Origin of the sequence: Pseudoalteromonas xiamenensis, assembly GCF_017638925.1 — a bacterium.
In the GTDB taxonomy this organism is placed as follows: domain Bacteria; phylum Pseudomonadota; class Gammaproteobacteria; order Enterobacterales; family Alteromonadaceae; genus Pseudoalteromonas; species Pseudoalteromonas xiamenensis.
Genome location: NZ_CP072133.1, coordinates 346,028 through 403,698, shown reverse-complemented (window position 1 = coordinate 403,698; position 57,671 = coordinate 346,028). Strand labels below are relative to the sequence as shown.

The window sequence follows — 57,671 nt, the reverse complement described above, 5'->3', positions numbered from 1 at the left end:
CTGCTTCAGTAAAGTTAGCTGGCGGAACGCCTGTACACTATTTGTGTGACGAGGAACAAGACTGGTTCCCTGATATCGCCGACATTCGTAAAAAGGTGACGCCTAAAACAAAAGCGTTGGTACTGATAAACCCAAATAACCCGACAGGTGCAGTGTACAGCAAAGCGTTGCTAGAAGAACTCGTGACCGTAGCGCGAGAGAACAACTTATTGATCCTAAGCGACGAAATCTATGAAAAAATTCTCTATGAAGGCGTAGAGCATTTTTCTATCGCGGCAATGTGTGAAGACCTACCTGTTATCACGTTCAATGGACTCGCGAAAACCTATCGTGCAGCGGGTTTACGAATGGGATGGATGGTACTAAGTGGAAAAATTTCCAGAATGATGGACTTGATATCTGGACTGGATATGCTCGCATCAATGCGTTTATGTGCGAACGTACCTGCACAATTCGCAATCCAGCAGGCATTGGGTGGCGTTCAATCGATAGATCAGTTAATCGAACCAGGTGGTCGCTTATTCGAGCAACGAAATATCGTGTCACAGTCGCTTAATAGCATCGATGGATTAAGTTGTGTGAAACCGATGGGAGCTTTGTATGCGTTTCCAAAGGTAGATATAGCGAAGTTTGGTATTAAAGACGATGAGAAAATGGTTTTGGATTTGCTTCGAGAAGAGAAAATCCTGCTCGTTCATGGTCGCGCATTCAACTGGCCAAAGCCTGACCATTTCCGCGTGGTGTTCTTGCCTCACAAAGATGAGCTTGAACCCGCAATGAAACGCGTTGAGCGATTTTTTAGCCATTACAAACAGAGTTAAAAATAGGGCGGTAAAGCCCTAATGCCGTTCACTTAAGGTGAGCGGCATTTCTTTTTATGGGGTAACGGCTTGGTCGCTTTTTAACGCTTCTTGGGAATGTTCTTTGCCGTCTGGGTGCCAGGATCAAGCTTTCTGTCATTTCATAAAAATTTTGAAGCTGCCTTGGTAAAGTACCCGGTGAAGAATACGGAAGGCCAACCAATAGCCTCATTATATGAGCTAGCGCACCATTAAAACTGAGCTGGTACGGTAAATAGTCCCCCTTTAGCATCATGCACATTTGTGTCATCTGATATCGGATAAGATTATATGTCAGTAGTATCCCCCAGAGCTCTTGCTTGACCAATTCAGGCAAACGGCTTCTAAGTGTAAGGCGATTCCCAAGCATATACTGTTTTTGCTCTCGATATCCCAACTCTATTTCCCAACGGTGACTATATAAGTCTGCGATTTCAGCTAATGGATACTTCATTGGGTCAGTCATGGAAGTCAGTACATCGTGCTGCTTGCCTTGCATTTGTCGAGATACCAATCGAACGGTGAGTTCGTTGGGTAACTCAGGCCATAGTTTTCTAGCTCTCGGGTTACTGGTTAATTTAACCAATTTATCTTGTCGACCTAATTTACGTACAACTTCGTATTGAACATTCTTTTTCAATGGAATTAACCAGTGTCTCTCAAGGCCTGTATTTGCCCATTTATGCAATAATCCCAGAGAATAAAAGCCTCGGTCAAACATAGTTAAGCTGTTATCTGGTGTAGTTTCTATGAGTTGTTCAGCCAACACCATTTCATTTACTGCATATGAGTCGAATGCGCTACCAGTGATAAGATGTGAGACTCAGCTCCATTTGGCAAACCATGCGTACTTGCGGGTATTGAGTTTCTAATCCGTTATTATTTGTTGGCTTCATGAATGACTGATTGTTTGCATCTGTATCTTCTGTTCGCCACACGACACCATCTACTCCAAGCAAGGTTAATCCGTTCCATGTTGGTAAATTAGCTTGTTCTCGCCAATGTTTTTGAGTGCATTGGAACAATGCTTTTGCAGCAGCTTCACCTAATGTTTTCCGTCTTTGCGTTAATGCACTTGGAGCAACAAATGGTTTGCCTTCTCTATCAACAATATCCAATAAGTTAACGACATCCGCCATGGATTTATCATTATAGATAGCCATGCCAATTAAAAGCCACGCCATCGACTCTAATGTCAACTTTCGTTTCCTCAGAGTTACCGTATCAGTAAGAGCATAAGCTTCCTCGATTAACTCCAAAGGTAACAGGTTAGCAAGGGTTTCGACTTGATTGGGTTTCCAATTGTTAATGACATCAAGAGCGTGAGATACGAGCATAAAAAAATCCGATAAACATGGTCTATCGGATTTTTACATATTCAAAAGATCGGTCAATTGATCTAACTTTTAATGCCTAAACTGATCGGCATTAGCGGTAAAGCCCTATTTTTTATTAAATCATTTAGTTATTACGAACTAAATTTGCATGTATTTGAAATAAACTTGGCATAGAGGTTAGGTAAATGAGAGATGATTTCTTCTTTGCCTCTGACGTCAGTGTTAGCGATTGCTTCGATAACATGGTTAATTGACATGATTTGCTCGTAACGTGAGGCGACAGGATGAAAGCTAATATGCCATGGCTCTTCGGCGACTCCACCTTGAAACTCGCGATATGGAAAGTAAAAGTCTGAGCCTTTCAATTCCTCAGCTAACCACAATGAAAAAGGAGCTTGGTCACCATGGAAATATTCAGCGGGTGTAAGCTGGAGCGGTTTCGCATCGGAGGTGAGATTTTTTGCATATACATCGAAATCAGACCCCCAATGATGTCGGCTTGCACCAGGAAGCGCTGAAAAGAGCATAATGGCGCTTATACGTTCAAATACGCTAAGCACGTTGACATCAAGTTCTTTGCCTTCATACGAATAAACCGGTCTAAGTCCATCGAACTTGTTGTTCCAAATAAACATTTGTCGCTCAAAAGATCTAAAACCCGAAGCAATACTAAGTTCAAAACCTGCGCTCTGTGCTCGTTGTTTTAATGCATGCAATGGCCCAACCGCGAGTTGATGAACGAGAACATTGTCATACTGAACTAAATGCGTTTGAGTTTTTCCAGTTAGTTCTAGTAAGTCGATTCTCATGTGAGTAACTCAACGAGTATTGCTTCATAGATGTCAGTGAGTTTATCAAGAGATTCGGTAGAGACACACTCATTGACTTGGTGGATCGTTTTATTTAACGGGCCTAACTCAATCACCTTACAGCCTGTTTGGGCTATGAATCGCCCATCGGATGTGCCGCCTGACGTTTCTGGAGTCGAGTCAATACCGGTCACTGTTTTTATCGCTTTCAACGTTGCCGTAAGAAGCTCTCCCGGTTCAGTTAAAAAAGGTAAACCATTTAGAGTCCAGTCTAATCTAAATTCAATTCCCTTAGATTCAAGCACTTTAATTACTCGAGATTTGAGTCTCATCCGCCGTAACTTCAGTTGAAAATCGGAAATTGAATTGAACGTCGATGGATCCAGGTATTACGTTGCCTGCGCCCGTACCACCATGAATATTCGAAATTTGAAAGCTCGTAGCAGGGAAGAACGCATTGCCGTTGTCCCACACTATCGCGTTTAGCGATTGAATCACGTCACCCGCCAAATGAATGGGGTTGAGTGCAAGGTGAGGGTATGCAACATGGCCTTGTTTTCCAATAATGGTCAAATGACCAGTGAGCGAGCCTCGGCGCCCGTTTTTCACGACATCACCCAACTCGGACCGACTAGAAGGCTCTCCAACTAGGCACATGTCTATTTTTTCATTTCTCGACTCTAACAAATCGACAACTTTGGTAGTACCGTTTACAAAAGGACCTTCTTCATCTGAGGTAATCAAAAATGATATGGAGCCTTTGTGATTGGGGTGCTTTTTAACAAAACGCTCTGTGGCGACTACCATTGCAGCAAGTGAGCCTTTCATATCCGCAGCCGCCACGGCCATGTAAATAGCCATCAACGACCTTACCCTCGAAAGGAGGATATAACCAATCAGACTCCTTACCTACAGGAACAACGTCCGTATGGCCCGCGAAGCAGAAGTGAGGAGAAGTCTTGCCTTTACGCGCCCATGTATTGAGGGTGTCTGTATAAAATAATTCTTCAACGTCAAAGCCCATCGAAGCTAGGCGTTCATTCATTAAAGATTGGCATCCAGCATCTTCAGGAGTCACAGAAGGCCTTTGAATTAAAGCTTGTGCGAGTTGGAGCGTGTCGCTAAATGACATATCAGTTTAGCTCTTCATATTGTTTCTGATTGAACCCAATTAGATACTTGCCATTATGAACGAGCACTGGACGTTTTATCATTGCTGGGTATTCGACAAGTAGTTCTATGGCGGTTTGTTCGTTAAGGTTGTTTTTTTGCTCGTCGCTTAACTGACGATAGGTCGTGCCACGTTTGTTAAGTAAATCTTCCCAAGTGAGCGAGGTCAAAAATTCTTTAATGAGGGTATCGGAAACACCATCTTTTCTATAATCGTGAAACTCAAAGTTTACGCCTTGTGCCTCGAGTTGCTTTTTTGCTTTTTTAATTGTGTCACAATTAGGAATACCATACATGATCGTGGTCATTTTTGTTCCTCTGCAATGGTAATTAATGGGTCTATACCCGCTTTTACTTGTTTAAGGGGCGTATAATAACGTAATTTTCGATTTTCATTCAGCACCACATAGGTCGCGAGCGCCTTCGTGTCTACTGGCAGCGCCAATCTAACCAAACTGTCGCCTCGGCGCATTGCTGAGCTTTGAGTATGTATAAGCTTTAGGTATTCTGGCGTTTGTAGGTGCCAAGGTAGTGATAGGTGAATAAGCACTTTGTGGCCATCAAACGACTCTAAGACCCATTCAAGTCCGCCTTGTTTAATGGCGAGTATCGCACCATCAAATGGCGCAACGACTATTTCATGTGAAAGCTCAACACAAATACCTTTGCCTAATATCCCAGAAGAAAAAATAGGGTCTGGATGCGTGTTCACAGAAACTACTTTGCCAGAAAATGGACTTGCTAGATTACATATAGGTTGGGTTATCTGCGTGATAGGACAATAAGAAATTGGTGATTGCATAAGGCTAATTTAAAAAGTGATACCCGTCTTTTTTCAAGGCTTTAATTGCATCATCTACTTGCAGCTGTTTAACTAATATGTAGTCAGTGTCATACGTAGAAATGGCAAAAATAGAAACATTCGCTTTAGCAAGTACACCCGAGATGTTTGCCATAATACCCGTCAGGGAAAACCCAAGTGGGCCGACAACTTCCAATGCTCGCCAATTGGACTCGGTGGCGAAGCTGTCAATGTGGATAGTAGATGGACAGACAATAGAAAGTTCATCTGGGGTTTTGGCAATAAAGAATACATCAGCTCTAAACACTGAGGCAGGAATGTCAGCAGTTTCATCCATACTGTGGATAGAAAAGTTTTCTGTTAGAAGCTGCAAAGTTTGTTTTGACATTCGTTACCTGCTTAGTCGTGCAAAATGAATACCTATGTCTCTTTAGATAGTATAGCCAAGCCAATAAAATTAAAACCTTTTTATTGGCTTGGCAAAGTAACCTAGTCGGTTACTTTCGCGTCTAACTGTTTAGCTTGAATCGCGGTTAACGCAATTGTATAGACGATATCATCAACCAAAGCACCGCGAGACAGGTCGTTCACCGGCTTTCGCATACCTTGTAACATCGGTCCTATACTCACTAAATCAGCACTACGTTGTACTGCTTTATATGTTGTATTCCCCGTGTTTAAATCTGGGAATACAAATACCGTGGCTTTACCCGCAACAGGGCTGTTCGGTGCCTTTTTCTTCGCGACGTTTTCCATGATTGCGGCATCATATTGCAAAGGCCCATCAATCATTAAGTCTGGACGTTTAGATTTTGCAATTTCAGTCGCTTCTCGCACTTTATCTACGTCCGCACCATGGCCTGAAGTCCCTGTACTATAACTAATCATTGCTACACGAGGTTCAATGCCAAATGCTTTAGCTGAATCGGCTGATTGAATAGCAATATCGGCGAGTTGCTGTGCAGTTGGGTCTGGGTTTATAGCGCAATCACCGTAAACCAAAACCTGATCAGGCAGAAGCATGAAGAAAACAGAACTGACTAGCGATGAACCTGGAGCCGTTTTAATAAGTTGCAACGCAGGACGAATCGTATTTGCTGTTGTATTCACAGCGCCAGAGACTAGGCCGTCGACGTCGTTTTGCGCCAACATCATAGTGCCGAGCACCACGTTATCTTGAAGTTGCTCTTCGGCTACAACTTCGGTCAACCCTTTATTTTTTCTAAGTTCAACCATTGGCCCAACGTAGTTTCTCACAATGTCTTTAGGCTCGAGTATCATGACATTTTCGTTTAATACAACACCTTGTTGTTCAGCAATACGGTAAATTTCTTCCTGATCACCAAGCAAGATCGTTTTAGCTATACCTCGTTCGCCACATATTGCCGCCGCTTTGATTGTACGAGGCTCATTGCCTTCCGGTAACACTATCGTTTTTGCTGCGCGACGGGCCAAATCAGTTAATAGATAACGGAAAGCAGGAGGCGAAAGTTTGCGTGTTTTAGCAACGCCTTTTGCCAAATCATCTAACCAATCAGAATCGATATTGGCTGCGTTGTGGAGCTTAACCTTTTCGATTCGTTGCTCGTCGTCACACGGCACTTCCATGTTAAAATTATGAAGAAGTAGCGACGTTTTCCAAGTGTCCGATTGTGTCGCCAAAATAGGCAAACCTGTTTGCATCGCTTGCTCACATAGCTTCATGATCCGCTGTTCTGGCTTGAAACCACCTGTAAGCAAAATTGCGCCAAGTTTTACGCCATTCATAGCCGATAAGCAGGCTGCAACTAAGACGTCGGAACGGTCGCCTGGCGTGACAATGAGCGCGCCTGGAGTAAAGTGATTAAGAATGTTTGACACGGTACGCGCACAGAAAGTAACACGTCTGAGGCGCCGATGTGCCATATCACCTTCATTAATAATTTCGGCATTAAGGTAAGCACTCAAATCTTTCACGCGAGGGGCAACAAGATCAAATTCCCACGGGATCATGCCAAGGAGCATAAAAGGGTGCTTTCTAAAGATAGGCAAAGAGGCTAGACGGTTGAGTTCGTTCTCTAACATGTCTGGATTGTGTTGGTCGACTAAATCCGCTCTTGCACGACCATCCTCATCGAGTGGCGCGTTTACTTTGTTGAAAATGCAACCAAGCACTCTAGAATGCTTTACACCGCCATAGTTACCAGCGGCAATCTCTAATCGGTCTTCAAGTTCGTCGTTGCTGTCATTGCCTGGGGTCAGAACAAAAACGATATCGGCTCCTAAGGTTTGGGCTATTTCACGATTTACTCGACCAGCGTATGGCTGGCGACGTGTAGGCACCATACCTTCAATGATGACAACTTCGTCATTCGCTGTTCCACTTTCAAATCGTTCAACGATTTCCTCAAGTAAATCATCGCCTTTACCCTCACTTATCATATTCTCAGCATAGGTAAGTTCAAATGGTGCTGGTGGATTGATACTTGAACCTTGTTTCACTATTAACGTCGACTTCTCAGGGCCTTGCTCATCTTTACGAGGTTGAGCGATAGGCTTAAAGAAATTAACTTTAACGGCTTTTTGTTCGAGCGCGCGGACAAGACCGACCGAAACAGAGGTAAGGCCGACACCTGTCGAAATCGGCACTAACATAATGCGTCTGCCCATTATTTTGTCTCCTTCGCAATGCGCGCAGCATCTTTTGCGATAACCCATTCTTCGTTGGTGGGAACAACAAGTGCTATAACATTAGAGTCATTAGTGCTGATAATACCTTGGTGACCAAATCTCGATGCTTGGTTTTTATCATGATCACAAGTCATACCAAAAAAGGCTAACTGTTCGATTACGCGTTGACGGATCAGATCTGAGTTTTCACCTATGCCACCGGTAAATACAAGCGCATCGAAGCTCGCCAAGTGAAACGGCAAAAGACGCGATGTATTTTGCTAATCTAAAACAGAACATTTCAAGCGCAAGTTGAGCTTGCTTGTGTCCATTTGCAGCCGCTTCTTCGATAGTGCGGCAGTCGTTGGACAACGCTGAGATCCCTAATAGGCCACTTTGCTTATTCAGTAGCGTATCAATATCTTTGCTTGAGTAACCCAGTTGGTCACTCAGGTAAGCAAAAAGACCAGGGTCAATATCACCACTACGGGTGCCCATCACTAACCCTTCAAGAGGCGTGAGTCCCATGCTTGTATCGACAGAACGGCCATTTCTTATTGCAGTAACGGAGCAGCCATTACCTAAATGGGCGGTCACAATTTTAGAATTATTTTTATCAAGGCCTAAAATTTGGTGTGTTTGTTCCGATACATAATAATGGCTTGTCCCATGAAAACCGTATCGACGGATACCATGTTTTTGATACATTTCGTAAGGTAACGCGTATAGATAGGCGTGTTCAGGCATTGTTTGATGGAATGCAGTGTCAAAAACAGCGATTTGAGGCAAGTGCTTGAACGCACTGGTTGCCACATCGATACCGAGCAAGTTAGCTGGGTTATGAAGCGGAGCGAGAGCGGACGTTAGTTGAATTGCAGCAAGAACGTCCCCATCTACTAAGATAGATTGGGTGAAAGCCTCACCACCATGAACAACACGATGACCTACGGCAACGAGGTCGTCGCCGAGCTTAAGTTCTGTGATGAGGTCTACAAGTTTTAAGATAGCCGCTTTATGCTCTGCATGTGGCGGTAGTTCAACCACCGTTTTAGTTCCTGAAAATTTATATTTCAGAGAAGGTGCAGCGTCACCTAAGCGTTCAGCGAGGCCACTGAGAATTTCGTGACCTGTTGATGCAGCGATGATGGCGAATTTAAAACTTGAGCTTCCGCAATTTAGAACGAGGACGTGTTGAGATGGCATAGATTGATATCCGTTTTGACAATAACCGTATACGCGTATTAAGCTCTAGGTATAGGCGCTTACAAACGCCGCACTAGACTAAGGTAGAATTGACCTTGATTAGGTTTAATTTTACCTGATTTTTGAGTAAAACGTTAGCACCAAGGGGACATGATGCAAAAAAGTATGATTTCTCAAGTTCAACTTGGACGAGACTACGCGAAAGCGTGGCCGATGCGGAAGGAATTGGCGCCGATATTTGCAGAATATCGTGTAATCAAAGCCACCGAATTAGGCATTTCCATCATGCCCATTCTTGCAATCGTGACTATTTTTACCCAAACCACGGCGTTGGGTATGCAGTATTTACCACAGTCAATCGCGATTGCGTTGTTTTTCTTATCGCTTCCAGTGCAAGGTTTGTTATGGCTGGGTAAACGAGCTGAAACACAACTAACGCCACAATTATCATCTTGGTATCAAGAGCTTTACCAAAAAATGGTTGCTAACGGCTACGATGCGCCTTTCTCAGCCAAAAAGCCACGCTATCAAGAGTTAGCTATGTTACTCAAAGACATGTTTGACAAAATGGACAACGCGTTCACCAAAGAGCAGTTTTAAACTGCTCTTTTGCGAAGTACTGTAATGCAGAATTCCAGCGTTACAGGGATCTTTGCTTGATTATTAATATCTTCTAATTGTTCAGGTCTGAATTTCCAAGCAAAGGGCGTCATTTGAATTAAATTCAACGCGTCTTTTGCAATCAACTCAATGTCACGTCGAATAATATGTTGTTCAACCAGCTCAAATTGAGAAGGGCATTGTGGAAGGTCGTGAAGTCTGACATCGCTATATATCTTGGACTTAAGTTCATATAGATGATTAGGGCCAGGGGACACCTGAATAATCAAACCAGCTTCAGATAACAGTCTGTGTGCTTCTTCAACAAAGAGTGGCGCAAAAACGCTAATAATCCCATCAAAAAGGCAATCATTAAAAGGAGTTTGCTTACAAGATGCGACAGCAAAATGACAGTCTGGATATCGTTTTGCAGCATATCTCACCGCGGCTTTAGAAATATCGGTTCCATACACCTGAGTAAGGTCATCCACTTTGAGCGCTTGTGTATAAAATCCTTCGCCGCAGCCCATGTCGAGTAGAGCGTGAACATTGTATTGCTTTACTTTCTCAACCAATTCCGATTGCAAAAATGAGTAATGTCCAGCCGCGAGAAAAGCACGCCTAGCTTGCACCATCTCAAGATTATCACCGGGTTCTTTAGACTTTTTAAATTGCACAGGCAGTAAGTTAAAATAACCTTCTTTTGCTCGGTCAAATTGATGTCTGTTTTCACAAACCAAAGTGTGATCTTGTGCTGTAAAGTCGCTTGAACAAATAGGGCAGCGGAATAAATTACTCATTTATTCAAATATTCCTTGTCGTAAAAAGTTTTTACCCAGTGCGGGCGATAGGTAATAAGTAAGGTGATAGCCATACCATTGAGCATAGCTTCAGGGAACCACATGATAACACTAAAATAGAGATAGTTATCGCTAAGCGTTTGCCAATCGTAAACACCAGTATAGAAGAAATATAACGATGAACTGATAATTCGGAAGGCGGCAGTCATACCACCTGCGATAAAAGCACCAACGAATATATAAACGAAAAAATGATGAAGTAAAAGACGATAAATTAGTAAATAAAGACCATAACTAAAGAAAACAGGTAAAATCACTGAGAACATCCACGCATTGCCAAAACTATCTATCGTATAGTTTTGTGTCAGCAACGTGATGAGCAGAGCAATTGTTGAGGTTAGCATTGATAACCTGAATCCAAGGACTAAGGTTGCAGCAGTGATCCCCAAAATATGAATATTTAATTCTGGTAAAATTCCGGCTTTTATTTGCCAAAGACAGGCAAGTATGACGGAAATTGCCAGAACGCCAGTTTGACGTTCTGGACGAGCTAAGAGTAGCGTGTACGCTCGTTTTTCGAATGTTAGACAAAACACCAAAAACGCAGTTAAGGCTATCAAGCGTTTACTAACTCCACATCAAATTCAGCCCAGACAGGCGCATGATCTGATGGCTTATCAATGCCTCTAAGCTCGTAGTCAATATCACTCGTTTTGCAAATCGGTATTAAAGAGGATGTCGCGAGAATTACGTCAATACGAAGACCTCGGTTGTCATCAAAACCTTTTGAACGGTAGTCGAACCAAGAATATTTCTCTGTCTGATTCGGTGCTAAATGCCTAAATGTATCTGTTAAGCCCCAATTGAGTAGCGTAGCCAACCATTCTCGTTCCTCTGGTTGGAAAGAACATTTTCCTGTTTTTAACCAACGAACTCGGTTCGGTTCACCAATGCCGATATCTAAATCAACAGGCGAAATATTAATATCGCCCATTACGATGAGGTTTTGGTCGGGAGTATGCAAACTATCTAATTCATTCATTAAATCTGAATAGAACTTGCGCTTTGCCGGATATTTTATTTCGTGAGCGATGTTATCGCCTTGCGGGAAATAGCCATTCATTACCGTAAGGGTTGAACCATCTGCTTGCTTAAATGTGCCAATAATCATTCGTCTTTGAGCGTCATCTTCATCTGTACTGAAGCCTTTCGTAACGGCAACAGGTTTTTGCTTAGAAAGTAGTGCGACGCCGTAATGTGCTTTTTGGCCATGAAAACTGACGTGATACCCAAGCGCTTCAACATCTGCGAGCGGAAAGGCTTCGTCATGTACTTTGATTTCTTGCAATCCAATAATGTCTGGTTGGTGCTTGTCGATAAGTGCTTGCAATTGATGGATACGAGTCTCGTAAGCCATTTATGTTGAAAGAAACAATCTTCATTCGAGCATCCTATTCTTTTTCTAATTTTGGTCAGCCCTAATCTTAACATTTAGACGGTGGAAAAACACGGAAGAGAATGTTAACAGAAACGAATTTGTTAGTTGATATTTAGTGTGAGTTAGCGACTTTGTGAATAGATCATTAAATGTTCAAGTTGAATAATAAATACACTTTACAACAAAGAAGTTGATTATATAATGCGCGCAACTCGTTCATTGGAGGTTTATTATGTTTAAGATGCTCTCAATCGTTACAACAGTAGCTGCAGTTAGTTTTTCTGTAAATGCTCAACAATATGTTGCGGCAAACAATTCTGTTGAAACTCAAGTATGTACTGTAGCGGCAAACGAAGGATTTGAGGCAGCTAGCAAAATCGCACGTCAACACCACATTACTTTGTCAAAGTTCTCGAAGAGCTTGGTGTGTAACGGCGAAGACATTCGTAACCTTGCAAAAGTAGAATTCAATTCAGCGGCGGCTGAACAAAAAGCAGTTAAGTTGGTAGCAAAATCATCAACTCAAGATACGGCTCTTTGTTTAAAAGCGGTTGAGAAAGGCGTAAATAGCTTAGGCTTTAACTCTCGTTCATTGCGTTGCAATAACATGCCAGTTAAAGAATTTGTTAAGCAATATCAGAACGCTGCAATTTAATTTAGATCTCCTGTCACATTAGTGATGCTTTTTAGACCAGCTCAATCATTGAGCTGGTTTTTTTATGCCCCATTAAATAAACGCTGATGGGTTTTCATTGCGTATTCATCTGTCATACCGGATAAATAATCACAAAGTATACGATATTGTTGAGATTCTTCGCCCGCTTTTAACCAATCAAGCTGTGTCGATTTTGGTAATAGTCTGAGTGGGGCACTTTCAAATGCCTGAAATAAGTCGATAAGCAGGTTCTGACCACGAAATTCAATTTGCTGCATTTTGGGATCTCGGATCAGTTGTTCGTAAACAAACGTTTTGAACACGGACAGCATATCTTCATGATGTTCGTCTAATTTAGCGACGTATTTAAGCAACTCATTCTCAAACGCTTCGTGTTGGATCGCTAAATTTGTACTGATAATAAACAGATTAACCAACTCACCAATTAAATCTTTTCTAATAGATTCATCTTCGCTGAAGAGTCGTTTTGATAAACTGGAAAGGTTGTTTTTAAGCCATGGATTATCTAATTGGGTGAGCTTTGGCATTGCATGCTCTTCCCATTGTGCTTGAGTGAGTGTGCCGGTAGCAACGGCATCTTCTAAGTCGTGTACGGCATAGGCGATATCGTCAGCTAATTCCATAATGCTGCAATCAACGGATTTATAGAGCGTCTTACTTTTGTATTCATTGTAAGGTTTATGAGAGGTTAAAAGATCTCTATCACAATTTGATAATGGCTCTAAAATCCATTCAAAAATAGTCTCGTCACAGCCATAGAGTCCTTTTGCAGGTAACCAATGGTGAGCTTGGATGAAACGGTGTTCATCATGGTGATTGGGTCTACTGTGCCAAAGAGTATCGATGAGTTGAGGATACTTAATAAATCCGAGTAAGGTACGTCGCGTTAGATTCATTCCATAGCCATTGCTATAAGGTTCGAGTTTTGCGACGATTCTTAATGTTTGAGCGTTTCCTTCAAAGCCACCAAAATCAGCCATTAAGTAGTTGAGAGCTGTTTCTCCGCCGTGACCGAAAGGAGGATGTCCAATATCATGAGCTAAACACAGTGTTTCAATCAAGCTCGTAGAAACAAGCTGGCGATACTCAGGATGTCTAATTCTCAGGTGCCGTAAAATCCCACTCCCAATTTGAGCCACTTCTAAAGAATGAGTAAGGCGAGTGCGGTAGAAATCATTCACACCAATGCTCATTATTTGAGTCTTTGATTGTAAACGTCGGAATGCAGCTGCATGAATGATGCGAGACCGGTCAACTTGCCAAGGTGAGCGGTTGTCATTGGGTCGGTTTTTTATCTGTTGGTGACGTCTAGATTGCCAACGTTCTGTCATTATGTCATCCAAGTTTTATTTATATAAATCAATGTAAACAGGGGGCGTGTTTTCTGTCAATCTATGAGTACGTAGATTCGCCTTCGTTGCTTAATTTTAGTATAATCTCGCTTCGTTTGACCTTAATCAGTACAGCAAATCAGGAACTGATTTATTTTGAGGAAATGAATGCGAACCGTTTTATTGCGATTAGTTTTTATACTCGTCAGTGCTTGGGGACTTTTGTATCCATTCTTATCTACGCCTCCAGAGCATGAAACCGAAATCACCGAGGTTGATGAAAAGCCTGTTCAGCCGCCAAAGGTTGAAGAAAAGCCGCTTCACAACGTGAAGCTACCTGATTTTGGTGAGATTCAGGATGTGGCTCTTAAGAAAAAAGCTTTCTTTGACTTTATTAAGCCGCATGTGATTGCCGAGAATAAAAAAATCTTAGAAGAGCGCGCTACGCTCGAAATAGCACTCATGATGGTGCAGTTTGAAGAGCCACTTACTAAAGCGCAAAAAAAGAAAATTGCCAAAATTTTCGAAAAGTACAAACTTGTTGCGGATTCAAATTTTAGCCAAGAGCGATTACAAGCCGCATTAAAAAGAGTCGATGTGATCCCAAGAGAGCTCGCTCTCATGCAAGCTGCAAATGAAAGCGCTTGGGGTACTTCTCGTTTTGCTCGAATTGGACTGAATTTCTTCGGTCAGTGGTGCTACAAGAAAGGTTGTGGCATGGTGCCACAGCATCGGGATGACGAAGCTGCGCATGAAGTCGCTGCCTTCAAGTCTGTGCAAGAAGCGGTTGGTTCATATTTTAGAAATATCAACACGAATCGAGCTTATCGTGAATTACGTGAATTACGTGCTCAAATGAGAGCTGAAAAAAGGACTATTGACGCCACAGAGCTTGCTCGTGGACTTCATTCCTATTCAGAACGTGGTTCGGACTATATTGATGAGCTAAGTGACATGATACGACATAACCAGGTGTATTTTGATGAAAAGTAGCATTATCGGGCTCTCACTTATGGTGTTAGCACCAATAGCAAACGCCTCTGAGTTTGTTGTTTCTTATGACGGGTTCTATGACCGATTAAAAGTCATGGACAAAGGACAGTATGAATATGCGCAAATCAATTTTTATTTGGTCGATAGCGTGACGCTTAAGCCCTGTGAAATTAGAAGCGGTAAATTAATAACTGAGAACAACAGTTTACCTTTGTCGTATACCGAAAATGCTCAGCTTTTATTACCGCTGGATAAACAACTTGATGCTGATAAAGCTGTCATTGTTGTTGAACCGCAAAATCCTGCGCATGAATGTCAATTAAAAATGCAGATGGAGGCACCCTCAATTAAGTTAAAGCAACTTAATACTGCAGTCGTAAAGCAAGTGAATGATGAATTCGATGATTTGCTAACTAATTTATCTGGCTTTTTCATCGGTAAACTATTGTCCTTTTTATTGCCTAGTCAAAAAGGTATACAAATAGAGTTTGAAGATGAAGTCGATATTCCAGGTGCTTTGTGCGAAAGCAAAACCTGCAAAATATCAATGGAAAATAATTTTGATTTAAACGCTTTGAAAAACGCTGAGGTAGAAATTAAAAATATAGTTCCATGGATTGCGAATTAACAAATAGTTACCGTATGTGTAGCTAACCAAATGGATTAAAGAAAAAAAGGAGCCTCGGCTCCTTTTTTTACGCAAGTTCAATAGTTTGTATTTGAACCGCTGAATCTTCATCGTCTTCGTGAGTTAGCGGCAACGATTTGAAGTCTGGTTTATCGAGGGCAATGTCACCACCATCAATAACATTCGCTTTATCGAGTTGTTTAAAACCGAAGAGTTCTGTATCCGCTAGGTGTGAAGGCACAACATTTTGCATTGCAGTGAAAATACTTTCTACTCGACCTGGGTGGGATTTATTCCAATCTTGAAGCATCTGCTTTACATGTTTACGTTGCAGATTTTCCTGTGAGCCACAAAGATTACACGGGATAATCGGGAAACCTTGGCTAAACGCGTATTTCTCGATATCCGCTTCTTTCACATAGGCGAGAGGGCGAATAACCATATGTTCGCCATCGTCACTCATTAGTTTTGGTGGCATACCTTTAAGTTTGCCACCATAAAACATATTCAAAAACATTGTTTCGATAATATCATCACGATGATGGCCAAGCGCAATTTTAGTTGCGCCCATTTCTTTTGCAGTACGGTAAAGAATACCACGACGAAGGCGTGAGCAAAGTGAACAGGTCGTTTTACCTTCGGGCACTTTTTCTTTTACGATACTGTAAGTATCTTCTTCAACGATTTTGTATTCTATTCCTAACGTATCAAGATATTCAGGAAGAATGTGCTCGGGAAATCCAGGTTGCTTTTGATCTAAGTTAACTGCAAACAATTCAAAGCGGATAGGCGCAACACGTTGCAAATGCTGGAGTGTATCAAGCAATGTATAGCTATCTTTACCGCCAGACAAACATACCATAACGCGGTCGCCGTCTTCGATCATGTTAAAGTCGCCAACGGCAAGGCCTGCTAAACGGCGAATTCGTTTCTGTAACTTGTTTAGATTATAGGCTGCTTTAGCTTCTTTTGAGTGCGACATGCGCCCCCCTTAAATCAACTGCAAAAAAGAGGGCGCAATTATACCCAAATGGGTGGGAAATGCGATAGACAAGGCGCTTGCAACGTCGAAAATATCGTTTATCGTCGCGTGTTATCCTTGTAATGGACTCTTGTAACCGTCCGGTTTTAATGCCAATACATCACAGTCTAAGTTATCGATAACATGTTCAGCCGTGTTGCCAATTAATGCGGCACTCAAACCAGTTCTGCCAACAGAGCCGATAACGACTAGTTCGGTATTATGCATTTTTGAAACTGCAGGTATAACGTCTTCAGGAAGACCTTCTTTAACAAGGCAGTCTTCTTTCGTTAATCCATATTTTTCAGCTAACTCATAGGTTGAATTTTCGTGATGCTTTTTGACTGCTTCTGTGTATTGAGAAGGGTTAAATTCTGGAATTTCGATAGCAATATTCACAGGCGTTGCAGGGTATGCATTAACTAGGTGAATTTTTGCGTTTGCCAATTTAGAGATAAATTGCGCGTCTTTGATAATGCGATCGTTTAATTCAATATGTAAATCGTCATCTGACACAGCATTTACTGCAGCAAGAATGCGCCCATTCTCTGGCCATTGTTTTTCTTTAACAAGTAAAACTGGCGCAGGGCATTTACGAATTAAATGCCAGTCGGTTGGAGTAAAAATAACGGATTTGAATGTGTCATGCTGGTGCGTGCCTTTTACTACGAGGTCGTAGCCTTCTTCGAGAACGGCATTGATAATCGACTCGAAAGGGCGGTTATGCCATTCAACGCGGCTAGAGATCGGTGCATCGTACTCAGACAGTAACTCATGGATCCAAGCATTTCTATCATTGATCACTGCATCTCTCATGGCTTCGCGTTCTTCTCGAGATAGCATTGTTGTCATCTCATAGGAGAAATCATAAATTGATAAGAAAGCGGTGATTTCAGCTCCTGTTTTTTGAGCTAATGCGACAGCTCTATCGAGACTATGTTGGTGGTCTTTTGTGGGGTCGATAACTGCGAGAATATTTTTGATGCTTTCCATTTCGATGTCCTTTAAACATTAGGCATTTAGTATCAGTGTACATCAAATAGCCTAATGTTAAAGGAAAAGCAACCAAATGGTTGCCCTAGATCAAATTGATATTCCAGCAGTTTTTGCAAGTTCAGGAATATCAAGGATAGTAATGAATTTACCTTCCACCTTGATAAGGTCTGCTTTTTGGAAACGGCTTAGGAGTCGACTGATCGTTTCAACGGTTAGACCTAAATAGTTACCGATTTCACCACGCGTCATCGTAAATCTAAATTCTTTGCGTGAGAAACCGCGGTCGCCGAAACGGTTTGAAAGGTTATAGATGAATGTAGCGAGTCTTTCCTCTGCTGTTTTCTTGTTAAGAAGTAACAGCATCTCTTGGTCATAGTTAATTTCACTGCTCATCAAACGCATGATCTGCTGACGAAGTTTAGGCAATTTTCCAGCGAGTTCATCTAATGTATCAAACGGAATTTCGCAGACCATAGATGTTTCAAGTGCTTGGGCGAAACTTTGGTGCTGCATTTTGTTGATGGCGTCAAAGCCAACAAGGTCGCCCGCTAAATGGAAACCAGTGATTTGCTCGTCGCCTTGTTCGGAAATGGTAAAAGATTTAAAACTACCAGAACGGACGGCATAAATTGCGTTAAGTTCGGCACCTGATTCAAACAAAAAGTCACCTTTGTGAAGCGGTTTTTTTCGCTCAATGATTTCGTCTAGGCGATCCATTTCTTGGCCATTTAAACTAAATGGCAGGCATAGCTGGCTAATACTGCAGTTGTTACAACTTATGGTGCAGTTAGATCTTGCACGATTGGGGTTATTTAAATCCATAATAATTCCATTAAAACTGACGCCTTTCACCTGCTAGATTAATGTACTAACTTATTGCTTGCAATGATAAGTAGATAAATACCATACCAAATAAACAAATTTCCCAGCAAAATACGCACAATTTGATGATTAATGAATGAACTCACTTTGGTTGAAATTTGGCTCGTCAAAAGTAATGCAGGAAAGGTACCTAAGGCAAACGCGAACATGATTAGCAAACCTTGCAGAGGCGATTCTGCCGATAAAGTCCAAGTCAGCGCAGAATACACGAGTCTCACACGGTAACCATCCCCAAAGTGCACCATAGGCAAGTGCCTTTGGGTAGCTATCAATTGGTAGTAGATGTCGATTAATTTTGACGAGATGCTGCCATATTACGGTTTTACCTGCTTTTTCTATCCACTGTAACGACGCAGACGATACGCATTATATAGAGGCCTAGAAGTATAATAAATAATGCGCTGACCATTGATAATGATAGGGCAAACGTGGTGTTTTGCTTCGCAAATTGAATGCCAAGCGACGCTACCAGTAGCCCAGCAACGCCATAACTGGTCAGTCTTCCCAAGTTATAGCAAAGTGCAATGACAAACGGTCTTTCATGTTTTGAAGCTAGTTGCAGGCTTGATGCCACTCCCCCGCACATAACGAGGCAATGTCCACTACCAAACAACCCCATTAAAAAAGCCGCAAAAAGATTAATCTCGTTCATTGGCCTTTTTATGTTGCTCTTTGTCATCATCGAACAAGATGCTGTGACCTTGTTTTTCTAAATCGGAAAACTGCTCGTCGCGAACAGCCCAAAAGAATATCCCAATGGCAATTAGCACAAAAAGAATTGCAATTGGTATTAAAACGTAAATTATGCTCATAGTTTAAGTAACCTTAAAGAGTTACATATAACGATAATCGAACTTGCAGACATACCGATAACGGCTTGCCATGGTTCAACCATCCCTAAAGCCGCGAGTGGCAGAATGGAGCCATTATAAATCAGTGACAGAGCAAGATTTTGGCGAACAATTTGTTTCGTTTTTTTAGCTACCGTTATTAAAGCTGGTATCGCGACTAAGTCACTGCGTAACAGTACTACATCGGCTGCATTTTTTGAAATATCTGCGCCTGTTTCCATTGCGAGGGATAAGTGTGCCGAGTTGAATACCGGACTGTCATTTATTCCATCGCCGACCATTGCAACGACTTCACCTTTGGATGCCCAATCATCGACATAGGACTGTTTGTCTTTGGGTGTACAAGCGCTTTGGACTGAATCCATTTTTAGTTGAGTTGCAAGCAACCGGCCTGAATTAGATGAGTCGCCAGTGAGCATGTGAGACGTTACACCCTGTGACTTTAATTGCGCAATAACTTGGTTTGCACTATTTCTAACTTTGTCACTTAGTTTAAATTCACAAACTGGCTTGGAGTCGATAAATAAAACGGCTTGGGCTTCACTTTCGTAATTCTCAAACCAAGATGGTTTACCTATGGCAATATTTAGGTTTTGAATAACGCCCTGAATTCCGTAACCTGAGCGAACTTCAACTTTGTCTAAGGCTCGACTGTTTGGAAAATAGTCTTCAAACGCTTTAGCGATAGGGTGCTCAGAAAAATGTTCCAATTGTCCTGCAAACTTTAAGCAAGTCTCTTTGTCGTATGAATCACTCAGTGTCACAACGTCGGTGATTGTAAATCGACCTTCTGTCAGAGTCCCTGTTTTATCAAAAGCGAAACGGGTAACTTTAGGAAGCGTTTCTAACACGTGTGCTTCTTTTATTAAAATGCCCTTTTTTGTTAGATTGGCGACGGCACAAGTCAAGGCTGTGGGAATAGCTAAACTCAGTGCACAAGGACAAGTTGCAACAAGTACAGAGATAGTTATCCAAAAGGCTTTATCTGGAGAAATAGGGTACCATCCAATCGCAGTAGCAGTTGCGAAGAGCAGCAGACTGGCAACAAACCACTGTGCAACTTTGTCGGTCACTTCAACGAGTTTTGGCCTTTTGGTCAGGGCGCTATGTTGTAAGCGAATGATTTGATTTATTAAAGTGTTTTGACCAAGTTGATTTATCTCAATGGTAATTACGCCATCGTGATTATTTGTACCTGCAAAGACCTGGTTGCCTACTATTTTAGAAACCGGCAGGTGCTCGCCAGTCATCATCGATTCATCTACGGAGGTTTTGCCTTCGATAACAAGCCCATCTGCTGGTATTGTTTCACCTGCTTTAACAAGGATTCTATCACCGAGTGCTAATTGTTTAGCTGCAATAATCAACTCTTCGCCTGACTCGAGTAACTTTCTTGCCGTCAAAGGAAGTAGCTTGTGCAAATTGGCAGTAAACTCACTCGCTTTTAATCTAGCTCTAAATTCAAGATATTTGCCAAGTAACAATAAGAAAGTAAACATGCAGATAGATTCGAAGTAAACTTCACCCGTATGCATGATTGTCGCGTAACTACTTGCTACATAGGCACCAAAGATTGCCATTGAAACAGGCAAATCCATATTGAGCTGTTTGGCTTTGAGTCCTTTTATCGCATTGGATAAAAAAGGTAAGGCTGAATACAGGATCACAGGCGTCGCAAGGACAAAGCTAATCCACCGGAAATATTCTTCGAAATTCTCATCCATACCAGAGAACATGCCAAAGTACATGGCAAAGGCAAACATCATGACTTGCATTGTCATAATGCCAGCAACGCCGAGTCGTCGGACATATGCTTTTGCTACCGCTTGTTTTTGACTTGCTTCTTCATCTGCTTGAAATGGGTAGGTCTTGTAACCAATGCTGTGTAGACTCGCTATCATTTCACTGAGTTTGATGAGCGAAGGATCCCATAAGATCATCGCGCGGTGCGTTGATGTATTTACGTCCACTCGCGCGACGCCGTTGAGTGCTAAAAGTTGCTTTTCAATAAGCCATGCACACGCGGCGCAACTAATGCCTTCTACACTCAACAACACTTCATTCAGGCTTCCCTGATGCGAAATAAAATCTTCCTGAATAGCATCATTATCATAGCTTTCGATTATCTTAAGTTGATCAGGGACTAAGCTTTCGACTTTGCCAGCTTTAACTGTTCGAAACTTATAATAGTCGCTCATTCCTTCAGCAATAATATGCTCAGCGACGGCCTGACAGCCTATACAACAGACAGGGTGTTGTTCGTGTTCATAGGTAACCTGTCCATCAAATCCACTTGGTATGGGTTCCAAACAGTGGAAACAGCTTTGCGACATGGTTAACCTACTTATTTATAATCAGGGCTGATAGAGATAGTTTGTTTTGTCGGTAACTCTAGATTTTCTTTTAATTTCCAGCTGCCATCCATCGGTTCTAGGAAAATGGTATATGCACCGGGTTCGTAGTGTTCCACAGTTGCAGTGAAATGGCCGTCTGCGTTTTGCAACAAGGTGACGTTGAAGTCGTGTTTCTTAATAGTGCGATGATAAAATGAAGCTTTTAGAGCGGTTACTTGGCTATGATCACCTTTCGTAAAATCGAATGCAATTCGATGTTCAGCAACATCAAGATCCCCGTGTAGATATAAGGCTTTGGCTTTATCGAACTTAGTTAATTCTAGGTTGATAGCTTTACCTTTTTTATAGTAATCATCAACAACTAAATCTGGACCATTTCCAACGGCGACAAACACGAGCAACACACATGCGACGATGCTCACAAGTGGGAAAAACATTAAAAACCAAGGCCAGAAATTTTTATACCACGGAGTAGGGTTCATAGTGACTCAACAACTAAAAATTGGTGCAAGCATTCTATCTTAAATCCTTATAAAAACCCAAAAAAAAGCCTCCAATCGGAGGCTTTTTTGATCTTAATTAACTTACGTTATTAGTGCTTTTCGTTATGCGATAAGCTGTAAACGTATGCAGCTAATAGGTGAACTTTTTCTTCACCTAAAATGTCTTTCCATGCTGGCATTACACCTTGACGACCATGGTTAAGCGTTTCTTCAACTGCACGTTGAGAACCACCGTATAACCAAATGTTGTCCGTTAGGTTTGGTGCACCAAATGGTAGGTTATGTGCTACAGAACCTTTACCATCCATACCGTGACACGCAGCACACATTGCAAAGCGAGCTTGACCAGCGTCAGCATCTTTTTGGTTTACTTTACGACCAGAAAGGCTAAGAACGAAAGCGGTAACTTCTTTAACACCTTGCTCACCTAACGCATCTTTCCAAGCTGGCATAGCTGCTTTACGGCCGTGAAGGATAGTTTCTTTAATCTTGTCAGGTGTACCACCGTATAACCAGTCGTTATCTGAAAGATTAGGGAAACCAACACCACCACGCGCATCAGAGCCGTGACACTGGGCACAGTTTTGTGAGAATAGACGTTGACCAATTTCTAGTGCTTTTTCATCTTTAACCAATACTTCAATATCTTGAGCTGCATATTGTTTAAAGATTGGGCCGAAACGCTCTTCTGCCGCACGAACTTCTTGGTCAAGTTGTACACGCTCACCGTTTGCCTTTGCATCAATCACCGCCTGCTTAGATTCAGCCATTGATGTGATACCTTGGTTTGAGCTTGTCCATTTGAATAGACCTTCCCAGTTACCTAGGCCCGGGTACGCTGCAAGATAGAATACAGACCAAACAAACGTAGCGAAGAACATGATTGTCCACCACTTAGGTAGCGGGTTGTTCAGTTCTTCAATACCGTCGTACTCATGTCCACAACTTGCGCCTTCTTCTACACCTGCGTAATTCTTCAGGTTCCAAATTAGCAAGCCGAAGATGATAGCAAGACACGATAAGGTCAATACGATGACCCAAATACTCCAAAAGCTAGTCATTTTTCAGACTCCTTTTCCTCTTTAGAGATCGTTTCATTGTGCGTTTTCTCGTCTTCAAATATTGCGTTTGCAGCATTATCAAAACGATTTTTAGTGCGTTTGCTATAAGCCCACACAACAATAACGATAAACAGTACCAAAATTACCAGAGTTAAAATGCCTCTGTATGTTCCGTAATCCATAATAAATTACTTCAAGTGTGTACCAAGCTGTTGCAGATACGCGATTAGAGCTTGAATTTCTGTTTTGCCCTTAACTGCCGCTTCTGCGCCTTTGATGTCTTCATCAGTGTATGGAACACCAAACCCTTTAAAGACTTCCATTTTCTTGGCGGTCAACTTGCCGTCTAGTACGTTTTTGTCTAACCAAGGATAGCCAGGCATGTTTGACTCTGGAACTACTGAACGCGGATCCATTAGGTGAGCATAATGCCAATCGTCTGAATAACGATGACCAACACGTGCCAAATCAGGACCAGTACGTTTTGAACCCCATTGGAATGGGTGATCCCATACTGATTCACCCGCAACAGAGTAGTGGCCGTAGCGCTCAACTTCATCACGGAAAGGACGGATCATTTGAGAGTGACAGCCGTAACAGCCTTCTCGTACGAAAATGTCGCGACCTTCAAGCTCAAGTGCAGTTAACGGACGGAGTCCTTCTACAGGTTGAGTTGTGTCTTTTTGGAACATAAGTGGTGTGATTTCTACCAATGCACCGAAACTGATTGCGAACACCGTTAGGATAGCCATAAGGCCAACGTTCTTTTCTACAATTTCATGTTTATTGGTTGAGTTATTATTTGCCATGTTCTACACCTCTTAAGCCAATTGTGCTTTAGCGTCGTCAGCTAGTGAGCCGCTTTTTGCTGTAACTGTACGGAAAGTGTTGTAAGCCATTACAAGCATACCTGTAACGATGAACACACCACCAAGGAAACGCATGATGTAGAAAGGCTTAGATGCTTCAAGTGCTTGTACAAAGCTGTACATTAGCGTGCCGTCAGCGTTTACTGCGCGCCACATTAGACCTTGCATAACACCAGAGATCCACATTGCAACGATGTAAAGAACTACACCAACAGTGTGTAACCAGAAGTGTGTGTTAACAAGACGCACGCTGTACATACCTGAGTGACCAAATAGAGCAGGGATTAGGTGGTAGATAGCACCGATCGAAATCATAGCAACCCAACCTAGCGCACCTGAGTGTACGTGACCAACAGTCCAGTCTGTGTAGTGAGAAAGCGCATTAACTGACTTAATAGCCATCATTGGGCCTTCAAACGTCGACATACCGTAGAATGAAAGAGAAACAACTAGGAAACGTAGTACTGGGTCAGTACGTAGTTTGTGCCATGCGCCAGAAAGCGTCATGATACCGTTGATCATACCACCCCAAGACGGAACGAATAGGATCACTGACATAACCATACCTAGTGACTGAGTCCAGTCTGGTAGAGCTGTGTAGTGAAGGTGGTGAGGACCTGCCCAAATATATAGAGAAACAAGAGTCCAGAAGTGAACAACAGATAGACGGTAAGAGTAAACCGGACGACCAGCTTGTTTCGGTACGAAGTAGTACATCATACCTAAGAAGCCTGCAGTAAGTAGGAAACCTACCGCGTTGTGACCGTACCACCACTGTACCATCGCATCTACAGCACCTGCGTAGATTGAGTATGATTTAGTTAGTGAAACAGGGATTGCCATGCTGTTTACGATATGAAGAATTGCAACCGTAATGATGAAACCCGCGTAGAACCAGTTAGCAACATAGATGTGCGATACTTTACGCTTGATAAGCGTACCGAAGAACACAACTGCATAACTTACCCAAACAATCGCGATAGCGATGTCGATAGGCCACTCAAGCTCAGCGTATTCTTTTGACGATGTAATACCAAGAGGTAATGTAATTGCCGCAGATACGATAATTGCTTGCCAACCCCAAAAGGTGAATGCTGCAAGTTTGTCTGAGAAAAGACGCGTTTGACATGTACGCTGTACAACGTAGTAAGACGTTGCAAATAGTGCACTTGTACCAAATGCGAAAATAACTGCGTTCGTGTGTAACGGACGTAGTCTAGAGTAAGTTAACCATGGAGTGTCGAAGTTTAACCAAGGCCAAGCAAGCTGGGCCGCGATAAACACACCTACACCCATGCCAACGATGCCCCAAATCACTGTCATGATAGCGAATTGGCGTACAACTTTATAATTGTACTCAGTTTGTGATGCTACTGTTTGGCTCATTTTCTGGATTCCGCTGCAATTTATGCGTTTAGAAATGAATTACCTGTAAAACAGGCCCTGTTATATTTTCAACGATTCCGTTACTTGTCATTTTCAAGTACTACATTTAAGTACTTGAAAAGTACAAAAAACGAACTCGAGAAACCTTATTTTTTGCAGGGAAAATGATAATTTCTTTGCAATTAAAAAGATACCTCAATCGCATAAAATAATGACATCAATCAAATTTCGAACCGAGTTTTTGATATTTTGGAAACTGACACATTTACAAAAATATTTGTTACTATCTCGACCCAATTATTTCATTCTTAATTTGATGTAAAAATGCGCATTATTTATACGTTTTTTCCCTTTCTGATCTCGTTAGCCCTTTTGGGGTGTGGAGAGTCATCGTCAAGTATACACGAAAGTTCAGAAAAAAGTGAAAGTTCAAATTCCGTTAAATTTTGCCTTTCCGATAAAGAATGTCTTGATCGTTTAAAAACTGAGCGAGTTATTTTGGGTTTCCGCACAATTAAAGGTGAAGAACCCTTTCCTATACTGGTTAGCGCAAAGGCAAATCTCAAGTTAACCGCAAGTATTACCGGCGTGAATATGAACATGGGACGTATTCCAATTACTTTTTCAGAAGTTTCAACGGGTGTTTATCTTGCACAAGGGATGGTTGGCGTGTGTTCATCAGAGCAAATGATTTGGAAAATTGTTGTGTTCGATGGAATTCAAGAGTTGATACAAAAAGAGTTTGAGGTGAAACGATAATGAACAAACAAGCGGTTGCACATCAAATACTCTTTCTACTAGAACAGCTTATTAACGAAGCAAAAGACGCAGCGGATAATGCAAGAGCTGGAGCTGTTCACGAACAAAGTGTCGCTGAAACGCAATATGACTCGCTCGCGATAGAGGCGGGCTACCTTGCACACGGACACAGTGAACGAGCTGATAGTTTAATAAAATCATATAAAGAGTATGAAAGCGTACTCAAACTTTCTTCAGATAAAGTACAAGTGGGTTCGCTTATCATGTTAGCGGACGATGAAGAGACTGAATATTGGTATTTTCTCGGCCCAAGCCAAGGTGGGTTAAAGCTGGAATACAAGAACCGTGTAGTTTGGACAATTACGCCAGCCTCCCCAATGGGCAGTAAATTAGTGGGAAGGGAAGTGGGCGATGAAATTGTTCACACGTTTGCAAATGGCAATAAATTAGTAACCATAGAAGCGGTACTTTAAGTTTAGCAATTCAAACGATTTATTGTTTACCTACAGTCAATAAATAGCAGGAACCGAACTTAGGGCATATAAAAATAATTTATGTTCGCTTCTCGATAAGTTTACTGAGAGAAAAGTTTTTTCCTGACTATTTTTCTATATTCGCTAGGTGTCTGCCCGAGGTATGCTTTGAACAGACGAGTAAGTTGACCTTGACTTGAAAATCCCACTGCGATCGCAACTTCTTGAATTTCTAGATTCGACCCAGCCAGTAAATCTGTCGCAGCCTCAATGCGGATTTTTTGAAGATATTCTAACGGTGACAAAGCGATTGCTTGATTAAAACGGCGAGTCATCGTGCGGTAGGAAATGCCAAATTGTGTGGCAACCTCATGAAATGAAATTTCTTCATGCATATTGGATTTTAGCCAAAATTGTATATCCGCAATAAGTTCATCCGGATGTCTATCACTTCCACCTTCAAGAAATCGCTGTTCTTCATATGGCTTTCGTACTTCATGAGAAAAATTACGTTGTACGTGTTGAGCCGCGGATGTCCCGTAAATTTGCGAAATTAAATGGACGATGACATCGGCAAGCGCATTTAAACTTGCGACCGTATACATTCTTTCAGATTGAGTAATGAAATAATCTGGTTTCAAATCAACATTCGGGTAGTCACGCTTAAATTGTGATGCATAATGCCAATGTGTTGTCGCAGGATGTGAATTGAGTAGTGTTGTTTCAGCAATGAGGCAAACGCCCGTACCTACACCGATTAACGTCGCACCACCTCCCCATTGTTTGTTCAACCAATCAATGGACAATGTGGAATTGCGAAGCACTGGACGCGGATTTCGCCAAATACTTGGGGTAATAATAAAATCTTGTTGTTGTTTTGCATCGCTAATCGGCGTGGTGGGAATTGGAATTCCGATGATGCTTTGTATAGCCCGCCCATTTTCGCTAATTAATTGAATATCCATTGTTCGAAATGTTTTTCTATCGCTGTGCCGCTTGGCAAATGCTTCTCCGGCTTTAAGCATTTCAATAGGCAGAGTTAAACTTGTGACCAACATTTGTTCATAAACGACAAACGCAACGTTTATTACTGTCATATCGAAACCTCCGACCAGTTAATTGTGGCCTAAAATGATTGGTGTATGGCTAAATATGCATGGTAGAGCGATCATAAAGCAATTACAATGTTACTCATAGTAGTATTTATGTTGGGTTCAGAAATGACAGCATTACCAGTGATCGTTGGTATGGGTGGGATTAATGCGGCGGGTCGCACTTCATTCCATCAAGGGTTTAGACGAATTGTATTGAACACGCTCGACGAGCAAGCGAGACAAGAAACGTTTTTAGGTTTAGCGACATTGATGAATTTGGTGCGCATTGAAAATGGCGAATATGTCCAAGCATCAGGTGAACCAATTGGTGTTGATGAAGTAGAAAAAAAACTAGGTCAACAAATCTTAGACGGTACGCTAATTCGTAAAATTGAAAAGAATCATTTTGACGTTGATGCAACACATGGCCATCAGCGTATGACGCTTACAAGTGATGAATCCACACCTATTTGTTTTACCGTAAAACAGCGTGATCTTCCAAATCCTATTCCTGACAACTGGACTGTGGAAGAAATCGAAGGAAAAGAAGTAAAGGTCACGATTCAAGGATTAGTGGAAATTAAACACGATACTTACCGTGATAACCCGATAAAGGCTGCAGGTCAGCTGCCTACAGGTTTTGAACCTGCAAATTTGTATAACAGCCGTTATCAACCTCGTGGTTTGCAAGCGACTATTTTTGCGGCAACAGATGCAATTCGTTCTACAGGTTTAGACTGGAATAGCGTGATGAATAGTGTAGAGCCCGATAAAATCGGCACGTATTCAGCGTCTGTTGCAGGTCAAGTGAACGAAGAGGGGTTTGGCGGCTTGTTAAAAAGCCGACTTCTAGGCGACCGAGTTAGTACTAAACAGTTAGCTTTGGGTTTAAACACCATGAGCACGGACTTTATTAATGCTTACGTAACAGGCAACGTTGGTACAACATTCACGACATCTGGCGCATGCGCAACCTTTCTATATAACTTACGCGCGGCAGTAAATGATATTCAAGCTGGTCGTACGCGAGTCGCTGTGGTCGCGAGCGTTGAGTGTGCCGTTACGCCAGAAATCGTCGAAGGGTTTGGCAACATGTCGGCTCTAGCGAATGAAGAAGGTTTACGTAAACTCGATAACACAGATCAAGTCGATTATAGACGCACAAGTCGTCCATTTGGTGAGAATTGTGGTTTCACTATTGGTGAAGGTGCGCAAGTTGCTATTTTAATGGATGATGCATTAGCGCTTGAACTCGGTGCAGATATTTTGGGATCAGTTGCAGACGTCTATGTCAATGCGGACGGTATTAAGAAATCGATTACCGCTCCTGGGCCTGGCAACTATATCACCATGGCAAAATCGGTTGCTTTAGCTTCTCAAATTGCTGGCGTTGAACGCGTACAAAAACGCAGTTTTATTCTCGCTCACGGTTCAAGTACGCCACAAAACCGCGTTACTGAATCTGCTATCTATCATAAAATTGCCGAATCATTCGCTATCGAAGGGTGGAAAGTCGCGGCGCCAAAAGCGTATGTAGGCCACACCATTGCACCGGCAAGCGGCGATCAATTGGCTATGGCTTTGGGTGTGTTTGCACACAATATTATGCCAGGGATAACAACGATTGATAAAGTTGCAGACGACGTCCACGCGGAGCATTTAGATATTCGTACAAACCACTATGAGTGCGAACCTCAAGACATTGCCTTTATCAATTCTAAGGGCTTTGGTGGTAATAACGCGACTGCGACCGTGTTTTCGCCAGCACTAACGAAAAACATGTTGGCTAAGCGCTACAGTGCTGAGAAGCTTCAACAGTACGATGTTGCTAAAGAGCAAACATTAAGAGCGCAAGAACAATATCGTGTGGATGCGAACAATGGCAAATATGAACTAATTTACCGTTTTGGCGATGGTATGATTGACGAAGCTGGACTCGTAATTACTTCAGATACACTTACTTTACCTGGGTTTGATAAGCCCGTATCGCTCCGAGTTGAAAATCCGTATTCAGATATCAGCAAGTAAAAAATTAATGTTAAGCAAAGCAAAGGCGCCGACTTTTATGAGTCGGCGCCTTTTTATTTACGTTAATCTTAACTTAAATATGGCTTAAGTCGGTAGGTTCTGAAGACAGGTCATTTTCCATTATATGGCGCATTTTAAACTTCTGGAGTTTTCCGGTAACAGTCATTGGATAAGCATCAACGAAACGTATAAATTTAGGGATTTTGAAGTAGGCTAACTTATCTTTTAAATAGGTTCTCACGTCTTCTTCCGAAATGTAATACCCTGGTTTGAGTTGTAACCAGGCACATACCGCTTCACCATAACGCTCATCCTTTACGGCAAACACAGCAGCGTCCTGAATATGTTCAAGGTGATAAAGAGTTTCTTCTATTTCTCGTGGGTAGATGTTTTCCCCACCGCGAATGATTAAATCTTTTATACGGCCAACGATTTGAACGTATCCTTCGTTGTCCATTACGGCAAGATCACCAGAATGAAGCCAACCTTGCGTGTCAATAGTCGCTGCAGTTTTGTCAGGGTCTTCCCAATATTCCGACATTACACAATAGCCTTTAGCGAGTAGTTCACCAGGCTTGCCTCTTGGTACCACGTTTCCGGATTCATCAATGATTTTTACGTGTGTGTGTGGCATCGTTCTTCCAACGGTGTTTACTCTTTTTTCAAGAGGAGAATCAATGCTGGTAATATGGTTGATTGGGCTGCACTCAGTTTGTCCATAGCCAATCAACACTTCTTTCATGTGCATTTTGTCTTGAACGAGACGCATCACTTTTTCAGGGCACGTAGCTCCGGCCATAATGCCTGTCCTTAATGTGCTCAAATTAAACGACTCAAAATTTGGGAGCTCGAGTTCTGCAATGAACATCGTTGGTACGCCATGAAGTCCGGTACATTTTTCAGACTCAACGACCTGCAGTGTTATTTCTGGGTCAAATGAATCATGAGGAAAAACGGCGCAGGCCCCAACGTTCATGCAAACCAAATTTCCCAATACCATTCCGAAGCAATGATATAGTGGAACAGGAATGCAAAGTCTATCTGAAGAAGAGAGGTTCATTGCGTCTGCCACTAAACGTGCATTGTTTAGAATATTAAAATGACTTAGCGTGGCTCCTTTAGGGCGTCCCGTAGTACCAGAGGTAAATTGAATATTGATGGGGTCTAGGCAAGTTAACGTGCTGGCAAATTCACGCGCTTTTAAATGGTCAAGGTCACTTGCCAGCGTTAGAAACTCGTCAAAACTCATCATACAGTCGAGCGGCGTCTGTTCGATGGTGATGACATGTTTAAGAGACGGAAGTTTTTCGGCGTTCAGTTGACCGAAGCCATGTCGTCGGAGTTCAGGTGCCAACGATTCTAACATTTCAACATAGTTGCTGTTTTTAAATCGATTCGCCATGACTAATACGCTGCATGATACGTTGTTTATTGCAAATTCAAGTTCATCAGGACGATAGGCAGGATTTATGCACACCATGATTGCGCCGATTTTGGCCGTCGCGAACTGAATGAGAGACCACTCAATGTTGTTCGGTGACCAAATTCCAACACGGTCGCCTGGTTTAACGCCCAACGACACTAAACTTGCAGCCACTTGATTTATCTTCTTTAAATAGTCGCGATAGCTTAATCGGACATTTTGATGACTTACAACAATTGCATCAGATTCAGGGGAAGTGTCGACAATGGATTCAAGATAGTCACCAATGGTTTGATAGTTAAGAGGTGTGTCTGTGGGACCGCTACTGTAGCTAAGACTCTCACAAATTGTGTCATTTTTAACTTCCATAAATTAATCCTTTTCGAAATGTCCATTTATAGATAATTGGAGTTGCGGTGTTTTTGCAAGCATTTGTCGACAAAAATAGTTGAATTAAGACTAAAAGGCTAAACGATATTTGTAACAAAAATGAAATTTTAGTCCTATTCAACTTGCGTCTCTGTACTTTTGTTCTAGTCTCTTTGGCTCATTTAACAATCAAGGAATGAAAGTATGAATGACGTAGAAATTAATTTTGAAACTACCGCAACACTCAAACGAGATGAACTTATTCTGTACGAATTTATTCGTCAGGTTTTAAGAGAGTGCAGTGGGCGACTAGGGCAATATAGAATAAAGCGAGACCAAGTGCTTTCTCAATACAGCGCGAGTTTAATGGACACCATCTTACACAGTTCACCTCAAAAGGCTGCGAACCTTGTGAGGTTAACGAACGCAGATTTAAACGGTTTGCTTCGGGAAGTGATGACGATTAATCAAGCGTTTTATCTGATGCCAGAGCAAGTTTTGATCAATTTGACCGAGCAAAGACAGTTGGAAAGACGTAATAAAATTTGGTTTTTACGCATGTTTTCGTCAAGCCTTGGGTGGTTGAGCCGCGCTCACATGCGGCATACCAAACTTATTTATCCTACGTTTTTCGATTGTCTTTCTAAAGTGAAAAAGCAAACCTACCAAGAAAGCGAAAGGAATTTGCGGTAAATCAACCGAAAAGGGCTTTCAGGGGGTTGGTTAACCTAAAGTCTAATGGAGTGAAATCCAATCGTTACCTAATTTGAAAGGAGATACAAATTGGAATGACGATTATGACAACACAGTATGAAGATCAATATCGAAAGTCGATAGAAGAGGCGGACGCTTTTTGGCTTGATAAAGCAGAACGCCTTCCTTGGTTTGCAATGCCAAAAACAGGATGCAGCTTAGAGAGTGACGGGTTACACCATTGGTTTAGCGATGGTGAAATGAATACGTCATACATGGCGCTCGATCATCATATTAAATCTGGTCGAGGGCAACAGAGAGCGTTAATTTACGATTCACCAGTGACGCAAAAATGTGAATCCTACACTTACTTAGAGTTGAAAACAGCCGTGGCAAAGTTTGCTTATGGTCTGCAATCACTCGGTGTCACAAAGGGTGACAGAGTCGTAATATATATGCCTATGGTGCCAGAGGCAGTCATCGGTATGTTGGCTTGTGCACGCATTGGCGCGATACATTCAGTGGTTTTTGGTGGGTTTGCGCCACATGAACTTAGTGTGCGAATCGATGATGCCAAGCCAAAGGTCGTCCTAAGTGCATCCTGTGGAATCGAAATTGACAGAGTCATTGCTTATAAGCCGTTACTGGATGAAGCTCTTGAAAAAGCGACACATAAGGTTTCGTATTGCGTCGTATTACAGCGCTCACATTTTAAAGCGACCATGAAGACTGAACGAGATGTTGACTGGAAGCAATTGAGTGAATCTGACACCGAGGCAGAACCAGTCGGTTTAAAAGCAAATGATCCCTTGTATGTCCTATATACATCAGGCACGACAGGGAAACCCAAAGGCGTATTACGTGAAAATGGTGGGCACGCTGTTGCTCTGCATTACAGTATGGAAACCGTCTATGGCGTTAAGCCTGGTGATGTTTTCATGGCCGCTTCAGACATCGGTTGGGTCGTCGGGCATTCTTATATTGTTTACGGCCCTTTATTGTATGGTTGTACGACTATTTTATCTGAGGGTAAACCTGTTCGAACACCCGATGCAGGTGCGTTTTGGCGAGTAGTTGAAGACTATAAGGTCAACGCGCTTTTTAGTGCGCCGACAGCCTTTAGAGCAATTAAAAAAGAAGACCCAGAAGGGATACTTTTTAAAAAATACGACACAAGTAGCTTAAAGCATTTATTTTTAGCGGGCGAGCGACTTGACCCTGCAACTTATGATTGGCTCGGTGAAGTAACCAAGTTACCTATTATCGACCATTGGTGGCAAACCGAAACGGGGTGGGCTATTGCAAGTAATCCCGTGGGGCTTGATGTATTCGAAACAAAACCAGGGAGCGCCACGAAACCAACACCAGGTTTTGACGTGCGCATTCTTGATGCTGTGGGCGACCCATGCGATGTCAATGAACAAGGCGCTGTCGTGATTAAGCTGCCAATGCCGCCGGGGTGCCTGACTTCGCTTTGGCAAGACCAAAAGCGTTTCGAAAGCAGTTATCTAAGTGCCTATCCAGGTTATTATTTAACAGGTGATGGCGGATATTTCGATGAAGATGGCTACTTGTTTATCATGGGTCGAACGGACGATGTCATTAACGTAGCGGGTCATAGATTGTCCACAGGTGAAATGGAAGAAATTGTTGCTGCACATCCGAGCGTGGCTGAGTGTGCTGTGTTTGCCTCAAAAGATGAATTAAAAGGTCAGTTGCCTGTTGCGATGGTTGTGCTTAAAGATGGCACGCGCGTAAATCCATCAGAGATTGAAGCCAGCATTGTAAACGAAATTCGTTCCCGTATCGGTGCGATTGCCTGTCTTAAAACAGTCCTAACCGTGCCTCGTTTACCAAAAACACGATCAGGAAAAATTTTACGAAAGAATTTGAGACAACTTGTGGACGGGGAACCATTACAAATACCGTCGACTATTGACGATGCAAGTGTATTTGGTGAAATTGAACAACTTTGGTTAGCTAAGTAATTTTGTCCTAAAACGTTGCAGGAGATTGTATCTCCTGCAACCATCAAACTAGCGTTCGGTTTTAGCTTCGTTTGGACTAGCAATCACCTCTAACGCACGTTCAATTGCCAGTTCACGCGAGGCGCAGAAAGCGAGAGGTGTGAGCCTATCTCGAATATTAAACTTTTCAAGTTGCATCGTTGTATCGCGATTTGGAGAAAAAATATAAACCTCAACATTTGCTTCAAGAGCATCTAATATCGCATTTTCAATCGCTAAACTGACTGTAACGTCGAGCATCGGAACGTCTGACAAATCGATAACCATCGCTTTAAACTTCGATACATGTCGATGTTGTCGTGAAATTGCTTTAGATACGCTAAATATCATTGGCCCTGATAAATAGAAAAACAATAATTGTCCATGGGCGCTATCGAGTAAACGTCTTTCTTTTTTCGACAATGGTACGTCGTCGTCATCGCCGTCACTTATCGCTTTGACTTGCTCGCTTTGCACTCGACTGAGCTTTTCTATCACAAGAATGTTAGAGATAAACACACCGAGGCCAACAGCAACCATTAAGTCCACTAAAACCGTCAACAACATTACCCCGTACATTATCGCCATTTGGCTGGTACTGAGCTTGTGCGCGCGTTGGATGAAGCTCCAATCTAAGATATTGATACCAACATATACGGCAATCCCCGCGAGAACGGCCATAGGGATTGGTTCGGTTAATGAACCCGCGACAAACACGACAGCCATCAAAATCACAGCTCTTAAAATACCAGCAAGCGGTGAACGCGCGCCGACTTGTACATTCACGACAGTGCCCATGGTTGCTCCTGCACCTGGCAACGCGCCAAATGCACCTGCTATCATGTTTGCAATGCCTTGGCCTCGAAGTTCTTTATCTGAATCATGTTCAGTTCGAGTTAGACTGTCTGCAATGACTGCAGTTAAGAGCGTATCGATACAGCCTAGCGTGCCAAGTACGAGCGCATCAATAATCATTTTTGTGAATATTTCAGGTTCGAATGTTGGTAACACAAACGTTGGCAATGCACTCGGGATTTCGCCAATTCGGCGAATACTGTCCGTATCGAATAGAATGATTGAAAGTAAGGTAACAGAAACTAAGGCGACCAGCTGAGCTGGCACGTACTGGCGATATTTTTTTGGAAAGTAAAACAAAATAGCGAGTGTGATAGCGCCCAGAAACAATTCACCAAATTGGACATTTATAATTAGCTCGGGCAAAGCAGAGAGTGTGCCTGTTACTCCTCCGCCAGGCGCTTTGTGTCCGAGCAATGGAGCTAGTTGTAAAATGATAAGGATAATGCCAATACCGGACATAAATCCAGAAACCACACTATAAGGCATAAGCGTAACGTATTTACCGAGTCGGAGCGTGCCGAGTAGGATTTGAAACGCTCCAGCCATCATGACAACCGTAAATGCGAGTGATGGACCCTGTTCTGGATAACTTGCAACCATCGTCGTTAGGATTGCAGTCATGATTACTGTCATCGGTCCAGTCGGTTCAGATATAAGCGAGGTGGAACCACCAAATAACGCTGCAAACAACCCAACTAAAATAGCTCCCCACATACCAGCTTCGGCGCCGGCTCCGGAGGCAACGCCGAAAGCGAGAGCAAGTGGTAATGAAATGATGGCGGTAGTTACACCACCAAATAAATCACCCTTGACTGACAGGTGTTTATATCTATTTAAAGACAACATGCTTAAGCCATTTTGAAAATTTTTGGCATTCTAACTTAAAATAAAACGGCAAGTGGTTGGATTTTTCATGATTTTTTACATTTATATGCGTACCCAGTAGTTTGTCGTCTATGTTAGACTTCGGACACAATGATTAGAACACGACCAAATAAGCTATGATTCAGCCTGTTAGCCTTTTTGTTGGACTTAGATATTCTCGCTCTACAAAAGGTAACGCATTTATTTCCTTTATTTCATTTTTCTCTATTGCTGGAATTGCGCTCGGTCTAGCAGCGCTAATAGTCGTTAATTCTGTAATGAATGGATTTGAAAAAAATCTCAAGTCCTCCATGTTGGCGCTCATTCCACATGTGCAGATTGCTGGAAAACGAACTGAAATTGAAAAACTACTACCAGAACTTAAAAACGTCGAAAATGTAAAAGAGATTGGCGAACACCTAGCTGTAGAAGCTGTTTTGCAAACCAATAGCCAATTACAAGGCGTCCGCCTTCAAGGTGGTAGTAAAAATGACACCAGCCTCATTCCCTTTTTTGAAGCAAGGCAGTTGGGAAGACCTTCAGGATTCTCGCTACACCATTGCAGTTAGCCGCTATTTGGCCTCTGCGCTAAACGTCAATATTGGTGATGAAATACGCGTTATCATTCCAAGTGTGAGTAACTATACACCCATGGGTCGGGTTCCCGTTCAACGCGTTTTAACCGTTTCGACAATTTTCTCTACAGAAAGTGAAGCGGACCTGCATTTAGCCTATACCAGTTTTGATACCCTTGAACGGCTTTTAAAGCGCAAGTCGGCAGATGAAGCCACTTATAGCATTAAGCTCTATGATGCGTTTGGTATCCAACCCATTCTTGAATTACTCGCGAAACATCCAACGTTGGCTGTAAGTGATTGGCGGGTAGAGCAGGGCGCGTTGTTCAGCGCCGTTGCGATGGAAAAACGTATCATGACTTTGTTATTAACGCTTATCGTTTTGGTCGCCGCGTTCAATATATTGTCAGCCATTTCAATGATGGTGAATGAGAAGCAGTCAGAAATCGCTATTTTACAGACCTTAGGCTTTACACCACTGAAAATAATGCAAATTTTTATGGTCCAAGGAAGTTATAACGGCGTTGTAGGCACCTTTATTGGCGGCTGTTTAGGCATCATATTGACACTTAACATAAACGAAGCATTGTCGGTCGTTGGTCTAAATCTACTGGGTGGGATGAAATTGCCGACAGTTATTGAGTCCCTTTGCTTTGACTCTGATGATCTTGTCGAGTCTGTTACTGAGTTTTATTGCTACCGTTTTACCCGCATTCAAAGCGGCAAAAGTATTACCTGCGGAGGTCTTAAGATATGAATAATGTGGTACTTAAGTGCGAAAACGTCTCTAAGAACTATTTAGACGCAGGAAATACTGTACAAGTATTAAATGAAATTAACTTTGAAGTGCTTGAAGGCGAGATGGTCGCGGTTCTTGGGAGTTCGGGGTCAGGTAAAAGTACTTTGTTGCACATTCTTGGGACGCTTGATACCGCTTCTGCTGGGCATGTATACATAAAGTCACAGGATGTTGGGCTACTTTCTCGTTCCAAACAAGCTGACTTTAGGAATGAAAATTTGGGCTTCATTTATCAATTCCATCACTTATTAATGGAGTTTACAGCACTTGAAAATGTGGCCATGCCACTTTTAATCAAAGGTTTAAAACCCAATGAAGCTTCAATTACAGCTAAAGCATTATTAGAGCGTGTAGGTCTCGGACATAGAATTGATCATCGACCCTCTGCGTTATCTGGAGGTGAGCGTCAGCGTGTTGCAATTGCAAGAGCGCTCGTTGCTGAACCTGCACTCATTTTGGCTGACGAACCTACCGGTAATTTAGACAAACAAAACGGTGAACTGATTTTCGATTTGCTTAGGGAACTAAATAAAACGTTGAAGACGTGTTTTGTTGTGGTGACTCATGATCTCGCGTTAGCAAAGAAAATGGACCGAATTGTCAAGCTAGAAGACGGAAAGCTAATAGAAGTGAAGGATCTTGCTTAATGTTAAGTTGGTTCATTTCTAAACGATTTAGAGCAAGTAATCAACATTCCGGATTGATTGCCTTTCTAAGTAAAGCTTCTACCGTTGGTGTTCTTATCGGTGTGAGCGTCTTGATTGTGTCACTTTCGGTGATTAATGGTTTTGAGCAGCAACTCATCAATCGATTACTCTCTGTCGTTGCACATGTGGAATATCACGCACCGAATAAACCAATTAATAATTGGCCAAGCAAAATTGCGTTATTGGAACAGCACCCCAATGTTGTTGGCGCTACACCCGAAATAAAACTGAACGCGATGATTCAGTTTCGCACTTCTCTTAAAGCAATCGAAATAGAAGCGGTTTTACCTAGTGAATATAGCAAAGTGTCGCGTTTAGGTGATTATGTTAAAGGCAAGGCCATTTCAAGTTTATCGGATGATGAGATTGTTATTGGCAGCAAAATTGCCAAAGAGCCTCGGTATCGCTATTGGTGATAAAGTGACGCTACTCATTGCGGACCAATCAAGCTCAGCTCCACTTGCACCAAGCAAACGTTTGTCAATGACTGTGTCTGGATTAGTCGAGATGGGAGGCCAAATTGATTCGATGGTCGGTGTCATTGATCTTTCTACAGCACAAAAAACGTTGGGCTTTTCCCCTGATGAAGTAACAGACTTAAGATTGTCAGTCGACAATGTTTTCGCTGCACATCAAATTGCGATGGCGGCAGGGCAGTTGTTGCCTGATCTCGTCTATGTAAATAGCTGGTACCGCAGCCAAGGCAGTCTTTATCAAGACATTCAAATGGTACGCACCATTATTTACCTGGTTGTATTCCTTATCATTGCCGTCGCAAGCTTTAACATTGTTTCTTCTATGGTTATGGAAGTAAAAGAGAAACAACATAACATCGCTATTTTAAAAACCATGGGAGCTAAAGACACAACGATTTTTGCTACCTTTGCGTTGCAGGGATTGGGCTATGCACTTGTAGGAGCACTACTTGGTGTATTTATCGGTGTGTTATTGGCTATGAACATTTCAGATATTTTTAAAATTTGGGTTAATTTCTCAGAATCGAATCCACTCGAAGACGTTTATTTCGTTAACTTTCTTCCGTCAGTTGTTCTTTGGCAAGATGTCGTCGTGACGGTAATTGGCACGATGCTTATTTCGACGCTTGCGACACTTTATCCGGCTTGGAAAGCAACAAAAATTGATCCTGCGGTGGTGCTAGGAAACTAAGCAAGCCTGTGAAACGTTGAGTGATATTGCAGCAAAACGTGAAGCTGTACGTCAAAAAGCAGTGATAGTTATTTAATGAAGTGCTAACCACTGTTATAGTGGGTTGAAATTGTGAGATGTGAGTAGTACATAATGAATGATCAAACTAAAACAAATAAATCTGGTCAACCTCGACAAATGACAGAACAAGAAGAGCTTCAGTGGAAGCGTGACGCATTTGAAACCGCTCAGAAATTCTTAGTGGAAAAAGGCTTATTCCCAGAGTCTTACTCAGATGAAGAGTGCTATTTTTTGGTTCCACTATTGTCTGTTTGGAAATTCAAATGCCAAAACGGTAAGCGCTATTGGGTTATCGCTGGTCGATTGCCAACCGATGTCATTGCCGCAACAACAGCACAAACACCACGCGATGCAGTTCGTTATTTTTCATACCAGTGGCAGCTAAAAGCGGATGAAATAATGAGTACCGGCACACGGGATCAAACACAATTAAACTTTGCTAACTTGCTTGTAAACCGTGCACACGGACTCTATGAAATCGCCGAAAAACAAGAGCTTTGGGCTAATGTACCAGCGTAAACGGCTCCGTTGAAAATTCACTAATATGGCATTGCAAGCGCTGTCTTGGGATGCCTGCTTCCATAAATACCGAACCTTTCTTTTCAAAACCTTTTGCTGTAAATAAATCGACCTCATGGAGGATGCAATTTATACACAGATTTTTAAGTCCATTTTGTTCGGCTAGTAACACGATAAACTTGAGCAAGGCATCGTAGGTTTCTCGGGTGCGATATTGCTGAAGCACAGCAATTCGACTAATTAAACCATCTTTGCACAATCTGCCGGTTGCAACTGGACACTCGGTTTCGTCTTTCACTAAGACGTGGTCCGCTACTAAATCAAGTTCATCAAATTCAACGCTTTTTGGTATGTGGAGTTCACAAACAAATACTTTCTCTCTGATCTGCTGTAACTCATTTTTATGCGCAAGCCAACTAACCTTGTCAACACGATAGAACATAAATCCTCCATACCGAATCAAGAATTTTGGCGCTGAGATTGAGTTTTCCATACTGCAAAAGCCTAAAGATAGACGATAACTTTAGGCTTTTTTATTTGCATTTTAGAGCGATCAATCGTTCATTTCGGGGAAATAATAGATCCCTTCATTAATAAGATTAGTCAATAGCTGAATAAAATCTAGCCAATGTTGTGATTTTTCGAACTGATCCGAGTTCATTTCAGTTTCGTCACAAAGTAGTTTTACATTCTCTAGATTGTCGAGTGTTAAATGATGATTTTCACCATTGATACTGAGCAATATCAGGTTGTCTTCCATAATTTGGTAAATTGCTCTAACTCCACCCGCACGGTAAAGTTCTATATCGTCATTAAGGATTTCCACTATATCTTCAACGGTATAGGACTCCTCTAGTTCATAGAGATCCATATCATGTTTAGGTGTAGAAAGGTTTTTACCCAACCAATCTTGGAATGAACCAGAATCGTTAAGTGTCGCAATAATCAAATTACGAATTTTTGATATTTCCGTATCAGACAACAATCCAACAGAATCACGTTCAGTGATCTCAGGGTCGTTATATCGAACCTTACCCTGTTCTGTATCTATCAAATGATCGGCAAAGCTAGAAATAAGATCTCGTTGGTTCGGGAATCTAAATCCGACTGAATAATTTAACGCATTTTCTACCGCGTAACCTTCGTGAGGGTGACCTGGAGGAATGTACAGAATATCACCAGGCTCCAATACCGCATCGATAACCGCCTCGAATGCTTCAACTTGAAGTAGACTCTTATTTTGAGCAAATTCTTTGAGTGCCGGATTAGGTAAACCAACACGCCAATGGCGTTTACCAAGACCTTGGATAATGAAAACATCGTATTGGTCTAAATGTGGGCCAACGCCGCCACCAGGGGTTGAGTAACTGATCATGAGATCATCAATTCGCCAGTTAGGAATGAATCTAAATGGCTCGATTAATTCGGCGGCGGTAGGGTGCCAATGGTCAACGGCTTGCACCAGCAATGTACTGTTTGTATCAGAAAGTAATGTGAAATCTTCAAAAGGTCCGTGGTGGGCTTCCCAAGCATCCTCATGATTCGTCACTAATCGTGATTCGATACTTTCTTCCATAGCAAGGCCCGCCAATTCTTCTGGGTCAAGCGGGTCTTCAAAATTTGCAAAGCCGCCTTTGATTAAAAGAGGCTTCTTTTGCCAATACTCTGATAAAAAGTCCGATATTGACATGCCGTTGATATTTAATTCGTACATTGTTTCCATTCCATAAAAAAAGCGAAAGCACAGGGCTTTCGCTTTATTTTAACTTATTCTTAGCGAATATTATTGAAGTTCATCAATAAATGCTTCTGCATGGCCAATATAATTTGCTGGCGTCATAAGCTTCATTTCTGCTTTCACAGCATCTGGTAACGTTAAACCATCGATAAAATCAGCCATGATTTCTTGATTAACACGTTTACCACGCGTTAATTCTTTTAACTTCTCATATGGCTTTTCAATCCCGTATTTGCGCATAACGGTTTGGATAGGTTCTGCGAGCAATTCCCAGTTCTGATCAAGCTCTGCAAGTAAGCGATCGGCGTTAACTTCTAGTTTGCTGATGCCTTTTAGTGTTGCTTGATAAGCAATGAGTGTATAACCCATACCAACACCTAAATTACGTAATACAGTAGAGTCGGTGAGGTCACGTTGCCAGCGAGAAACAGGTAGCTTCTGTGCTAGATGAGTGAAAATGGCGTTTGCTAAACCTAAGTTGCCTTCTGAGTTCTCGAAGTCAATCGGGTTGACTTTATGTGGCATGGTTGATGAACCGATTTCGCCAGCAATGGTCTTTTGTTTGAAGTGGTTTAGCGCAATGTAGCCCCAAACGTCACGGTCAAAATCAAGTACAATCGTGTTGAAACGAGCAACCGCGTCGAACAACTCCGCGATGTAATCGTGAGGTTCGATTTGCGTTGTAAACGCATTCCAAGATAAACCTAAACTCGTTACAAAACTTTCTGCGTGAGAATGCCAATCGTAGTCTGGGTAAGCACTTAAATGCGCATTATAGTTACCAACTGCACCGTTAATCTTACCTAGCATTTGTACCGCAGCAATTTGATCGCGTTGACGTTTAAGGCGAACATAAACGTTGGCAAACTCTTTACCCATCGTTGATGGAGAAGCTGGTTGACCGTGTGTGCGCGTCATCATTGCTACTGAACGATATTCAATCGCTTTTTCTTTGATTGCGTTTAAAAGCTGGTCACAGTACGGAAGTAGTACTTTATCGCGAGCTTCAGTCAACATCAGACCGTGCGACAGGTTATTAATATCTTCTGAAGTACATGCGAAATGAATGAACTCGTTAACCGCATTAAGCTCTGCGTTACCCGCTACTTTTTCTTTTAGAAGGTATTCAACCGCTTTTACATCGTGGTTAGTCGTGCGTTCAATTTCTTTCACGCGCATCGCGTCTGCTTCGCTGAAGTTTTCAACAATGCTATCCAATAGAGCATTCGCTTCTTCACTGAATGCTGGAACTTCTGGGATACCAGCTGCTTTTGACAATGCTTGTAGCCAGCGTACCTCAACGATTACACGGTATTTAATTAAACCGAACTCACTGAAGATGCTTCGTAATTCAGTCGTTTTGCTACCGTAGCGACCATCTACTGGAGAGATAGCGGTTAACGCTGAAAGCTCCATATTAACTCCTAACTAATGTTGATTTTGAACGATATTCACAAATTTTTTTGCGCGATGGCGATGATTTTTCTTTTGAAAAGAAAAAATGCCTGCGTTTGCCACCCATCTGACGCCAAAGCACTGCGGCACGGATACCCGCTAAGAGTAGTGCTCGTACTTTGTGTTGGATATGAGGCTGTTTTAATAAATCAGGTTGGCCAAATACTTGGATACGTTGTCCAAGGGGGCTAATTACTTGGCTATATATATCAGCTAGACTCGACAAAATAGTGTCGTCGGTAATGCTAAAATGCATTAACTGTCTATCTAATTCATTAATACGTCGGCCGAGTTCATCCAATGCACCTGGTTTAGATGCAAGAACGCGTTCTAATTGGATGAGGCCACCGACGTATTTTACAAGTTCAACGTCTTTCGAGCCATCAGCTGAAAGTTGGTCAACCAAGGCTTTATAACCTTGCTTTAAACCATAGTGATCTTGATAAACATCTTCGGGACGAGCAGGGTTCGTAATGACGATACTTTGTAAAAAGCTTTCTACATCATGTGCGTTGAACTGCCCATATTTAGCGACTTTTTGTACTAATCTTGTTATTTGACAAAGAGCTGCAAGCGCCATCACTTGGTGTTGATTCATTAACGGATCACCGAGTCAATAATACCGCCACCTAGACATACGTCGTCTAGATAGAATACAGCTGACTGGCCTGGTGTAACGGCTTTCTGAGGCGAGTCAAATAACACGCGAGCCATCCCATCGCTACCAACGAGAAGTGTACAAGGAATGTCTTCTTGACGATAACGCGTTTTTACCGCACAACGAGTAGTGCCTTGTGGACCTACACGGTCAATCCAATGTAGTTGATTGGCGTTCAATCCATTGCTGTAAAGACGTGGGTGGTCTGCACCTTGGCCAACAACAAGTACGTTGCGTTCAATGTCTTTGTCGACAACATACCATGGTTCACCATTGCCTTCTTTCATACCGCCAATCAGAAGACCTTTGCGTTGACCTAACGTGTGGTACATCAACCCTTCATGTTGTCCAACAATATTACCGTCAGTATCTTCGATGTTACCTGGCTGAGCTGGTAAATAGCGTTGCAGGAAATCTTTAAATTTACGTTCGCCGATAAAACAGATACCTGTGCTATCTTTTTTGTCATGTGTTATTAAGCCTTGTTCTTCTGCAATACGGCGTACTTCTGGCTTTTCGATATTGCCAACAGGGAACAGTGTTTGCGCAATATGTTCATGACTTAACGTATATAGAAAGTAACTTTGGTCTTTGTTGTTATCAAGACCGCGTTGCATCACGTATTGACCATTTCGCTCTTCACGACGTACATAATGACCCGTTGCGATATAGTCTGCACCGAGCGCTTCTGCCGCGAACTGTAAGAAGGCTTTAAATTTTATTTCCTTGTTACACATAATGTCAGGGTTTGGTGTGCGACCCGCTTTGTATTCTTCAAGGAAATATTCAAAAACGTTATCCCAATATTCTGCAGCGAAGTTTACTGTGTGTAATTCAATACCCAGTTTGTCACACACTTCTTGCGCATCTTTCAAATCTTCAGCAGCGGCACAGTACTCGTCATTGTCATCTTCTTCCCAGTTTTTCATAAACAGGCCTTCAACTTGATAGCCCTGTTGTTTCAACAAATAGGCTGAAACGGAAGAATCAACACCGCCAGACATGCCGACGATGACCTTAATATGACTGTTGTCGCTCATAGTGATAGGAATCTCAATACTTTTGGGAGGGCAGCATTATAGCACGCATTCTTTCTCGAAATAAAACCAAACTGGCCTTCAATTTAGCCTAAACTTAGGATCTGGTATTGGCCGCTTGCCAAGTCCCCTAATTTATATTCGCCGATTTGGGACTCTAATAAGTCTGAGTGTTGGAAACCCAATATGTGCTGTCATACGCCTTACTTGGCGATTACGACCTTCGATAATTTTTATTTCAAGCCATGTTGTGGGGATGTTCTTCCTTTCTCGGATGGGGGGCATTCGCGCCCATATTTGCGGCTCATCCATCACTCGCACTTTTGCGGGTAGTGTTTTCCCATCGTTGAGCTGAACACCCGTTCTAAGTGGGCTGATGTCTTCTTCTCTAGGGGCACCTTCGACTTGAACCCAATACGTCTTTTCTGTTTTTTTCCCAGGTGCAGTCAATTTATTTTGCAGCACGCCACAATTTGTGAGCAGTAAAAGGCCTTCACTGTCTCTGTCAAGACGACCTGCCGCGTAAACATCTTTGATGTCGATGAAATCGGCTAAGGTTTTCCGATTTTGGTCATCAGTAAACTGGCAAAGCACATCGAATGGTTTGTTAAATAGAACAATCTTTACATCCGCCGGTGCTACTTTCGGTTTATTATTTTGCAGACGAGTTGTGTTTTTGTTTGTATTTTTTTTATTCGATTGAACGTGTTTTGGTTGTCTATTTGGAAACATAGTTACTTCGCTTAAGTTGAATGAGTGAAGTATACCAAAAATTAATTGAGAGTATAAAAAGCAAAGCTAAATCCAATGTCGTAACAGGGTGTAACTAAATTGCGTATAAAGCATTAATAGTTATGCGATTTACCGAAATTAGGTCTCACTGTAATATCATTGTAATATACTTTTTTTACCCTCCACGGCTAAACCAGAAATTGAAAAGGCAAGCGCGTGACTAGGAAAAATGCAAATACATTTATTGCCCTAGCGATTACCTGCTTTCTTTTCCTATGCATTGGTTTGTTCAGTTTTAATCAAGTCAAGCAAAGTAATCAGCAGAATATCAAAGAACTAAGTCTCAAAATGGTTCAGGATGTAAACCTTCAGTTAGAAGACATTCGGAACTCAATTCAACGTGACGATGTGCTTTCCCCTCAATGTGAAGAACCTACGCTCAATTTTATGCGCCGAGCGGTATTTGAACACCCTGCAATGAGTGAAATTGGGATAGTCGATGAACATGGAATGTTGATTTGCAATTCATTTGGTCGCTTATCTCCGCCAGTACAAACTACAAGTCCAATCAAAGAGTATCAATTGCGTTACTACGGTCCGATAATCAGCGATTATTTAGGTGCTTCTTCGTTTGTCATTGCAAGAACACGCAAAGACCATTTTGAAGTCAATGCACTCATTCCCACGGGTTGGTTTGCAAATATGATTAAGTTGCCTGAGTCGACGCACGTAAGTTATGTTGCTATCGTCGATATGCTGACTGGCGTGCCAATCTTTAAGCATGGTACCTATAGTTTGCCACTTGAACATGCGCTTTTCCCAATTGAAATTGAATCCTTGGAATACACAGGACAATTTGACGATTTACAAAGTAAATATCTATTTATTAGTAAGTTTAGTGCGTTGCCGTCACTTGGGCTGGTTATCGCTATTGATGACAAGCAGCTTATTCATTGGAACCATAATTGGCTAGTCATTGCTTTTTTACTCTTTATTGGTTTCTTTTATGCCATTGTTAAAGGTTTGAATTACTTAGACTTACTGAATCGGAACACTAAAGCACAAATTTTGGAAGCGCTTCAAAATGATGAGTTTTATAACGTTTATCAGCCTTTTGTCGATAACAGTACCGGGAAGGTGATTGGAGCAGAAGTGCTAATGCGTTGGATGCATCCGATTGAAGGCGAGACTCGGTCCAGCCTATTTTATTCCAGAGGCAGAGCGTGATGGTTCCATTCTCGAGTTATCAATCAAACAAATTGATAACGCAATTAGAGATTTGCCGTCGAAAGAGGACTTGGGAAGTGATTTTAAACTGTCTTTGAACGCAAATGGATATTTGTTGTTTAGCCAGAAATATCGACAAGCGGTGCTAAAAGCAGCCAGCTATTTCCCCAAAGTGACTTTGGAGCTCACCGAGCGCGACGTATTAAACGAAGCGGAAAGTAGGCAACAGTTGTTGCTGCTAAGTGAGCAGGGGATTGAAATCGCGATTGACGATTTTGGTACGGGCTATAGTGGCTTGCAATACTTGCAACAATTCCCAATCGATCTACTTAAAATTGATCAAAGTTTTGTTGCGTCTATCGGACTGGCAAACTTACAAGCTCCGGTGTTGGATGCCATTATCGATATGGCAAATAAACTGGGTAAAAAGTTAATAGCAGAGGGCGTTGAAACAGCGACTCAGCAACACTATCTTACAGAAAAAGGCGTTTACATTCATCAAGGCTGGCTATATTCTAAACCGTTGAAAGGTGGAGATTTCATTAACTTCTTTAATGAAATTAATAAGCACGATTGTCAGCAGGAAAACGGAATTGAACATAACAGAAAACAAAACAGTCATTCTTCAACATCTAAACACTATTCATAATTTCTTATCAAAAACCTACTGGTGTGAAGGCATCCCAAAAGAATTAATTCAAAAAGCCATCGAAAACAGTCTATCTTTTGCCATTATTAAGGATGAACAATTAGTCGGTTTCGCTCGCGTTATTACGGACAAGGCGACATTTGCCTATCTAGCTGATGTATTTATAGTTGACAGCCATCGAGGCCAAGGTCTTTCAGTCAAATTGATGGATTATATTCAGGCACATTCAGACCTTCAGGGGTTGAGACGTTTTATGCTGGCCACAAGAGACGCGCATGGCCTTTATGAAAAGTATAACTTTACGCCTGTTGTGGATGCCAAACCATTTATGCAAATAAATGTTCCTGACATCTATATGAATTGAAGGCTGGTTAAAACCCAGCCTTGTGCTTAGAGTGCTATTGATAAAGCGGATTGAGCGTTTGCAATCGCTGTGTCCGCTTCGCCCATCGCGAGTCCTTCCACGTAAACAAAATTCACGTTTTTTAACCCGACAAATGCAAATACGTCTTTTATAAATTGCGTTTGTGAATCCATCGGTGTTCCATGATACTTACCACCGCGAGTCGCAATCACATAAACAGGCTTGTCGTCCAATAAACCCACAGGTCCATTTTCAGTATAGTTAAATGTAACACCCGCTCGGGCTAAACGATCAATCCAACTTTTAAAGTTAGAAGGTACAGCAAAGTTGTACATTGGTAGACCGATCAAAATGACATCAGCGGCTTTAACTTCTTCAACAACCGCATCAGAAATCGCTTTCAATTCACGTTGCTCAGGTGTTATTTGATCCACAGTGGCCATCCAAGCCCCCATTTCGTGTTGAGATAGGTGAGGCAGTGGTGCAGCCCCTAAATCTCGTACCGTCGTATTTGAGTTGTCATTTAATGACAATACTTCGTCAATAAGTTTGTTTGAAATACTGTTTGCGCCATTGATCGAACTTTTAATCGCTAAAATCTTTTTCATGATGAACTCCAATTAGTGTTTGAACCTATTGTATTTCGAATTTGATAGATTAATATTTGCAAAAAGCGCTAGATTTATTCGGATTTATAGAACGATGCTAAGAGTAACATTAGAACAGTGGCGTATGTTTCAAGCGGTGGTTGAATTTGGTGGATTCAATCAAGCTGCTGCAAATGTGCATAAGAGTCAAAGCAGCATTCATACTGCAGTACAAAAAATAGAATCAGCTTTAAATGTTAAACTTTTCAAAGTAGAAGGGCGAAAAACTTTGTTAACGGAAGCTGGAGAAATGATGCTTCGTCGCGCCAACTACTTACTTAACGAGGCCGCCAAAGTAGAAGCTGTTGGTGTGACACTTTCAGAAGGTATTGAAACCATTCTTAGAATTGCTGTTGACGAAGTATTGCCGAACGAACTTCTGTATAAAAGTCTCGAGACAACGTCTGCGCAATTTCCTCTGCTTCGCATCGAACTTATTGAGACTATCTTAAATGGCTCGTCGGAATTGCTTGAAAACGACAAAGTCGACATTGCGATTGCCGCAGAGCCTTTAATGGAGGGATTCAGTGAAGAATTATGTGAACTTGATTTTATTGCGGTGGCAAGCCCATCTCATCCACTGCATCAACTTCAACGAGAGGTTACGCTCGAAGATCTGAAACTCTATCGTCAAATTGTTATCCGTGATTCTGCAACGCAGGAGAAGCGAGATTCTGGTTGGTTGGGTGCAGAGCAGCGCTGGACGGTTAGTCACTTATCAACATCAGTGGATATGATCAAAAATGGATTGGGTTTTGCGTGGCTGCCAAAACCAGCCATTGCTAATGCACTAGAACAGGGCGATTTACTTCCACTTCACCTTGAACACAACAGCACGAGACGCGCTCAGTTGTATTTAGTTTTTAAAGATGGCGATAGGTTGAGTCCTGCAGCACGATGCTTTATCGGCGAGTTGAGGCACCTTAGTTTGTCGTGTCCCAATGCTGGATAGCGAAAGCGTCTTTACAGTAAGCAGCGAACGACATAGAAATAATATAAAAAAAACCCCTCTTGCGAGGGGTTTTGGGTAACTCAGCGCCTAAGGCACTGGGAATGAGGACGGTACATGGTGTTCGTGTTTTTTACTACCGCACTGAAATTATCTAACTATGCGAACGTCATTTCTGGAATGTCGCCTTCAACAATTAGCTTACCCGCTGTTTTGCTGATAATTTCATCCACACTAACACCTGGTGCGCGTTCTAGCAAATAAAACGCGCCATCTTTTACTTCTAAAACCGCTAAATCAGTCACGATTTTTTTAACGCAATTTACACCAGTTAAGGGTAACGAACATTGCTCAAGTAATTTGGATTCACCATGTTTACTTGCGTGTGTCATGGTGACGATAATATTCTGCGCGCCAGCAACTAAGTCCATCGCGCCGCCCATGCCTTTAATTAGCTTTTTAGGGATCATCCACGAGGCGATGTTACCGTGCTGGTCAACTTCAAATGCACCTAGAACCGTCAAGTCTACATGACCTCCACGGATCATTGCAAAGCTCTCAGCACTATTGAAAATAGCTGCACCTTTGACAGTTGTCACGGTTTCTTTACCCGCGTTGATCATATCAGCGTCTAATTCTGCTTCTGTCGGGTATTGACCCATACCGAGCAAACCATTCTCGGATTGAAGCATAACTTCAATGCCATCAGGCACATAGTTAGCAACTAGGGTAGGGATGCCAATGCCTAAATTTACGTAAAAGCCGTCTTGAAGCTCTTGAGCAACACGCATAGCTACTTGTTCACGAGATAATGCCATTTTTATTCTCCTTAGCTACGAACGGTTCGACGTTCGATACGTTTTTCAAACGTACCTTTGATAACGCGATTAACGTAAATACCTGGTGTATGAATTTGTGATGGTTCAAGTTCGCCGGACTCAACGATTTCTTCAACTTCTGCGACCGTAATTTTACCGGCGGTTGCAGCCATTGGATTAAAGTTCATGGCTGTGTGGCGAAAAACGAGATTTCCATAACGATCTGCTTTCCATGCTTTAACAATCGCGAATTCACCCGTAATCGATTCTTCTAGAATATATGGGCGGCCATTAAATTCTTTAACTTCTTTCCCTTCGGCAATCGGCGTACCGTAACCTGTAGCCGTGTAAAACGCTGGAATACCAGCACCGCCAGCACGCATTTTCTCAGCGAGAGTGCCCTGAGGCGTCAATTCGACCTCTAACAAGCCATCTAACAATTGTTGTTCGAAAATGGCATTTTCACCTACGTAGGAAGCAATGATTTTCTTAATTTGACGGTCGTGAAGTAATACACCCAAACCAAAATCGTCAACACCACAGTTGTTCGAAACTACAGTCAAATCTTTAGTACCTAAACGTTTGATTTCAGCAATCAAGCCTTCTGGAATACCACAAAGCCCAAAACCACCAGCGATAATCGTATCGCCATCTTTCAAACCAGACATCGCTTCTTCGTAGGTCGAAACTACTTTATCGAAACCGGCCATGAGACCACTCCTAAAACAGTTATTATTATGCACTTCCCGTTGTGGGACTTCGCTTTACTCAAATCACTACGATTTTCGACGTAATCCGAGTCGGGCTTAACGCACGGAAACTTTACCAAGCGAGATTATGCGCATTGACTTTTTAATGCTAATGAAACTTTGCTAACAGGCGCTTTATTTAATGCATCGCAAATTTGCCATCCCGCTCTGGCAAGCCTTTCTAAATCAATTCCAGTGTAAATGCCAAGTCCTTCGAGTAAGTATACTACGTCTTCTGTGGCAACATTTCCTGACGCCCCTTTTGCGTATGGACACCCTCCGAGTCCTGCAACCGCACTGTCTATGACACTAATGCCCATCTCAAGGGCTTTGTGAATGTTGGCAAGTGCTTGTCCATAGGTATCATGAAAATGCACAGCCAGCTTGTCTCTGGGTATGTTAGCGAGCAGAAGTGAAAGCAGATTTTGTACTTTGTTTGGTGTACCTACGCCTATGGTGTCACCAAGGCTCACTTCATAACAGCCGAATGCCAACAATTGTTTACACACATCAAGGACTTGCTCTGGTTGCACTTCGCCTTGGTACGGACAACCTACGACACAACTAACATAACCCCGAACACGTATATTGTTCGCTTTAGCTAATTCCATCACAGGTATAAAGCGTTCGATACTTTCGCTTATAGAGCAATTAATGTTTTTCTGCGTAAAGGCTTCACTGGCGGCAGTAAAAATAGCGAATTCTTTTACGCCAGACTGAAGAGCGAGTTCAGCGCCTTTGACGTTAGGGGTTAACGCACTTAGCTCGACATCAGATGGAACAGAAAGGCCGGCAATTACATCCAATGAATCCGCCATTTGTGGCACCCATTTAGGTGACACAAACGCACCAGCCTCTATATTCTTGAGACCTGCACCAGCAAGGGCGTCAATTAGGGCAATTTTTTGTGCTGTTGATACGCTTTGTTCATTTTGCAAACCATCACGTGCACCAACTTCAACGATTCGGACCATTTCAGGGTAAGCCATTACGCTTCCTCCGCATCGACTATGGCCAGCATCGCACCATGGCTAACTAATTCGCCTTCCGCGAAACAATATGATGCCAATGTGCCGTCAAATGGTGCGTTTAGCGTGTACTCCATTTTCATTGCTTCAATAACAACGACAGGATCGCCTTTTTTCAGTTTTGTACCGACCGACTGCAGATGCTTAACAACAGTACCATTAAGCGGTGCGGCAAGGGGGGCAGCTTCATGCTCATGGTCACTGACGTAGTGTTTAGAACTTAGCGCTAAGGTAAATTGATGAGGTCCAAACATAACCGTGATTGATTCTTCATTCAAGACAACATGAGCCGTCAATTTTTTACCGTCAATCGACGCACTCAGTATTTGTCCATCCAATTGACCTTGTGCGATGACATTGTCGCCAGCAATATCTAAATGCCAGGCTTCCTCGACACGTGTTGCGAGTGTTTTTACATCAACAAATGGGATTTTGATCACCGCATTTTGATTAAGTCGAAATCCGATATTTTTCCAAGGTGTTTTTTTGCAGGGATTTTGATGTAAAACGTACGCAAGTGCAGCTAACTCAGTCATGGTTCTTTCTGGCACAGCAAAGTGCGTTAACACCTCAGTTTGCGTGTCGATAAAATGCGTATCTGGCGCACCCGCTTTAAACGTACCATGATTCGCCAAATGATGTAGAAAAGCGATGTTGCTTTTTAGGCCGCTTAAATGTACTTGCTCAAGTGCATGGCTCAATTTGTTGAGTGCGACTTCGCGTGTTTCACCATGAACAATCAGTTTAGCAATCATCGGGTCATAAAAGGGGCTTATCTCGTCGCCACATTGCACGCCCGTGTCTATTCGTACACCAAATGCCTCCGCAGGGAAAGTCAAACAGGATAACGTGCCTGAACAAGGCATAAAGTTTTCTGTCGGATCTTCAGCGTAAATACGCGCTTCGAAACTATGGCCTGACAGGGTAATTTGTTCTTGTGTTAGAGGCAGTTTTTCGCCATTGGCAACACGTATTTGCCATGCGACTAAGTCTTGTCCCGTGACCATTTCAGTTACTGGGTGCTCGACCTGAAGACGAGTATTCATCTCCATAAAGAAGAATTCATTTCCACATAATAGGAATTCAACTGTACCCGCACCACGGTAGTTGATTGCTTGAGCACAACGTACTGCGGCTTCACCCATTGCTTTTCGTAATTCAGCGCTTAGTCCAGGAGCTGGTGCTTCTTCAATGACTTTTTGATGGCGGCGTTGCAAAGAACAATCGCGGTCACCTAAATACACCGCGTTTCCATGATTGTCTGCAAACACTTGGACTTCGACGTGACGTGGCTTATCGACGAAACGTTCAATGAGTACTAAATCGTTACCAAAACTGGCTTTTGCTTCTCGTTTAGCGCCCTCTAAGGCTGAGATAAAGTCAGCAGCGGCTCGCACTACACGCATGCCTTTTCCGCCACCGCCAAACGCGGCCTTGATAAGAACAGGATAGCCAATCTTTTCGGCTTCACTAGCGAGGAATTGAGTATCTTGGTTTTGACCATAGTAGCCAGGAACTAACGGTACATTCGCCTCAGCCATAATTTCTTTAGCGCGCGTTTTTGAACCCATTGCTTCGATAGCAGACGTAGGAGGGCCAATAAAGACGATGCCCACTTCTTCACACGTATTAGCAAACGAATCGTTTTCAGATAGGAATCCATAGCCTGGGTGAACACAATCGGCGCCAGCTCGTTTTGCTACTTCTAAAATTTTCGACGCAACTAAGTAGCTGTCTTTCGTTGGTGCAGGGCCGATATGGTAGGCTTCATCGGCCATTTTTACGTGTTGACTATTGGCATCAGCATCAGAGTACACCGCCACAGTCGTCATACCGAGTGACTTAGCCGTTTTCATAACTCGGCAGGCGATTTCACCACGATTAGCAATTAAAATTTTCTTTAACATACCGATTTCCTTATTGCTCAGCGTCGTGTTGCCAAGTTGGTTTTCGTTTTTCAAAAAAGGCGCTTAAACCTTCTTGACCTTCAGCACTGACGCGAATTTCAGCAATGCGTTTTGCAGTATGACGAATTAACGAATCATCGATTGCGAAGCCCGCAACTTCGTTGATTAACGACTTAGCGCTTTTCACCGCCATCGGTCCGTTATTCAGAATTGTGTCAATGAAATGCGCTTGACTTAGCGACAAATCTTCGCTGATGGCGTGCAGTAATCCCATTGAAAGGGCTTGCTCCGAGTCGAAAACTTCGGCAGTTAAAAAATAGCGACGAGCATGTCGCTCACCGATTGCGCGAATAACATAAGGGCTAATTACCGCAGGAATTAGGCCGAGCTTTACTTCACTTAGACAGAACTTTGCATCGGGCGTCGCTACTGCGATATCACAGCACGCGATCAAACCGAGTGCGCCGCCAAACGCAGCACCTTGTACTAAACACACGGTTGGATGTGGGCAATTGGCAAGCACATTCATCAAACGCGCGAGACTCCATCGAGTCTGCTACGTTTTCTTCATAGTTATTGTCTGCCATGGACTTCATCCAAGCGAGGTCTGCGCCTGCCGAGAAATGCTTTCCTTCGGTTTTAAAAACCAATGCGCGGACGTCTAAGGTGCTCGCGTATTCGATATTTTTAATAAGTTCGGCAATCACTTCACTGTTAAAGGCGTTGTGTTTTTCAGGGCGACTTAGTAATAAAATCGCCACTTTGCTTTTTGTAATTGTTAATGTAACTGACATACCATGCTTCCTTACATACGGAAAACGCCGAACTTCGACTCTCGCTTAGGCGCATTCGCAGCGGCCTCAAGTGCAAGCCCAAGCACGGTACGTGTGTCTGCAGGGTCGATAATGCCATCATCCCACAGGCGAGCGCTTGCGTAGTAAGGGTGACCTTGACGCTCATATTGTTCGATAATTGGCTTTTTAAATTCAGCGACTTCAGATTCACTCATTGCTTGGCCTTTACGAGCTAGACCATCCTGACGTACTTGCGTCAATACGCCAGCCGCTTGTTCTCCACCCATGACCGAAATACGCGCATTTGGCCACATCCACATCATGGTGGGTTCATAAGCTCGACCACACATACCATAGTTACCAGCCCCATAAGAGCCACCAATAAGCACAGTGAACTTAGGAACGTCCGCACACGAAACGGCAGTAACCATTTTCGCGCCGTGTTTTGCAATACCTTCCGCTTCGTACTTCTGTCCTACCATAAAGCCAGTAATGTTCTGTAAGAAAATGAGAGGAATATTACGCTGTGTACAAAGTTCGATGAAGTGAGCACCTTTTTGTGCAGATTCAGAGAACAAGATGCCATTATTTGCGACAATACCGACCGGGTGTCCGAATATCTCAGCAAAACCGGTCACGAGTGTTTCTCCGAAGAAACGCTTAAATTCATCAAATTGCGAATCGTCTACAATACGCGCAATGACTTCACGTACGTCGAATGGTTTTTTAAGGTCTGTTCCGACAATGCCATAGATTTCACGAATGTCGTACCTTGGTGCTTTCGCTTCTTTTAGAATTGGCGAAGTAGGGCGGACATGGTTTAAACGAGAAATACATTGGCGTGCAATTGAAAGTGCATGGGCGTCATTCTCAGCGTAATGGTCTGCAACGCCAGAAACTTTGCAATGTACATCAGCGCCACCCAGATTTTCAGCACTAACTTCTTCACCCGTAGCCGCTTTTACAAGAGGCGGACCCGCGAGGAAAATAGTCCCTTGGTTTTTAACGATAATACTTTCATCGGCCATCGCGGGTACATACGCACCACCTGCCGTGCATAAGCCCATCACCACCGCAATTTGTGGAATGCCTTTGGCAGACATGCGCGCTTGATTATAGAAAATACGACCGAAATGTAGTTTATCCGGGAAAACCTCATCTTGTTCTGGTAGGTTCGCGCCGCCTGAATCCACTAGATAAATACAAGGTAAGTGACAACGTTCAGCGATTTCTTGTGCTCGGAGATGCTTTTTGACCGTGATAGGGAAGTAAGTGCCGCCTTTAACTGTCGCGTCGTTAGCTACAATCATACACTCAATGCCTTTAACACGCCCTATACCAGCAACAACACCAGCACACGGAATGTCTTGCTCGTAAACACCAAACGCGGCAAATTGCCCGATTTCCAAAAAAGGCGAACCTTCATCGAGTAGTGTTTCAATTCTGTCTCGAACGAAAAGCTTTCCACGGCTTTCGTGTCGAGCAATGAGTTCCTCACCGCCACCTTGCGCTAACGTTGAAACCTTGTCGCGAAGGTCAGCTACAAGCGCTGCCATCGCATTTTCTTTTTCTTTAAATATCGGGTCATGAATGTTGACCGATGAATTCAATACCGTCATGGCTAATCCTTAGCGACTTTCGTTAAATAACTCACGACCAATCAGCATGCGGCGGATTTCTGATGTACCGGCGCCAATTTCGTAAAGTTTAGCATCACGAAGTAGGCGACCCGTGGCGTATTCGTTGATGTAACCGTTACCACCTAGAATTTGGATCGCATCGAGCGCCATTTTTGTTGCAAGCTCTGCAGCATAAAGGATTGCACCCGCAGCATCTTTGCGCGTGGTTTCACCGCGGTCGCAAGATTTCGCTACAGTATAAACGTACGAACGCGCTGCATTCATTTGTGTGTACATGTCGGCGATTTTGCCCTGAATAAGTTGGAATTCACCGATAGACTGATTAAATTGTTTACGTTCATGGATGTAAGGTACAACGACATCCATACACGCCTGCATGATCCCAAGAGGGCCACCAGCAAGTACTACACGCTCGTAATCCAGACCGCTCATAAGCACTTTAACGCCTTCGTTTAAGTTGCCAAGAATGTTTTCAGCAGGAACCTCACAATTTTCGAAGACAAGTTCACACGTGTTTGAACCGCGCATACCTAACTTGTCTAATTTCTGTGCTGTTGAGAAGCCAGGGAAATTTCTCTCAACGATGAAGGCGGTGATACCTTTAGGCCCTGCATTAATGTCGGTCTTTGCATAAATAACGAAAACATCGGCATCAGGACCATTGGTGATCCACATTTTATTGCCATTAAGAATGAATTTATCGCCTTGTTTTTCTGCTTTCAACTTCATAGAGACAACATCAGAACCTGCGTTAGGTTCACTCATTGCAAGCGCGCCAATATGCTCACCGCTAATCAGTTTTGGGAGGTATTTCTCTTTTTGAGCTTGATTGCCATTACGGTTAATCTGGTTAACACACAGGTTTGAATGCGCACCGTAACTTAAACCAATAGAAGCACTTGCACGGCTTATCTCTTCCATGGCGATAACGTGTTCTAAATAACCAAGTCCTGAACCACCGAACTCTTCAGCTACGGTAATACCAAGTAAACCCATCTCACCGAATTTTGGCCACATGTGATTTGGGAACGCATTCTCGTGGTCGGTTTTTTCAGCAATAGGCGCAATTTCATTGCTCGCAAACTCATTTACATGGTCGCGGATCATATCTGCTGTTTCGCCTAAACCAAAATTTAACTCTTTGAATAATGATACGGTACTCATCTGTGCTCTATCCTGTGTGAGAGGTTATTTTTCTACATTCTTTAAAGTATCGCGGCAGCGGCGTTCAGCCGTCACTAATTCCATCAATACCACTTTAATATCATCCATTTGCTGTGTTAAATCGGCTTTCTTTTGCTCAATTAGGTCCAGCATCGTACGAAGTTGTTTAGCGCTACTTTTATCTGCATCGTACAACTCAAACAAACGCCCTGTTTCAGCGAGTGAAAATCCTAAACGTTTACCACGTAATATAAGCTTCAAACGTACTTTGTCGCGTTTTGAATATATGCGTGTTTGTCCGTGTCTTACCGGAGACAGCAAACCTTGGTCTTCGTAAAAACGAATACTGCGGGTTGTAATGTCAAATTCTTTCGCGAGATCACTGATTGAATATGTTGGTTCGTTTAAGTCTTGCTTCATTTTCGAGTTGCACCTTTACTACTGATAGGACCAATATAAGTGAAGTTTACGTAAAGGTAAAGTAAAGGGTGTAATTAATACTTTGGTCGGCATTGAGAGAAGT

General features: G+C 42.5%; 49 protein-coding genes and 10 pseudogenes (1 of these 59 cut by a window edge). 18 read left to right on the top strand and 41 right to left on the bottom strand.

Going from position 1 to position 57,671, the window contains the following annotated elements:
- Window positions 1-821, top strand: the 3' portion of a protein-coding gene (locus tag J5O05_RS02090) for a pyridoxal phosphate-dependent aminotransferase (protein ID WP_208843391.1). Its footprint begins 397 nt before the window's first position; 821 of the gene's 1,218 nt are visible here — the last part of the coding sequence; the start codon falls outside the window, past its left edge; the stop codon is at window positions 819-821.
- A gap of 28 nt (window positions 822-849) precedes the next feature.
- Here J5O05_RS02090 and J5O05_RS02085 read toward each other — a convergent pair.
- The 8 genes and pseudogenes from J5O05_RS02085 to J5O05_RS02050 all read right to left on the bottom strand — a co-directional run bounded on the left by J5O05_RS02085 (window position 850) and on the right by J5O05_RS02050 (window position 8,809).
- Window positions 850-2,176, bottom strand: a pseudogene (locus J5O05_RS02085) (IS4 family transposase).
- Between the two features lie 131 nt (window positions 2,177-2,307).
- Window positions 2,308-2,985 (bottom strand): M15 family metallopeptidase, encoded by a 678-nt coding sequence (locus J5O05_RS02080; protein WP_208843390.1) that lies wholly within the window; start codon window positions 2,983-2,985, stop codon window positions 2,308-2,310.
- A pseudogene (gene dapE, locus J5O05_RS02075) lies at window positions 2,982-4,117 on the bottom strand (succinyl-diaminopimelate desuccinylase). Before dapE ends, J5O05_RS02080 begins: the two are co-directional and overlap by 4 nt.
- A 1-nt stretch (window position 4,118) precedes the next feature.
- Window positions 4,119-4,463 carry an ArsC family reductase gene (locus J5O05_RS02070; RefSeq protein WP_208843389.1) on the bottom strand — a complete coding sequence of 115 codons (345 nt, stop codon included), beginning with the start codon at window positions 4,461-4,463 and terminating at the stop codon, window positions 4,119-4,121.
- The gene (locus J5O05_RS02065; RefSeq protein WP_280117670.1) at window positions 4,460-4,957 is read right to left on the bottom strand and encodes a PTS glucose transporter subunit IIA; all 498 of its coding nucleotides are present in this window, start codon (window positions 4,955-4,957) and stop codon (window positions 4,460-4,462) included. The genes J5O05_RS02070 and J5O05_RS02065 overlap by 4 nt, the downstream gene beginning before the upstream one ends.
- A gap of 4 nt (window positions 4,958-4,961) precedes the next feature.
- Window positions 4,962-5,345, bottom strand: coding sequence for an ACT domain-containing protein (locus J5O05_RS02060; RefSeq protein ID WP_208843387.1), 384 nt, complete (start codon window positions 5,343-5,345; stop codon window positions 4,962-4,964).
- A 101-nt stretch (window positions 5,346-5,446) separates the two neighbouring features.
- Window positions 5,447-7,606 (bottom strand): phosphate acetyltransferase, encoded by a 2,160-nt coding sequence (pta, locus tag J5O05_RS02055; RefSeq protein ID WP_208843386.1) that lies wholly within the window; start codon window positions 7,604-7,606, stop codon window positions 5,447-5,449.
- Window positions 7,606-8,809 (bottom strand): annotated as a pseudogene (locus tag J5O05_RS02050) (acetate/propionate family kinase). The gene pta and the pseudogene J5O05_RS02050 overlap by 1 nt, the downstream one beginning before the upstream one ends.
- Window positions 8,810-8,962: 153 nt before the next feature.
- Between J5O05_RS02050 and yfbV the strand changes: the two are divergent.
- On the top strand, window positions 8,963-9,409 hold the full coding sequence (gene yfbV / locus J5O05_RS02045) for a terminus macrodomain insulation protein YfbV (RefSeq protein WP_208844448.1): 447 nt from the start codon (window positions 8,963-8,965) through the stop codon (window positions 9,407-9,409).
- Here the strand turns inward: yfbV and rlmA are convergent.
- The 3 genes and pseudogenes from rlmA to xthA form a co-directional block, all read right to left on the bottom strand.
- Window positions 9,406-10,209, bottom strand: coding sequence for a 23S rRNA (guanine(745)-N(1))-methyltransferase (rlmA, locus tag J5O05_RS02040; protein WP_208843385.1), 804 nt, complete (start codon window positions 10,207-10,209; stop codon window positions 9,406-9,408). The genes yfbV and rlmA overlap by 4 nt on opposite strands.
- A complete protein-coding gene (locus J5O05_RS02035) occupies window positions 10,206-10,829 on the bottom strand; it encodes an energy-coupling factor ABC transporter permease (protein ID WP_244369739.1) in 624 nt (207 codons plus the stop codon). The genes rlmA and J5O05_RS02035 overlap by 4 nt, the downstream gene beginning before the upstream one ends.
- Window positions 10,826-11,651 (bottom strand): annotated as a pseudogene (xthA, locus tag J5O05_RS02030) (exodeoxyribonuclease III). Before xthA ends, J5O05_RS02035 begins: the two are co-directional and overlap by 4 nt.
- A 228-nt stretch (window positions 11,652-11,879) precedes the next feature.
- On the opposite strand from xthA, the gene J5O05_RS02025 reads away from it, so the two are divergent.
- A complete protein-coding gene (locus J5O05_RS02025; RefSeq protein WP_208843384.1) occupies window positions 11,880-12,302 on the top strand; it encodes an exonuclease III in 423 nt (140 codons plus the stop codon).
- A 62-nt stretch (window positions 12,303-12,364) separates the two neighbouring features.
- Here J5O05_RS02025 and J5O05_RS02020 read toward each other — a convergent pair whose 3' ends face one another.
- On the bottom strand, window positions 12,365-13,654 hold the full coding sequence (locus J5O05_RS02020; RefSeq protein ID WP_208843383.1) for an anti-phage deoxyguanosine triphosphatase: 1,290 nt from the start codon (window positions 13,652-13,654) through the stop codon (window positions 12,365-12,367).
- A 168-nt stretch (window positions 13,655-13,822) separates the two neighbouring features.
- Between J5O05_RS02020 and J5O05_RS02015 the strand changes: the two genes are divergently transcribed.
- Both J5O05_RS02015 and J5O05_RS02010 read left to right on the top strand, forming a co-directional pair.
- The gene (locus J5O05_RS02015) at window positions 13,823-14,647 is read left to right on the top strand and encodes a glucosaminidase domain-containing protein (protein WP_208843382.1); all 825 of its coding nucleotides are present in this window, start codon (window positions 13,823-13,825) and stop codon (window positions 14,645-14,647) included.
- Complete coding sequence (locus J5O05_RS02010) at window positions 14,637-15,275, top strand: DUF2987 domain-containing protein (RefSeq protein ID WP_208843381.1); 639 nt, start codon at window positions 14,637-14,639, stop codon at window positions 15,273-15,275. Before J5O05_RS02015 ends, J5O05_RS02010 begins: the two co-directional genes overlap by 11 nt.
- Window positions 15,276-15,342: 67 nt before the next feature.
- On the opposite strand, the gene ttcA is transcribed toward J5O05_RS02010, so the two are convergent.
- From ttcA to ccoN, 11 genes and pseudogenes are all read right to left on the bottom strand, one after another.
- Window positions 15,343-16,257, bottom strand: coding sequence for a tRNA 2-thiocytidine(32) synthetase TtcA (ttcA, locus tag J5O05_RS02005; RefSeq protein WP_208843380.1), 915 nt, complete (start codon window positions 16,255-16,257; stop codon window positions 15,343-15,345).
- Between the two features lie 111 nt (window positions 16,258-16,368).
- Window positions 16,369-17,289, bottom strand: a complete 921-nt coding sequence (gene uspE, locus J5O05_RS02000) for a universal stress protein UspE (RefSeq protein ID WP_208843379.1) — start codon at window positions 17,287-17,289, stop codon at window positions 16,369-16,371.
- Between the two features lie 90 nt (window positions 17,290-17,379).
- A complete protein-coding gene (locus J5O05_RS01995; protein ID WP_208843378.1) occupies window positions 17,380-18,114 on the bottom strand; it encodes an FNR family transcription factor in 735 nt (244 codons plus the stop codon).
- A gap of 38 nt (window positions 18,115-18,152) precedes the next feature.
- Window positions 18,153-18,826, bottom strand: a pseudogene (locus J5O05_RS01990) (sulfite exporter TauE/SafE family protein).
- Complete coding sequence (gene ccoS / locus J5O05_RS01985; RefSeq protein WP_208843377.1) at window positions 18,813-18,986, bottom strand: cbb3-type cytochrome oxidase assembly protein CcoS; 174 nt, start codon at window positions 18,984-18,986, stop codon at window positions 18,813-18,815. Before ccoS ends, J5O05_RS01990 begins: the two are co-directional and overlap by 14 nt.
- Complete coding sequence (locus J5O05_RS01980) at window positions 18,983-21,358, bottom strand: heavy metal translocating P-type ATPase (protein WP_208843376.1); 2,376 nt, start codon at window positions 21,356-21,358, stop codon at window positions 18,983-18,985. Before J5O05_RS01980 ends, ccoS begins: the two co-directional genes overlap by 4 nt.
- A gap of 11 nt (window positions 21,359-21,369) precedes the next feature.
- On the bottom strand, window positions 21,370-21,861 hold the full coding sequence (locus tag J5O05_RS01975) for a FixH family protein (protein WP_208843375.1): 492 nt from the start codon (window positions 21,859-21,861) through the stop codon (window positions 21,370-21,372).
- Window positions 21,862-21,971: 110 nt separating this feature from the next.
- Window positions 21,972-22,943 carry a cytochrome-c oxidase, cbb3-type subunit III gene (gene ccoP / locus J5O05_RS01970; RefSeq protein ID WP_208843374.1) on the bottom strand — a complete coding sequence of 324 codons (972 nt, stop codon included), beginning with the start codon at window positions 22,941-22,943 and terminating at the stop codon, window positions 21,972-21,974.
- Window positions 22,940-23,125: a cbb3-type cytochrome oxidase subunit 3 gene (locus tag J5O05_RS01965; RefSeq protein ID WP_208843373.1), complete on the bottom strand. Its 186-nt coding sequence runs from the start codon at window positions 23,123-23,125 to the stop codon at window positions 22,940-22,942. Before J5O05_RS01965 ends, ccoP begins: the two co-directional genes overlap by 4 nt.
- Window positions 23,126-23,131: 6 nt before the next feature.
- On the bottom strand, window positions 23,132-23,752 hold the full coding sequence (gene ccoO, locus J5O05_RS01960; protein WP_208843372.1) for a cytochrome-c oxidase, cbb3-type subunit II: 621 nt from the start codon (window positions 23,750-23,752) through the stop codon (window positions 23,132-23,134).
- A 12-nt stretch (window positions 23,753-23,764) separates the two neighbouring features.
- The gene (gene ccoN / locus J5O05_RS01955; protein ID WP_208843371.1) at window positions 23,765-25,198 is read right to left on the bottom strand and encodes a cytochrome-c oxidase, cbb3-type subunit I; all 1,434 of its coding nucleotides are present in this window, start codon (window positions 25,196-25,198) and stop codon (window positions 23,765-23,767) included.
- A gap of 498 nt (window positions 25,199-25,696) precedes the next feature.
- Here ccoN and J5O05_RS01950 point away from each other — a divergent pair, with 498 nt between their 5' ends.
- Both J5O05_RS01950 and J5O05_RS01945 read left to right on the top strand, forming a co-directional pair.
- Window positions 25,697-25,957: a hypothetical protein gene (locus tag J5O05_RS01950; protein ID WP_208843370.1), complete on the top strand. Its 261-nt coding sequence runs from the start codon at window positions 25,697-25,699 to the stop codon at window positions 25,955-25,957.
- Window positions 25,957-26,430: a GreA/GreB family elongation factor gene (locus tag J5O05_RS01945; RefSeq protein WP_208843369.1), complete on the top strand. Its 474-nt coding sequence runs from the start codon at window positions 25,957-25,959 to the stop codon at window positions 26,428-26,430. The genes J5O05_RS01950 and J5O05_RS01945 overlap by 1 nt, the downstream gene beginning before the upstream one ends.
- Before the next feature lie 101 nt (window positions 26,431-26,531).
- On the opposite strand, the gene J5O05_RS01940 is transcribed toward J5O05_RS01945, so the two are convergent.
- Window positions 26,532-27,527: a GlxA family transcriptional regulator gene (locus tag J5O05_RS01940; protein ID WP_208843368.1), complete on the bottom strand. Its 996-nt coding sequence runs from the start codon at window positions 27,525-27,527 to the stop codon at window positions 26,532-26,534.
- 123 nt (window positions 27,528-27,650) lie between these two features.
- Between J5O05_RS01940 and J5O05_RS01935 the strand changes: the two genes are divergently transcribed.
- Entirely contained in the window at window positions 27,651-29,552 is a 1,902-nt protein-coding gene (locus tag J5O05_RS01935) for a beta-ketoacyl synthase (protein ID WP_208844446.1), read from the top strand.
- Window positions 29,553-29,625: 73 nt separating this feature from the next.
- Here the strand turns inward: J5O05_RS01935 and J5O05_RS01930 are convergent, their stop codons facing one another.
- Window positions 29,626-31,344 (bottom strand): AMP-binding protein, encoded by a 1,719-nt coding sequence (locus J5O05_RS01930; RefSeq protein WP_208843367.1) that lies wholly within the window; start codon window positions 31,342-31,344, stop codon window positions 29,626-29,628.
- Window positions 31,345-31,548: 204 nt separating this feature from the next.
- Between J5O05_RS01930 and J5O05_RS01925 the strand changes: the two genes are divergently transcribed.
- Both J5O05_RS01925 and J5O05_RS01920 read left to right on the top strand, forming a co-directional pair.
- The gene (locus tag J5O05_RS01925; RefSeq protein ID WP_208843366.1) at window positions 31,549-32,037 is read left to right on the top strand and encodes a hypothetical protein; all 489 of its coding nucleotides are present in this window, start codon (window positions 31,549-31,551) and stop codon (window positions 32,035-32,037) included.
- 104 nt (window positions 32,038-32,141) lie between these two features.
- A complete protein-coding gene (locus J5O05_RS01920; RefSeq protein ID WP_208843365.1) occupies window positions 32,142-34,025 on the top strand; it encodes an AMP-binding protein in 1,884 nt (627 codons plus the stop codon).
- Between the two features lie 48 nt (window positions 34,026-34,073).
- On the opposite strand, the gene J5O05_RS01915 is transcribed toward J5O05_RS01920, so the two are convergent.
- Complete coding sequence (locus J5O05_RS01915) at window positions 34,074-35,747, bottom strand: SulP family inorganic anion transporter (protein WP_208843364.1); 1,674 nt, start codon at window positions 35,745-35,747, stop codon at window positions 34,074-34,076.
- A 155-nt stretch (window positions 35,748-35,902) separates the two neighbouring features.
- Between J5O05_RS01915 and J5O05_RS01910 the strand changes: the two are divergent.
- From J5O05_RS01910 to J5O05_RS01895, 4 genes and pseudogenes are all read left to right on the top strand, one after another.
- Window positions 35,903-37,101: pseudogene (locus J5O05_RS01910) on the top strand (lipoprotein-releasing ABC transporter permease subunit).
- On the top strand, window positions 37,094-37,786 hold the full coding sequence (gene lolD, locus J5O05_RS01905; protein WP_208843363.1) for a lipoprotein-releasing ABC transporter ATP-binding protein LolD: 693 nt from the start codon (window positions 37,094-37,096) through the stop codon (window positions 37,784-37,786). Before J5O05_RS01910 ends, lolD begins: the two are co-directional and overlap by 8 nt.
- Window positions 37,786-39,013, top strand: a pseudogene (locus tag J5O05_RS01900) (lipoprotein-releasing ABC transporter permease subunit). The gene lolD and the pseudogene J5O05_RS01900 overlap by 1 nt, the downstream one beginning before the upstream one ends.
- 132 nt (window positions 39,014-39,145) lie before the next feature.
- Window positions 39,146-39,592, top strand: a complete 447-nt coding sequence (locus J5O05_RS01895; protein ID WP_208843362.1) for a DUF4826 family protein — start codon at window positions 39,146-39,148, stop codon at window positions 39,590-39,592.
- Here J5O05_RS01895 and J5O05_RS01890 read toward each other — a convergent pair.
- The 6 genes and pseudogenes from J5O05_RS01890 to J5O05_RS01865 all read right to left on the bottom strand — a co-directional run bounded on the left by J5O05_RS01890 (window position 39,576) and on the right by J5O05_RS01865 (window position 45,212).
- A complete protein-coding gene (locus J5O05_RS01890) occupies window positions 39,576-40,034 on the bottom strand; it encodes a GNAT family N-acetyltransferase (RefSeq protein ID WP_208843361.1) in 459 nt (152 codons plus the stop codon). The two genes, J5O05_RS01895 and J5O05_RS01890, sit on opposite strands and share 17 nt — an antisense overlap.
- Before the next feature lie 111 nt (window positions 40,035-40,145).
- A complete protein-coding gene (locus tag J5O05_RS01885; RefSeq protein ID WP_208843360.1) occupies window positions 40,146-41,306 on the bottom strand; it encodes a cupin domain-containing protein in 1,161 nt (386 codons plus the stop codon).
- A gap of 69 nt (window positions 41,307-41,375) precedes the next feature.
- A complete protein-coding gene (gene purB / locus J5O05_RS01880; protein WP_208843359.1) occupies window positions 41,376-42,746 on the bottom strand; it encodes an adenylosuccinate lyase in 1,371 nt (456 codons plus the stop codon).
- Window positions 42,747-42,781: 35 nt separating this feature from the next.
- A pseudogene (gene hflD / locus J5O05_RS01875) lies at window positions 42,782-43,383 on the bottom strand (high frequency lysogenization protein HflD).
- Window positions 43,383-44,483 (bottom strand): tRNA 2-thiouridine(34) synthase MnmA, encoded by a 1,101-nt coding sequence (gene mnmA, locus J5O05_RS01870; RefSeq protein ID WP_208843357.1) that lies wholly within the window; start codon window positions 44,481-44,483, stop codon window positions 43,383-43,385. The pseudogene hflD and the gene mnmA overlap by 1 nt, the downstream one beginning before the upstream one ends.
- 83 nt (window positions 44,484-44,566) lie before the next feature.
- Window positions 44,567-45,212: pseudogene (locus tag J5O05_RS01865) on the bottom strand (pseudouridine synthase).
- A 216-nt stretch (window positions 45,213-45,428) separates the two neighbouring features.
- On the opposite strand from J5O05_RS01865, the gene J5O05_RS21560 reads away from it, so the two are divergent.
- Genes J5O05_RS21560 through J5O05_RS01855 form a run of 3 tightly spaced genes read left to right on the top strand, consistent with a single transcriptional unit; the run spans window position 45,429 to window position 47,452 of the window.
- A complete protein-coding gene (locus J5O05_RS21560; RefSeq protein ID WP_244369738.1) occupies window positions 45,429-46,439 on the top strand; it encodes an EAL domain-containing protein in 1,011 nt (336 codons plus the stop codon).
- Window positions 46,390-47,088, top strand: a complete 699-nt coding sequence (locus J5O05_RS21555) for an EAL domain-containing protein (RefSeq protein ID WP_244369737.1) — start codon at window positions 46,390-46,392, stop codon at window positions 47,086-47,088. Before J5O05_RS21560 ends, J5O05_RS21555 begins: the two co-directional genes overlap by 50 nt.
- The gene (locus J5O05_RS01855; RefSeq protein ID WP_244369735.1) at window positions 47,033-47,452 is read left to right on the top strand and encodes a GNAT family N-acetyltransferase; all 420 of its coding nucleotides are present in this window, start codon (window positions 47,033-47,035) and stop codon (window positions 47,450-47,452) included. The genes J5O05_RS21555 and J5O05_RS01855 overlap by 56 nt, the downstream gene beginning before the upstream one ends.
- A 26-nt stretch (window positions 47,453-47,478) precedes the next feature.
- Here J5O05_RS01855 and J5O05_RS01850 read toward each other — a convergent pair whose 3' ends face one another.
- On the bottom strand, window positions 47,479-48,060 hold the full coding sequence (locus tag J5O05_RS01850) for an FMN-dependent NADH-azoreductase (protein ID WP_208843355.1): 582 nt from the start codon (window positions 48,058-48,060) through the stop codon (window positions 47,479-47,481).
- Between the two features lie 94 nt (window positions 48,061-48,154).
- On the opposite strand from J5O05_RS01850, the gene J5O05_RS01845 reads away from it, so the two are divergent.
- Window positions 48,155-49,051, top strand: a complete 897-nt coding sequence (locus tag J5O05_RS01845) for a LysR family transcriptional regulator (protein ID WP_208843354.1) — start codon at window positions 48,155-48,157, stop codon at window positions 49,049-49,051.
- Between the two features lie 155 nt (window positions 49,052-49,206).
- Here the strand turns inward: J5O05_RS01845 and J5O05_RS01840 are convergent, their stop codons facing one another.
- The 8 genes and pseudogenes from J5O05_RS01840 to J5O05_RS01805 all read right to left on the bottom strand — a co-directional run bounded on the left by J5O05_RS01840 (window position 49,207) and on the right by J5O05_RS01805 (window position 57,568).
- A complete protein-coding gene (locus J5O05_RS01840; protein WP_208843353.1) occupies window positions 49,207-49,866 on the bottom strand; it encodes a CoA transferase subunit B in 660 nt (219 codons plus the stop codon).
- Window positions 49,867-49,877: 11 nt separating this feature from the next.
- A complete protein-coding gene (locus tag J5O05_RS01835; RefSeq protein ID WP_208843352.1) occupies window positions 49,878-50,576 on the bottom strand; it encodes a CoA transferase subunit A in 699 nt (232 codons plus the stop codon).
- Between the two features lie 125 nt (window positions 50,577-50,701).
- Entirely contained in the window at window positions 50,702-51,604 is a 903-nt protein-coding gene (locus tag J5O05_RS01830; protein ID WP_208843351.1) for a hydroxymethylglutaryl-CoA lyase, read from the bottom strand.
- Window positions 51,604-53,550 (bottom strand): acetyl/propionyl/methylcrotonyl-CoA carboxylase subunit alpha, encoded by a 1,947-nt coding sequence (locus J5O05_RS01825; protein ID WP_208843350.1) that lies wholly within the window; start codon window positions 53,548-53,550, stop codon window positions 51,604-51,606. Before J5O05_RS01825 ends, J5O05_RS01830 begins: the two co-directional genes overlap by 1 nt.
- Window positions 53,551-53,560: 10 nt before the next feature.
- Window positions 53,561-54,344, bottom strand: a pseudogene (locus tag J5O05_RS01820) (enoyl-CoA hydratase-related protein).
- Window positions 54,345-54,355: 11 nt separating this feature from the next.
- Window positions 54,356-55,963, bottom strand: coding sequence for a carboxyl transferase domain-containing protein (locus J5O05_RS01815; RefSeq protein ID WP_208843349.1), 1,608 nt, complete (start codon window positions 55,961-55,963; stop codon window positions 54,356-54,358).
- 9 nt (window positions 55,964-55,972) lie between these two features.
- Window positions 55,973-57,148 (bottom strand): isovaleryl-CoA dehydrogenase, encoded by a 1,176-nt coding sequence (locus J5O05_RS01810; protein WP_208843348.1) that lies wholly within the window; start codon window positions 57,146-57,148, stop codon window positions 55,973-55,975.
- Window positions 57,149-57,172: 24 nt separating this feature from the next.
- The gene (locus J5O05_RS01805; protein WP_208843347.1) at window positions 57,173-57,568 is read right to left on the bottom strand and encodes a MerR family transcriptional regulator; all 396 of its coding nucleotides are present in this window, start codon (window positions 57,566-57,568) and stop codon (window positions 57,173-57,175) included.
- Window positions 57,569-57,671 lie beyond the last annotated feature (103 nt).

What these genes read in the sequence shown, in the direction of transcription:
- purB (WP_208843359.1), bottom strand. Translation starts at nt 42,746, where the DNA reads ATGGAGCTTTCAGCGTTAACCGCTATCTCTCCAGTAGATGGTCGCTAC.
- ccoP (WP_208843374.1), bottom strand. Translation starts at nt 22,943, where the DNA reads ATGACTAGCTTTTGGAGTATTTGGGTCATCGTATTGACCTTATCGTGT.
- J5O05_RS01940 (WP_208843368.1), bottom strand. Translation starts at nt 27,527, where the DNA reads ATGACAGTAATAAACGTTGCGTTTGTCGTTTATGAACAAATGTTGGTC.
- J5O05_RS01810 (WP_208843348.1), bottom strand. Translation starts at nt 57,148, where the DNA reads ATGAGTACCGTATCATTATTCAAAGAGTTAAATTTTGGTTTAGGCGAA.
- ttcA (WP_208843380.1), bottom strand. Translation starts at nt 16,257, where the DNA reads ATGTCGCACTCAAAAGAAGCTAAAGCAGCCTATAATCTAAACAAGTTA.
- mnmA (WP_208843357.1), bottom strand. Translation starts at nt 44,483, where the DNA reads ATGAGCGACAACAGTCATATTAAGGTCATCGTCGGCATGTCTGGCGGT.
- ccoS (WP_208843377.1), bottom strand. Translation starts at nt 18,986, where the DNA reads ATGAGCATAATTTACGTTTTAATACCAATTGCAATTCTTTTTGTGCTA.
- ccoN (WP_208843371.1), bottom strand. Translation starts at nt 25,198, where the DNA reads ATGAGCCAAACAGTAGCATCACAAACTGAGTACAATTATAAAGTTGTA.
- J5O05_RS01975 (WP_208843375.1), bottom strand. Translation starts at nt 21,861, where the DNA reads ATGAACCCTACTCCGTGGTATAAAAATTTCTGGCCTTGGTTTTTAATG.
- J5O05_RS01920 (WP_208843365.1), top strand. Translation starts at nt 32,142, where the DNA reads ATGACAACACAGTATGAAGATCAATATCGAAAGTCGATAGAAGAGGCG.
- J5O05_RS01965 (WP_208843373.1), bottom strand. Translation starts at nt 23,125, where the DNA reads ATGGATTACGGAACATACAGAGGCATTTTAACTCTGGTAATTTTGGTA.
- J5O05_RS01805 (WP_208843347.1), bottom strand. Translation starts at nt 57,568, where the DNA reads ATGAAGCAAGACTTAAACGAACCAACATATTCAATCAGTGATCTCGCG.
- J5O05_RS02025 (WP_208843384.1), top strand. Translation starts at nt 11,880, where the DNA reads ATGTTTAAGATGCTCTCAATCGTTACAACAGTAGCTGCAGTTAGTTTT.
- ccoO (WP_208843372.1), bottom strand. Translation starts at nt 23,752, where the DNA reads ATGGCAAATAATAACTCAACCAATAAACATGAAATTGTAGAAAAGAAC.
- J5O05_RS02010 (WP_208843381.1), top strand. Translation starts at nt 14,637, where the DNA reads ATGAAAAGTAGCATTATCGGGCTCTCACTTATGGTGTTAGCACCAATA.
- J5O05_RS02020 (WP_208843383.1), bottom strand. Translation starts at nt 13,654, where the DNA reads ATGACAGAACGTTGGCAATCTAGACGTCACCAACAGATAAAAAACCGA.
- rlmA (WP_208843385.1), bottom strand. Translation starts at nt 10,209, where the DNA reads ATGAGTAATTTATTCCGCTGCCCTATTTGTTCAAGCGACTTTACAGCA.
- J5O05_RS01845 (WP_208843354.1), top strand. Translation starts at nt 48,155, where the DNA reads ATGCTAAGAGTAACATTAGAACAGTGGCGTATGTTTCAAGCGGTGGTT.
- J5O05_RS01925 (WP_208843366.1), top strand. Translation starts at nt 31,549, where the DNA reads ATGAATGACGTAGAAATTAATTTTGAAACTACCGCAACACTCAAACGA.
- J5O05_RS01895 (WP_208843362.1), top strand. Translation starts at nt 39,146, where the DNA reads ATGAATGATCAAACTAAAACAAATAAATCTGGTCAACCTCGACAAATG.
- J5O05_RS01885 (WP_208843360.1), bottom strand. Translation starts at nt 41,306, where the DNA reads ATGTACGAATTAAATATCAACGGCATGTCAATATCGGACTTTTTATCA.
- uspE (WP_208843379.1), bottom strand. Translation starts at nt 17,289, where the DNA reads ATGGAAAGCATCAAAAATATTCTCGCAGTTATCGACCCCACAAAAGAC.
- J5O05_RS01935 (WP_208844446.1), top strand. Translation starts at nt 27,651, where the DNA reads ATGACAGCATTACCAGTGATCGTTGGTATGGGTGGGATTAATGCGGCG.
- J5O05_RS01850 (WP_208843355.1), bottom strand. Translation starts at nt 48,060, where the DNA reads ATGAAAAAGATTTTAGCGATTAAAAGTTCGATCAATGGCGCAAACAGT.
- lolD (WP_208843363.1), top strand. Translation starts at nt 37,094, where the DNA reads ATGAATAATGTGGTACTTAAGTGCGAAAACGTCTCTAAGAACTATTTA.
- pta (WP_208843386.1), bottom strand. Translation starts at nt 7,606, where the DNA reads ATGGGCAGACGCATTATGTTAGTGCCGATTTCGACAGGTGTCGGCCTT.
- J5O05_RS01835 (WP_208843352.1), bottom strand. Translation starts at nt 50,576, where the DNA reads ATGGCCGGTTTCGATAAAGTAGTTTCGACCTACGAAGAAGCGATGTCT.
- yfbV (WP_208844448.1), top strand. Translation starts at nt 8,963, where the DNA reads ATGCAAAAAAGTATGATTTCTCAAGTTCAACTTGGACGAGACTACGCG.
- J5O05_RS01815 (WP_208843349.1), bottom strand. Translation starts at nt 55,963, where the DNA reads ATGACGGTATTGAATTCATCGGTCAACATTCATGACCCGATATTTAAA.
- J5O05_RS01915 (WP_208843364.1), bottom strand. Translation starts at nt 35,747, where the DNA reads ATGTTGTCTTTAAATAGATATAAACACCTGTCAGTCAAGGGTGATTTA.
- J5O05_RS02015 (WP_208843382.1), top strand. Translation starts at nt 13,823, where the DNA reads ATGCGAACCGTTTTATTGCGATTAGTTTTTATACTCGTCAGTGCTTGG.
- J5O05_RS02070 (WP_208843389.1), bottom strand. Translation starts at nt 4,463, where the DNA reads ATGACCACGATCATGTATGGTATTCCTAATTGTGACACAATTAAAAAA.
- J5O05_RS01980 (WP_208843376.1), bottom strand. Translation starts at nt 21,358, where the DNA reads ATGTCGCAAAGCTGTTTCCACTGTTTGGAACCCATACCAAGTGGATTT.
- J5O05_RS01825 (WP_208843350.1), bottom strand. Translation starts at nt 53,550, where the DNA reads ATGTTAAAGAAAATTTTAATTGCTAATCGTGGTGAAATCGCCTGCCGA.
- J5O05_RS02065 (WP_280117670.1), bottom strand. Translation starts at nt 4,957, where the DNA reads ATGCAATCACCAATTTCTTATTGTCCTATCACGCAGATAACCCAACCT.
- J5O05_RS01840 (WP_208843353.1), bottom strand. Translation starts at nt 49,866, where the DNA reads ATGGCATTATCTCGTGAACAAGTAGCTATGCGTGTTGCTCAAGAGCTT.
- J5O05_RS01830 (WP_208843351.1), bottom strand. Translation starts at nt 51,604, where the DNA reads ATGGCTTACCCTGAAATGGTCCGAATCGTTGAAGTTGGTGCACGTGAT.
- J5O05_RS01930 (WP_208843367.1), bottom strand. Translation starts at nt 31,344, where the DNA reads ATGGAAGTTAAAAATGACACAATTTGTGAGAGTCTTAGCTACAGTAGC.
- J5O05_RS02080 (WP_208843390.1), bottom strand. Translation starts at nt 2,985, where the DNA reads ATGAGAATCGACTTACTAGAACTAACTGGAAAAACTCAAACGCATTTA.
- J5O05_RS01945 (WP_208843369.1), top strand. Translation starts at nt 25,957, where the DNA reads ATGAACAAACAAGCGGTTGCACATCAAATACTCTTTCTACTAGAACAG.
- J5O05_RS02060 (WP_208843387.1), bottom strand. Translation starts at nt 5,345, where the DNA reads ATGTCAAAACAAACTTTGCAGCTTCTAACAGAAAACTTTTCTATCCAC.
- J5O05_RS01890 (WP_208843361.1), bottom strand. Translation starts at nt 40,034, where the DNA reads ATGTTCTATCGTGTTGACAAGGTTAGTTGGCTTGCGCATAAAAATGAG.
- J5O05_RS01995 (WP_208843378.1), bottom strand. Translation starts at nt 18,114, where the DNA reads ATGGATTTAAATAACCCCAATCGTGCAAGATCTAACTGCACCATAAGT.